At 56.4% G+C, this 57,671-nt stretch carries 54 protein-coding genes and 1 pseudogene (1 of these 55 running past the window's edge); 34 read left to right on the forward strand and 21 right to left on the reverse strand.

The genetic code is table 11. From position 1 onward, the window contains the following. Positions 1-414: 414 nt before the first annotated feature. The gene (locus tag M8370_RS11390; RefSeq protein ID WP_020688235.1) at positions 415-870 is read right to left on the reverse strand and encodes a hypothetical protein; all 456 of its coding nucleotides are present in this window, start codon (positions 868-870) and stop codon (positions 415-417) included. A 431-nt stretch (positions 871-1,301) separates the two neighbouring features. Here M8370_RS11390 and M8370_RS11395 point away from each other — a divergent pair, with 431 nt between their 5' ends. The 7 genes from M8370_RS11395 to clcB all read left to right on the forward strand — a co-directional run bounded on the left by M8370_RS11395 (position 1,302) and on the right by clcB (position 7,940). After that, positions 1,302-1,925 (forward strand): glutathione S-transferase family protein, encoded by a 624-nt coding sequence (locus M8370_RS11395; RefSeq protein ID WP_250021067.1) that lies wholly within the window; start codon positions 1,302-1,304, stop codon positions 1,923-1,925. A 155-nt stretch (positions 1,926-2,080) separates the two neighbouring features. Then, positions 2,081-2,824, forward strand: coding sequence for a YoaK family protein (locus tag M8370_RS11400; RefSeq protein ID WP_014831711.1), 744 nt, complete (start codon positions 2,081-2,083; stop codon positions 2,822-2,824). 269 nt (positions 2,825-3,093) lie between these two features. Then, complete coding sequence (gene osmY / locus M8370_RS11405) at positions 3,094-3,804, forward strand: osmoprotectant ABC transporter permease OsmY (protein WP_250021069.1); 711 nt, start codon at positions 3,094-3,096, stop codon at positions 3,802-3,804. An 18-nt stretch (positions 3,805-3,822) separates the two neighbouring features. Next, on the forward strand, positions 3,823-4,722 hold the full coding sequence (gene osmX, locus M8370_RS11410) for an osmoprotectant ABC transporter substrate-binding protein OsmX (RefSeq protein WP_250021071.1): 900 nt from the start codon (positions 3,823-3,825) through the stop codon (positions 4,720-4,722). Between the two features lie 8 nt (positions 4,723-4,730). After that, positions 4,731-5,378, forward strand: a complete 648-nt coding sequence (gene osmW / locus M8370_RS11415) for an osmoprotectant ABC transporter permease OsmW (RefSeq protein ID WP_006808875.1) — start codon at positions 4,731-4,733, stop codon at positions 5,376-5,378. Then, entirely contained in the window at positions 5,378-6,526 is a 1,149-nt protein-coding gene (gene osmV / locus M8370_RS11420) for an osmoprotectant ABC transporter ATP-binding protein OsmV (RefSeq protein WP_029882806.1), read from the forward strand. The genes osmW and osmV overlap by 1 nt, the downstream gene beginning before the upstream one ends. A 103-nt stretch (positions 6,527-6,629) precedes the next feature. Further along, the gene (gene clcB, locus M8370_RS11425; RefSeq protein WP_250021073.1) at positions 6,630-7,940 is read left to right on the forward strand and encodes a voltage-gated ClC-type chloride channel ClcB; all 1,311 of its coding nucleotides are present in this window, start codon (positions 6,630-6,632) and stop codon (positions 7,938-7,940) included. Here clcB and bioD read toward each other — a convergent pair. The 3 genes from bioD to ynfL form a co-directional block, all read right to left on the reverse strand. After that, positions 7,875-8,570, reverse strand: a complete 696-nt coding sequence (bioD, locus tag M8370_RS11430) for a dethiobiotin synthase (RefSeq protein WP_013096826.1) — start codon at positions 8,568-8,570, stop codon at positions 7,875-7,877. The two genes, clcB and bioD, sit on opposite strands and share 66 nt — an antisense overlap. Positions 8,571-8,700: 130 nt before the next feature. Continuing rightward, complete coding sequence (gene mlc / locus M8370_RS11435; protein WP_013096827.1) at positions 8,701-9,921, reverse strand: sugar metabolism global transcriptional regulator Mlc; 1,221 nt, start codon at positions 9,919-9,921, stop codon at positions 8,701-8,703. A 121-nt stretch (positions 9,922-10,042) separates the two neighbouring features. After that, positions 10,043-10,948 carry a multidrug efflux transcriptional activator YnfL/SxtR(Kp) gene (ynfL, locus tag M8370_RS11440; protein ID WP_250021074.1) on the reverse strand — a complete coding sequence of 302 codons (906 nt, stop codon included), beginning with the start codon at positions 10,946-10,948 and terminating at the stop codon, positions 10,043-10,045. A gap of 121 nt (positions 10,949-11,069) precedes the next feature. Between ynfL and ynfM the strand changes: the two genes are divergently transcribed. Beyond that, complete coding sequence (ynfM, locus tag M8370_RS11445; protein WP_013096829.1) at positions 11,070-12,323, forward strand: multidrug efflux MFS transporter YnfM/SxtP(Kp); 1,254 nt, start codon at positions 11,070-11,072, stop codon at positions 12,321-12,323. Positions 12,324-12,399: 76 nt separating this feature from the next. On the opposite strand, the gene M8370_RS11450 is transcribed toward ynfM, so the two are convergent. The 3 genes from M8370_RS11450 to M8370_RS11455 all read right to left on the reverse strand — a co-directional run bounded on the left by M8370_RS11450 (position 12,400) and on the right by M8370_RS11455 (position 15,566). Then, complete coding sequence (locus tag M8370_RS11450) at positions 12,400-13,791, reverse strand: APC family permease (protein ID WP_250021075.1); 1,392 nt, start codon at positions 13,789-13,791, stop codon at positions 12,400-12,402. After that, entirely contained in the window at positions 13,781-13,975 is a 195-nt protein-coding gene (locus M8370_RS23605; protein ID WP_032618525.1) for a YmjE family protein, read from the reverse strand. The genes M8370_RS11450 and M8370_RS23605 overlap by 11 nt, the downstream gene beginning before the upstream one ends. Before the next feature lie 172 nt (positions 13,976-14,147). Continuing rightward, the gene (locus tag M8370_RS11455) at positions 14,148-15,566 is read right to left on the reverse strand and encodes a glutamine synthetase family protein (RefSeq protein ID WP_045295903.1); all 1,419 of its coding nucleotides are present in this window, start codon (positions 15,564-15,566) and stop codon (positions 14,148-14,150) included. Positions 15,567-15,780: 214 nt separating this feature from the next. Between M8370_RS11455 and puuD the strand changes: the two genes are divergently transcribed. The 9 genes from puuD (at position 15,781) to M8370_RS11495 (ending at position 24,616) form a co-directional block, all read left to right on the forward strand. Continuing rightward, entirely contained in the window at positions 15,781-16,545 is a 765-nt protein-coding gene (gene puuD / locus M8370_RS11460) for a gamma-glutamyl-gamma-aminobutyrate hydrolase (RefSeq protein WP_014831700.1), read from the forward strand. Positions 16,546-16,570: 25 nt separating this feature from the next. After that, positions 16,571-17,128, forward strand: coding sequence for an HTH-type transcriptional regulator PuuR (gene puuR, locus M8370_RS11465; protein ID WP_013096835.1), 558 nt, complete (start codon positions 16,571-16,573; stop codon positions 17,126-17,128). A 157-nt stretch (positions 17,129-17,285) separates the two neighbouring features. After that, on the forward strand, positions 17,286-18,779 hold the full coding sequence (gene puuC, locus M8370_RS11470) for an aldehyde dehydrogenase PuuC (protein ID WP_250021077.1): 1,494 nt from the start codon (positions 17,286-17,288) through the stop codon (positions 18,777-18,779). Further along, on the forward strand, positions 18,776-20,056 hold the full coding sequence (locus tag M8370_RS11475) for an NAD(P)/FAD-dependent oxidoreductase (RefSeq protein ID WP_114518728.1): 1,281 nt from the start codon (positions 18,776-18,778) through the stop codon (positions 20,054-20,056). The genes puuC and M8370_RS11475 overlap by 4 nt, the downstream gene beginning before the upstream one ends. A gap of 25 nt (positions 20,057-20,081) precedes the next feature. Continuing rightward, entirely contained in the window at positions 20,082-21,353 is a 1,272-nt protein-coding gene (gene puuE / locus M8370_RS11480) for a 4-aminobutyrate transaminase (RefSeq protein ID WP_114518727.1), read from the forward strand. Positions 21,354-21,503: 150 nt separating this feature from the next. After that, positions 21,504-22,991, forward strand: a complete 1,488-nt coding sequence (locus tag M8370_RS11485; protein WP_038419273.1) for a carboxypeptidase M32 — start codon at positions 21,504-21,506, stop codon at positions 22,989-22,991. 149 nt (positions 22,992-23,140) lie between these two features. Further along, a complete protein-coding gene (asr, locus tag M8370_RS11490; protein ID WP_150057180.1) occupies positions 23,141-23,518 on the forward strand; it encodes an acid resistance repetitive basic protein Asr in 378 nt (125 codons plus the stop codon). Between the two features lie 90 nt (positions 23,519-23,608). Further along, the gene (gene ydgU / locus M8370_RS23610; RefSeq protein WP_020688251.1) at positions 23,609-23,692 is read left to right on the forward strand and encodes a small membrane protein YdgU; all 84 of its coding nucleotides are present in this window, start codon (positions 23,609-23,611) and stop codon (positions 23,690-23,692) included. 102 nt (positions 23,693-23,794) lie between these two features. Beyond that, entirely contained in the window at positions 23,795-24,616 is an 822-nt protein-coding gene (locus M8370_RS11495; protein ID WP_230135279.1) for a trypsin-like serine peptidase, read from the forward strand. A gap of 1 nt (position 24,617) precedes the next feature. Here the strand turns inward: M8370_RS11495 and M8370_RS11500 are convergent, their stop codons facing one another. From M8370_RS11500 to M8370_RS23615, 4 genes and pseudogenes are all read right to left on the reverse strand, one after another. Then, positions 24,618-26,780: a bifunctional diguanylate cyclase/phosphodiesterase gene (locus tag M8370_RS11500; protein ID WP_048971274.1), complete on the reverse strand. Its 2,163-nt coding sequence runs from the start codon at positions 26,778-26,780 to the stop codon at positions 24,618-24,620. Positions 26,781-26,862: 82 nt separating this feature from the next. Next, a complete protein-coding gene (mdtI, locus tag M8370_RS11505; protein ID WP_013096842.1) occupies positions 26,863-27,192 on the reverse strand; it encodes a multidrug/spermidine efflux SMR transporter subunit MdtI in 330 nt (109 codons plus the stop codon). Next, complete coding sequence (mdtJ, locus tag M8370_RS11510; protein WP_029882799.1) at positions 27,179-27,541, reverse strand: multidrug/spermidine efflux SMR transporter subunit MdtJ; 363 nt, start codon at positions 27,539-27,541, stop codon at positions 27,179-27,181. Before mdtJ ends, mdtI begins: the two co-directional genes overlap by 14 nt. A 116-nt stretch (positions 27,542-27,657) precedes the next feature. Beyond that, positions 27,658-27,828 (reverse strand): annotated as a pseudogene (locus M8370_RS23615) (protein YdgV). A gap of 131 nt (positions 27,829-27,959) precedes the next feature. Between M8370_RS23615 and M8370_RS11515 the strand changes: the two are divergent. Then, positions 27,960-28,997, forward strand: a complete 1,038-nt coding sequence (locus M8370_RS11515; protein WP_020688252.1) for an AI-2E family transporter — start codon at positions 27,960-27,962, stop codon at positions 28,995-28,997. Between the two features lie 17 nt (positions 28,998-29,014). Here the strand turns inward: M8370_RS11515 and M8370_RS11520 are convergent, their stop codons facing one another. Further along, positions 29,015-30,040 carry an LLM class flavin-dependent oxidoreductase gene (locus M8370_RS11520; protein WP_038419270.1) on the reverse strand — a complete coding sequence of 342 codons (1,026 nt, stop codon included), beginning with the start codon at positions 30,038-30,040 and terminating at the stop codon, positions 29,015-29,017. 178 nt (positions 30,041-30,218) lie between these two features. Between M8370_RS11520 and yajD the strand changes: the two genes are divergently transcribed. Beyond that, complete coding sequence (gene yajD / locus M8370_RS11525; protein ID WP_250021079.1) at positions 30,219-30,566, forward strand: HNH nuclease YajD; 348 nt, start codon at positions 30,219-30,221, stop codon at positions 30,564-30,566. Between the two features lie 129 nt (positions 30,567-30,695). On the opposite strand, the gene M8370_RS11530 is transcribed toward yajD, so the two are convergent. Then, positions 30,696-31,484 (reverse strand): MipA/OmpV family protein, encoded by a 789-nt coding sequence (locus M8370_RS11530; protein WP_047352542.1) that lies wholly within the window; start codon positions 31,482-31,484, stop codon positions 30,696-30,698. Positions 31,485-31,574: 90 nt separating this feature from the next. On the opposite strand from M8370_RS11530, the gene M8370_RS11535 reads away from it, so the two are divergent. The 4 genes from M8370_RS11535 (at position 31,575) to M8370_RS11550 (ending at position 37,761) form a co-directional block, all read left to right on the forward strand. Next, positions 31,575-32,270: a response regulator gene (locus tag M8370_RS11535; protein WP_013096847.1), complete on the forward strand. Its 696-nt coding sequence runs from the start codon at positions 31,575-31,577 to the stop codon at positions 32,268-32,270. Beyond that, complete coding sequence (locus tag M8370_RS11540; RefSeq protein WP_029882796.1) at positions 32,267-33,463, forward strand: sensor histidine kinase; 1,197 nt, start codon at positions 32,267-32,269, stop codon at positions 33,461-33,463. Before M8370_RS11535 ends, M8370_RS11540 begins: the two co-directional genes overlap by 4 nt. 78 nt (positions 33,464-33,541) lie before the next feature. Next, entirely contained in the window at positions 33,542-34,690 is a 1,149-nt protein-coding gene (locus tag M8370_RS11545) for an efflux RND transporter periplasmic adaptor subunit (protein ID WP_250021080.1), read from the forward strand. Further along, entirely contained in the window at positions 34,687-37,761 is a 3,075-nt protein-coding gene (locus tag M8370_RS11550; protein ID WP_250021081.1) for an efflux RND transporter permease subunit, read from the forward strand. The genes M8370_RS11545 and M8370_RS11550 overlap by 4 nt, the downstream gene beginning before the upstream one ends. Before the next feature lie 317 nt (positions 37,762-38,078). On the opposite strand, the gene M8370_RS11560 is transcribed toward M8370_RS11550, so the two are convergent. Beyond that, a complete protein-coding gene (locus tag M8370_RS11560; RefSeq protein WP_040023081.1) occupies positions 38,079-38,525 on the reverse strand; it encodes a hypothetical protein in 447 nt (148 codons plus the stop codon). A 72-nt stretch (positions 38,526-38,597) separates the two neighbouring features. Next, positions 38,598-39,656: an SDR family oxidoreductase gene (locus M8370_RS11565; protein ID WP_058661255.1), complete on the reverse strand. Its 1,059-nt coding sequence runs from the start codon at positions 39,654-39,656 to the stop codon at positions 38,598-38,600. A gap of 97 nt (positions 39,657-39,753) precedes the next feature. On the opposite strand from M8370_RS11565, the gene M8370_RS11570 reads away from it, so the two are divergent. From M8370_RS11570 to umuC, 3 genes are all read left to right on the forward strand, one after another. Then, complete coding sequence (locus tag M8370_RS11570) at positions 39,754-40,641, forward strand: LysR family transcriptional regulator (RefSeq protein ID WP_058661253.1); 888 nt, start codon at positions 39,754-39,756, stop codon at positions 40,639-40,641. A gap of 149 nt (positions 40,642-40,790) precedes the next feature. Next, on the forward strand, positions 40,791-41,225 hold the full coding sequence (umuD, locus tag M8370_RS11575) for a translesion error-prone DNA polymerase V autoproteolytic subunit (protein WP_029882790.1): 435 nt from the start codon (positions 40,791-40,793) through the stop codon (positions 41,223-41,225). Continuing rightward, the gene (gene umuC / locus M8370_RS11580; RefSeq protein WP_023620348.1) at positions 41,209-42,471 is read left to right on the forward strand and encodes a translesion error-prone DNA polymerase V subunit UmuC; all 1,263 of its coding nucleotides are present in this window, start codon (positions 41,209-41,211) and stop codon (positions 42,469-42,471) included. The genes umuD and umuC overlap by 17 nt, the downstream gene beginning before the upstream one ends. A gap of 37 nt (positions 42,472-42,508) precedes the next feature. Here the strand turns inward: umuC and M8370_RS11585 are convergent, their stop codons facing one another. Beyond that, positions 42,509-43,372 carry an aldo/keto reductase family oxidoreductase gene (locus M8370_RS11585; protein ID WP_250021083.1) on the reverse strand — a complete coding sequence of 288 codons (864 nt, stop codon included), beginning with the start codon at positions 43,370-43,372 and terminating at the stop codon, positions 42,509-42,511. 142 nt (positions 43,373-43,514) lie between these two features. Here M8370_RS11585 and tcp point away from each other — a divergent pair, with 142 nt between their 5' ends. Beyond that, positions 43,515-45,176 (forward strand): methyl-accepting chemotaxis citrate transducer, encoded by a 1,662-nt coding sequence (tcp, locus tag M8370_RS11590; RefSeq protein WP_013096858.1) that lies wholly within the window; start codon positions 43,515-43,517, stop codon positions 45,174-45,176. Positions 45,177-45,214: 38 nt separating this feature from the next. On the opposite strand, the gene smrA is transcribed toward tcp, so the two are convergent. Next, positions 45,215-45,778, reverse strand: a complete 564-nt coding sequence (gene smrA, locus M8370_RS11595; protein WP_013096859.1) for a DNA endonuclease SmrA — start codon at positions 45,776-45,778, stop codon at positions 45,215-45,217. 353 nt (positions 45,779-46,131) lie between these two features. Continuing rightward, complete coding sequence (locus M8370_RS11600; RefSeq protein WP_250021084.1) at positions 46,132-47,043, reverse strand: LysR family transcriptional regulator; 912 nt, start codon at positions 47,041-47,043, stop codon at positions 46,132-46,134. A 175-nt stretch (positions 47,044-47,218) separates the two neighbouring features. On the opposite strand from M8370_RS11600, the gene M8370_RS11605 reads away from it, so the two are divergent. The 7 genes from M8370_RS11605 to uspE all read left to right on the forward strand — a co-directional run bounded on the left by M8370_RS11605 (position 47,219) and on the right by uspE (position 54,382). Further along, positions 47,219-48,529 (forward strand): M20 family metallo-hydrolase, encoded by a 1,311-nt coding sequence (locus M8370_RS11605; protein ID WP_013096861.1) that lies wholly within the window; start codon positions 47,219-47,221, stop codon positions 48,527-48,529. Continuing rightward, positions 48,529-49,974 carry a M20 family metallopeptidase gene (locus M8370_RS11610; protein ID WP_058679536.1) on the forward strand — a complete coding sequence of 482 codons (1,446 nt, stop codon included), beginning with the start codon at positions 48,529-48,531 and terminating at the stop codon, positions 49,972-49,974. Before M8370_RS11605 ends, M8370_RS11610 begins: the two co-directional genes overlap by 1 nt. 38 nt (positions 49,975-50,012) lie before the next feature. Further along, positions 50,013-51,539, forward strand: a complete 1,527-nt coding sequence (abgT, locus tag M8370_RS11615) for a p-aminobenzoyl-glutamate transporter (protein ID WP_250021085.1) — start codon at positions 50,013-50,015, stop codon at positions 51,537-51,539. A 10-nt stretch (positions 51,540-51,549) separates the two neighbouring features. Beyond that, the gene (ogt, locus tag M8370_RS11620; RefSeq protein ID WP_250021086.1) at positions 51,550-52,065 is read left to right on the forward strand and encodes a methylated-DNA--[protein]-cysteine S-methyltransferase; all 516 of its coding nucleotides are present in this window, start codon (positions 51,550-51,552) and stop codon (positions 52,063-52,065) included. Between the two features lie 183 nt (positions 52,066-52,248). Beyond that, positions 52,249-53,001, forward strand: coding sequence for a fumarate/nitrate reduction transcriptional regulator Fnr (gene fnr / locus M8370_RS11625; protein ID WP_006174991.1), 753 nt, complete (start codon positions 52,249-52,251; stop codon positions 52,999-53,001). A 168-nt stretch (positions 53,002-53,169) separates the two neighbouring features. Further along, positions 53,170-53,322, forward strand: coding sequence for a hypothetical protein (locus tag M8370_RS11630; RefSeq protein ID WP_023620353.1), 153 nt, complete (start codon positions 53,170-53,172; stop codon positions 53,320-53,322). Between the two features lie 109 nt (positions 53,323-53,431). Then, positions 53,432-54,382 carry a universal stress protein UspE gene (gene uspE / locus M8370_RS11635; RefSeq protein WP_013096866.1) on the forward strand — a complete coding sequence of 317 codons (951 nt, stop codon included), beginning with the start codon at positions 53,432-53,434 and terminating at the stop codon, positions 54,380-54,382. A gap of 40 nt (positions 54,383-54,422) precedes the next feature. Here the strand turns inward: uspE and M8370_RS11640 are convergent, their stop codons facing one another. The 3 genes from M8370_RS11640 to pntA form a co-directional block, all read right to left on the reverse strand. Further along, positions 54,423-55,532, reverse strand: coding sequence for a mechanosensitive ion channel family protein (locus M8370_RS11640; protein WP_013096867.1), 1,110 nt, complete (start codon positions 55,530-55,532; stop codon positions 54,423-54,425). Positions 55,533-55,638: 106 nt separating this feature from the next. Then, positions 55,639-57,027, reverse strand: a complete 1,389-nt coding sequence (gene pntB, locus M8370_RS11645; RefSeq protein ID WP_013096868.1) for a Re/Si-specific NAD(P)(+) transhydrogenase subunit beta — start codon at positions 57,025-57,027, stop codon at positions 55,639-55,641. A gap of 10 nt (positions 57,028-57,037) precedes the next feature. Further along, positions 57,038-57,671, reverse strand: partial view of a Re/Si-specific NAD(P)(+) transhydrogenase subunit alpha gene (gene pntA, locus M8370_RS11650; RefSeq protein WP_020688274.1) — the 3' portion only. The gene runs 896 nt beyond the window's last position; only the last 634 of its 1,530 coding nucleotides appear in the window; the start codon falls outside the window, past its right edge — the gene reads right to left on this strand; its stop codon occupies positions 57,038-57,040.

Genomic DNA, 57,671 nt, shown 5'->3' on the forward strand with positions numbered 1-57,671 from the left:
CAATGTCCCAAAATTTTTCAGAATTACTCATATCGACCTCATGATTAACTTCACCTAATATTCAAAAAAGTAAATCAACTTAAATTCACATGACTTAATAGTAATAGTATCCATGTGATTTAGCCTTTATATAACCTCTCACCAGATAATATTTATGTCAATAAATATTTATATTTGATTTCAGTGTCCACTATACCAAAAACCCACCCTGGGATTTGTAGATATTGATTGAAATACATACAAAAGAAGTGCTTTTTCTGAGTGTCTTCTTTAGTCCTCTTCTCGCTCATAGCGGCCATTTCCCCACCAAATCGCAAAAAATCATAACAACACACCTCTCAAAAAACCTCAAAGGGGCCCACCCAGCCCCTTTCACACACCACCCTCTAAGCAGCTAACAAAGCCTGCCCGCACTTAGTGCGCCACAATTCGCGGCTCCTTCACAAACTCCGCCAGAAGCCAGATCATATCGTGCAGCAGCCCAGTAAGCTCTTTCGCAACGTTCGCGGGCAATGTCCCCCCTTTAACGGCCTGGGTAAGTGCCAGCGCATAGTCTATCTGGGTAGCGGTGTCGTGCCAGCAGTCCGGCACGCAGGAGGTCATTTTCTCTCCCACAATCAACTGTTCAATAAGGTTCGGCGGGAGATCGGCATCGCAGAGTTCACGCAGTCGATGAAGCGCTTGCAGCAGGCGCTCGCAGAGTGCAGAGCTAATGACGCTATCATCGCTTTCGACCAGCACGGTCACCAGCGCGGCGCAGTTGTCCGCCACGTCAAAGAGGTCGGCGTCAACCGGAAGGGGTCGGGTAATAAGTTGCTGAATAATGTTTTCGTCAGATTGCAGGTAAGACAGGGTTGGGATAGTAGCCATAAGGCATCCTCAGTGTATGAAATTGAATTAACCACCCGATGAGTTCCTACGCTCGAGGGGGCAGCGCTGACGGAGGTAGGAATACCGCCCACAGAGAAAACGGCCAGTCTTAACGACTGCTCCGCCAGCGCCACCGTGATTTTAACGGCATATGCACTGTTGCGACAAAATAAAGTCGCACTGTGAGATCCGGGTTCCTACACCCGATTGCGGATGTGCCGCAACGCCGTCACTTTACGGCCCAGGTAACCGGAATAAAAGCATTAACCCTCATTTTCACCGGGTTACTTTTAGGTTTGCGAGGCTCCTTCCAGAAAGACGGTATCACTCCCCCAATCCAGCGCACTCACCACCCAATTTTGCCCCGACCTCTTTCACAAAACTGATGTATTGTTTTTAAACCATTCATTCCAGTGCAGGACACCTGACCTATGATCACCATCCTTGGCAAAACCACCTCCATCAACGTGCGTAAAGTCCTCTGGACCTGCGAAGAGGCCGGAATTGCATACCAGCAGGAAGATTACGGCAGCGGATTTGCCTCGACGGAAACGGACGCCTTCCGCGCCCTGAACCCCAACGCCATGGTGCCGGTGTTGATCGACGGCGATTTTGTGCTGTGGGAATCGAATTCAATCTGCCGCTACCTGGTGCGCAAAGCCGGACGCGATGACCTGCTGCCATCGCAGCCGCAGGCCTGCGCTAACGTCGAGCGCTGGATGGACTGGCAGGCAACCGAATTCAACAACGCGTGGCGCTATGTCTTTCCGGCGCTGGGCCGCAAAAACCCGGACTATAACGATCCCGCGCGGATTGTCGCCGGGATAAAAGAGTGGAACCACTGCATCGGCATTCTGGAGCAGCAGTTGCAGCGCACCGGCGCCTTTACTGCGGGCGAAACGTTTACGCTTGCAGATGTAGTGTTGGGGCTGTCGGTGAACCGCTGGAAGATGACGCCTTTTGACAAACCCGCAGTGCCTGCCATTGATGCCTGGTTTGAACGTCTTAATCAGCGCCCGGCATTTTTGCGACACGGAAATAACGGCATGGTCTGAATTCCCCACGGCCCTATATTCAGCAAGGATATTTTATTTAATTACAAAACCCTGCATGTCGTCAGAGGGAATAATAATTAAGCCATATCCTGGACTGTCCGTTGTACCGCTTTGCTAGCCTGACGTTTCAGGCAAAGCTCACCCCGGAGGTATTCTTGCTGATTAAACTCAAAAAAGAACGAACGCATCAGGAGGATCGCCGGTTAGCCCTCTGGCTGGCGACATCCGCCGGCTTGCTCAACGCCATCGCCCTTGGGGCATTTGGCTTTTTCCCCTCTCACATGACCGGCAATACCTCACAATTATCCAGCGAAGTCTCTTCCACCGATCTGAACGATATTATTTTCTTTGGCTCCATTATTCTGGCGTTTGTCACGGGTGCCATTCTTGCGCGCATTATTGTTATCTGGGGCATTATCCATAATATCCGCCTGGTTTTTTGCCAGATCCTGTTTGTCGAAGGGTTATTACTGACCGGTATTTCGGTTTACGAGATGTATTTCCATGCCCTCACCAGCAACCGCACAATTATTATCTTTCTCTGTGGTCTGATGGGGATCCACAATTCCACATCCACCCAGCTCTCCAGCGGCCGGGTGAGATCAACGCACATCACCGGCACGCTGACGGACGCGGGAATATCGCTGGCCTCGGTAGTCGTGGCGATGCTGCGCCGGGACTACTCCAAAGACACGGCGGCGCAGAAAAGCCAGCTTAAAACCCACTTAACCACCCTGTTCTCGTTTATTACGGGCGGTATCGCGGGATTACTCCTGTTCCGGTGGATTGGCTTTAATGCAATGCTGGCGCTGGGTGTAATACTGGCGCTGGTATCCGTTTGTTCCATGATTACCATCGCGGTACGCGTGCGCAAAGTTCGCGCAGCCCTCGGCCGATAGTCAAAACGCAGAGGGCAGAATGTCGCGACAGTTGTGACACCGTCACTTTCATGAAGTCGCTTTAGGACTATTCTGCCCTCTCACAGCCAGCCCTTACCTCATAAGGCTTAATCAAGGTTGTCACTAGTTTCATAGGGTTACTGATTTTCCCCCTTCGCTGGAACCCTTCCCAAACGCTTGCTATAGGTCAACTACCCCTGCCGAAACATGGCATAACAACAGGCAACCGCTGGTTGCGATAACGCATGCGCACAGGGAGACACACCGCAATGCATCCATTACTCAAACGCTCGCTGCTGTTTGTCGGCGCCATAATCGTGGTTCTGGCCCTCCTCACCTGGGGCATTGGGCTGGAGACGATCAAGGCGCGCCAGGTCGACCTGATCTACCTCGGGCAACAGCATTTAATCCTCGTATTTTCCTCGATGTTCTTCGCACTGCTGGTTGGCATTCCGGCGGGTATCCTGCTCAGCCGCCCGGCGGCGCGGTGGGTAGCCGAATACGTGATGCAAATCTTCAACGTCGGCAACACCCTGCCGCCGCTGGCCGTTCTGGCGCTGGCGATGGTGGTGATTGGCATTGGCGATACGCCAGCCATCATTGCCCTGTTTCTTGCCTCGCTGCTGCCGATTGTGCGCAATACCTACGCCGGGCTGTGCTCGGTGCCGTCGTCGTTACTGGAAGCGGCCAACGGGATTGGGATGACCAAATGGCAGCGTCTGCGCCAGGTGGAGTTACCAAACGCCTGGCCGGTGATGCTCTCGGGCATCCGCATCGCCACCGCCATTAATGTGGGTACAGCTCCGCTGGCCTTCCTGATTGGCGCCAGCAGTTACGGCGAGCTGATTTTCCCCGGCATCTACCTGAACGACTTCCCGACGCTGATCCTGGGCGCGGCGGCCACCGCGCTGTTTGCCCTGATCCTCGACACCCTGCTGGCTGCGCTGGGTCGCGTGATGAGTCCCCATCTCGCTCGATAACAATAACAAGGAGCTTTCATGAGACTGATATCCGGCCTGACGGCGCTGTGTGCCGCGGCGCTCTTCACCAGCCAGGCGATAGCCGCCCCGCTGATTCTGGCGACCAAGAGCTTTACCGAGCAGCATATTCTCTCGGCCATGACCGTGCAGTACCTGCAAAAGAAAGGGTTCCAGGTGCAGCCGCAAACCAATATTGCGACCGTTATCTCCCGTAACGCGATGATCAACAAACAGATTGATATGACCTGGGAGTACACCGGTACGTCGTTGATCATCTTTAACCACATCAACAATCGCATGTCGCCGCAGGAATCTTACGAGACGGTTAAGCGTCTGGACGCGAAGCACGGTCTGGTCTGGCTCAAACCCGCCGATATGAACAACACCTATGCCTTCGCCATGCAGCGTAAACGCGCCGAAGCGGAACATATCAACACCATGTCTGAGATGGTGGCGAAGATTGAGCAGGTCCGTAAAACCAACCCGGACAAAAACTGGCTGCTGGGACTGGATCTTGAGTTTGCCGGGCGCAGCGATGGGATGAAGCCGCTGCAGAAGGCCTACAACATGGAGCTGGACCGTCCGCAGATCCGCCAGATGGATCCCGGCCTGGTGTATAACGCGGTGCGCGACGGTTTTGTTGATGCCGGGCTGATCTACACCACCGACGGCCGCGTGAAAGGTTTCGACCTCAAAGTACTGGAAGATGATAAAGGCTTCTTCCCGAGCTATGCCGTCACCCCGGTGGTGCGTAAAGACACGCTGGAGGCGAACCCGGGGCTGGAAGAGGCGCTAAACACCCTCTCCGCCCAGCTCAACAACGACGTTATCACCGAGCTGAACAAGAAGGTGGATATCGATCATCAGTCACCGCAGCAGGTCGCCCGTGATTTCCTGCGTAGCAAAAAGCTGTTGTAGGAGGCGCTATGGAGACGATTCACTACATTCTGGATAACTGGGATTACCTGTTAACCCTGACGCTGCAGCATCTGTGGCTGGTGGCGCTGGCGGTTGGCCTGGCCATTATTATCGGCGTTCCGCTCGGCATTCTAATTGTCCGTCACAAATGGCTGGCGACACCGGTGCTGGGCATCGCGACCATCGTGCTGACCATTCCGTCCATCGCCCTGTTTGGCCTGATGATCCCGCTGTTTTCGCTGATCGGTCAGGGCATTGGCGCCCTGCCCGCCATTACCGCGGTGTTTCTCTACTCGCTGCTGCCGATTGTACGCAACACCCATACCGCGCTGGACAGCCTGCCGCCGGGTCTGCGTGAGGCCGGACGCGGCATCGGCATGACCTTCTGGCAGCGGCTGCGCTGGGTTGAAATTCCCATGGCGCTACCGGTGATTTTCGGCGGCATCCGCACCGCCGTGGTGATGAACATCGGCGTAATGGCGATTGCCGCCGTGATTGGCGCGGGCGGCCTGGGTCTGCTGCTGCTTAACGGCATCGGCGGGAGCGATATCCGCATGTTGATTGCGGGGGCGTTGATGATTTGTCTTTTAGCGATTGTGCTCGACTGGCTGCTGCACCGTCTGCAGGTGGTACTGACTCCGAAGGGGATTCGATAATGATAAAACTGGAAAACCTCACCAAACATTTTTCACAGAAGCATGGCCAGACCTTTAAGGCCGTGGACAACGTCAACCTGAACGTGCCCGAAGGGGAAATGTGCGTCCTGCTCGGCCCGTCCGGCTGCGGGAAAACCACCACCCTTAAGATGATCAACCGCCTGATTACGCCAAGCAGCGGCACGATCCTGATTAACGGTGAAGACACCAGCGGGATGGATACGGTGACGCTGCGCCGCAACATCGGCTACGTGATTCAGCAAATTGGCCTGTTCCCGAACATGACCATCGAAGAGAACATTACCGTGGTGCCGCGCATGCTGGGCTGGGATAAAGCCCGGTGTAAAACCCGTGCCGAAGAGCTGATGGATATGGTGGCGCTGGATCCGCGTAAGTTTCTTCACCGCTATCCGCGCGAGATGTCCGGCGGCCAGCAGCAGCGTATCGGCGTGATCCGCGCGCTGGCGGCCGATCCGCCGGTACTGCTGATGGATGAGCCCTTCGGCGCGGTGGACCCCATCAACCGTGAAGTGATCCAGAACCAGTTTCTGGAGATGCAGCGCAAGCTGAAGAAAACGGTGATGCTGGTCAGCCACGATATCGATGAAGCCCTGAAGCTGGGCGATCGTATCGCCGTTTTCCGTCAGGGGAAGATTGTCCAGTGCGCCAGCCCGGACGAGCTGCTGGCGAAGCCGGCGAACGAGTTTGTCGGCTCGTTTGTGGGTCAGGACCGCACCCTGAAGCGCCTGCTGCTGGTGTCGGCGGGCGACGTCACCGACCAGCAGCCTACTATCACGGTACGCGGCTCTACCCCGCTTCCTGAGGCCTTCGCCACCATGGATGATAACGATATCCGCGCCATCACCGTGGTGGACGAGCACGGTAAACCGCTGGGGTTTGTGAAACGCCGGGAAGCGCGCAACGCCAGCGGCACCTGTGCCGATATCCTGCATCCGTTCCGCATGACCGGCAAAGCGGAAGATAACCTGCGCGTGGTGCTCTCCCGCCTGTATGAAAGCAACACAAGCTGGATGCCGATTGTGGATGAAGAGGGTCGCTATAACGGCGAGATTTCGCAGGACTATATCGCGGAGTACCTCAGCTCAGGGCGTACGCGCCGGGCGCTGAATATTCACAGTGAGAGTTAATTCTTCCGGCCGGGCTTGCCCGGCTTTTTTTCGCACGCAGACCTTTTGCTAACCCCGTCATTTCCCGCCACAATATTGCATCGACCCCGTTTACTCGCGACCCATGCAACGTCTTCATACTTACCCCGATATCCGCGCGATGTTTCGCCGGCTTCTGATTGCCACCGTCACGGGCGTACTGGCCGCGCTGGCCGTTGCCGTGTTTCGCCACAGCATGTATCTGCTGGAGTGGCTGTTTCTCAGTAACGACAGCGGCAGCCTGGTGAATGCCGCGGCGGCGTTGTCCCCCTGGCGTCGCATGCTCACGCCTGCTCTTGGCGGCCTGGCAGCCGGATTGTTGCTGTGGGGATGGCAGCGGCTGACGGCGCAACGCCCGCATGCGCCAACGGATTATATGGAAGCGCTGGAAACGGGTGACGGGCAGTTCGATTACGGTGCCAGCCTGGTCAAATCCCTGGCGTCACTGCTGGTGGTTTCCAGCGGAAGCGCCATCGGGCGTGAAGGGGCGATGATCCTGCTCGCTGCCCTCGCCGCCTCCTTGTTTGCGCAGCGCTTTACGCCGAAGTCCGAATGGAAATTATGGATAGCCTGCGGGGCGGCGGCGGGAATGGCCAGCGCCTACCACGCGCCGCTAGCCGGAAGCCTGTTTATTGCGGAAATCCTGTTCGGCACGCTGATGCTCGCCTCGCTCGGCCCGGTAGTCATTGCGGCCGTCGTAGCGCTGCTGACGACGCGTCTGTTAAGCCCTGGCGCTACTACGCTGTATGAGGTGCATCTCAGCGAAACGCTCACTGCGGGCGATTACGGATTGATCGTTATCATCGGTCTGCTGGCGGGCGTCTGCGGCCCGCTGCTGATGTGGCTGATGACGGTTAGCCACACCCTGTTTCTGCGTCTCAAACTCTCACCACCCTGGCAGCTGGCGCTCGGGGGGCTGATCGTCGGGATATTGTCGCTTCTTACGCCCAAAGTGTGGGGTAACGGCTATAGCGTGGTGCAGGCCTTTCTGCTCTCACCGCCGCTGCTGTCCGTTATTGCGGGCGTGTTTATCTGTAAGCTGCTGGCGGTCCTGGCAAGCAGCGGTTCGGGCGCACCGGGCGGGGTCTTCACGCCGACGCTGTTTGTCGGGCTGGCGACAGGAATGCTCTTTGCGCAGCTTTTTGCGCTGTGGCTACCGGGTTCTGAAACGGCGATTTTGCTGGGACTGGCGGGGATGGCGACGTTGCTCGCTGCCACGACGCATGCGCCTATTATGTCGGCGCTGATGGTGTGTGAAATGACCGGGCAGTATTTTCTGCTACCCGGCCTGCTGATTGCCTGCGTTGTTGCGTCCGTACTCTCGCGAACGTTACGCCACGACTCGATCTACGGCCAGCACACTGCCGAGAGCAGAGAGATCGATGTACTGCGCTAGTTCGCGCTGCTCGGCGCGCGGCAAATAAGGCAGTTCACCCACCAGAGGGCCGGGCAGTTTTTTGCTCAGCACGTCGATGATTTCTGCATAGTGCGCAAGGCCTGGGTTGATGCGGTTTGCCACCCAGCCCACTAACGGCAGGCCGTCATTGGCGATCGCCTGCGCCGTGAGCAGCGCATGGTTGATACACCCTTCCTGGATGCCCACCACCATCACCACCGGCAGTTGCTCCTGCACCACCCACTCGGAAAGTGGACGCAAATCGTTCATCAGGCTGCGCCAGCCGCCCGTGCCTTCAACCACAACGTGATCAACCTTCTCGCTCAGGTTTGCCAGCCCATCCGACAGCAGGGTGTAATTGATCAGCCCGCTGTGCGCCACGCTGCTCTCCTCTTCGCTCAGGGCAATAGGATTGACCGCATCATAAGGCAGCTCCAGGGATGAGACGCTTTGTAAAACCAGGGCATCTTTATTACGCAGCCCCTCTGGCGTCTCTTTACTGCCTTTTGCGACCGGTTTGTACCCTGCAACACGTTTACCGCTTGCTGCCAGCGCCTGTAGCAACGCGCGCGATACAACAGTCTTGCCGACAGAGGTATCTGTACCAGTAACAAAGAAACGCTTAAGCATGACTCATTCCACCTCTTGGGTATGCTTCGAAAATATAAACCAGGTAAATAATTCAGTGGGGGAAGTCTACGGGAAGCGTGCGCTATCCGGCTTGAGATAGCGCAATTTTTAGTAAGTCTGTGGAAAAGAGTTAGCCCTGCAGCAGGCGGATCAGTAAGGAGCCGTTATACATTGCATCTTTTACCAGCGCGGCGCCGGCCATGGTGCCCTGGTTCGAAAACTGCGTGCTTTCGACCACAATGTTTTTGCTGTAAGCGGGCAGCGCCTGCTGATTAATGCAGGCCGAGATCGCCGGGAAGAGGATATCCGCCGCCTGGCTGAGCGGGGAGCCGATCAGGATTTTTTGCGGGTTAAACAGATTCACCATAATGGCGAGAATGCGCCCGACGTTATTCCCTACGCCAGTAATGATGTCCTTAGCCAGCAGATCGCCCTGCCGCGCCGCTGTGCACAAGGAATCTACCGTCAGGGGTTGCCCGTGCAACGAGGAGCTCATGGACTGGCTGAGCCTCACCTGCGCCAGCTCAAGCACGCTTTCCACGCTGGCAATGGTCTCCAGGCAGCCGTGGTTGCCGCAGTAGCAGCGTTTCCCGTAGGGATCGACCTGCGTGTGGCCGATCTCCACCAGGCTACTGCTGCCCGCATGCAACAGGCGTCCGTCGGTGATGACGCCCGCCCCGACGTTATGGTCGATCACCACCTGAATGACATCCCGCGCCCCGCGTGACGCGCCAAACAGCGCCTCCGCCATGGTCCAGGCGCTGATGTCATGCTGAATGTAGACCGGTACGCCGGTATGGTTTTTCAGGACCTCACCCAGCGGCATCTCTTTGACGTCTTCATAAAACGGCATGCGGTGCACGATGCCGTTCTCGGTATCAATAATGCCCGGCATGGTGATGGCAATCGCCGTTAAGCGTTCAAGCTTCTGCTGGTGACGAATAAAGAAATGATCGATATGCGTGACAATCGCCTCAAGAAGCGGTTGATCAGCGTTAAGCGGCAGCTCCAGCCGGTCTTCCACCACCAGCTTGCTGCTGAGATCGCGCAGCGCAAGAAAGATCTCGCCCCGGCTGATGCGCAGCGACAGGTAATGCCACGCTTCCGTCTCCACCACCAGCCCGACCGCCGGACGACCCCGGCTCCCCGGCTCCTGAATCTCCGTCTCCTGAACCAGGTGGGCTTCCAGCATTTCGCGAACAATCTTGGTAATACTGGCGGGAGCCAGTTGGGCCAGGCGCGACAAATCGATACGCGAAACCGGACCAAGCTGATCAATCAGGCGATATACCGCGCCAGCGTTGGTCTGCTTAATCTGATCAATATGCCCTGGCTGACTATCAGCAACCACCTCGTACTCCCTTATTTTCGAGCTTCGAAATAAACTTTGGGCTATGGTGAAGCACTTGCATGGCCGTCGTCAAATATTTACTTAGCCATGTGATTTACTGCACATTTTTGCCCATTTTTCCCTATAAATATCGCCCGGCAGAGGCGGTGATAAGCTGCTTTTTAAAACGCTGTGCCGCATTGCTCTGTTCATGATGTCTGGACCACACCAGCCACATCTCCGATACCGCATCGTCTTCGGCAAGCGGAACCCAGCACATTTCACGCAATTGTACCCGTTTAAAGGAGGCCGGGAGAATAGAAACCCCCAGCCCGGCGGCGACCAGGCCTATTATTGTCATCGCCTCTCCTACCTCCTGGGTAATGACCGGGGCGAGATCGTAGCGGCGCATCAGGCCCAGAATATCGTCATACAGACCGGTTCCCACCTGCGGGTCGAAAAAGACAAACGGCTCTTTCGCCAGCTCCGCCAGCGTGACGGCAGATTTCGACGCCAGGGGGTGATCGCGCGGGATCATCGCCATCAGCGGCTCGCGCAGGATCACCTGCCACGCCAGCGAATCCGGCAGTTGAGTGTTGCGCATCAGCCCTAAATCCAGCGCCCCTTCGTTCAGCGGAGCAATTTGTTCCCGGGTATTAATTTCGCGCGTCTGAATATGCACGTCCGGGAAGTCACGGCGAAACGACGACAGGGTTTGCGAGACGGCGCTGATAAACGGGGCTGACGAGGTAAACCCGATGCGCAATTCACCGGCTTCCCCCAGGTAGAGCCGCTCTGCGCGGGCGGCGGCGTCGTCAACCATGCTCAGAATTTGTCGGCTGTCGGCCAGAAACTGCCTGCCTGCCGCCGTCAGGCTCACGCTACGGTTGGTGCGGGCGAGAAGACGGGCGCCAATCTGCTGCTCCAGGATCTGAATTTGCTGGCTGAGCGGCGGCTGCGAAATGTTCAGGCGCGCGGCGGCGCGGCCAAAATGGAGTTCTTCTGCCACCGCGACAAAGTAGCGTAAATGACGCAGTTCTATATTCATATTTTATATGTATCATTTGAGATTATTAATATATTAGACAGAATATTTACATTTTCCTACCCTGAAGAGGTGGTCATACCCGTCACCAGAAACCACGGGGATGTTTAAGCAAGGAACATGTGTGAGTCGTACATCTACCGTTGATATCGAACCGGCACGCGATATCGATGATTTACCCGCAGCTTCTCAGCCGGCGCAGTTTATTAAACGTGGTACCTCCCAATTTATGCGCGTCACGCTGGCGCTGTTCTCAGCCGGTCTGGCAACCTTTGCCCTGCTCTACTGCGTTCAGCCTATCCTTCCCGTGCTGTCACATGAGTTTGGCGTCTCACCGGCCAGCAGCAGTATTTCTCTCTCTATTTCAACCGGGATGCTGGCTGTTGGCCTGCTTTTTACCGGCCCTCTCTCTGATGCCATTGGGCGTAAACAGGTGATGGTGACCGCGCTGATGCTGGCGTCGGTTTGTACGTTGCTCTCCACCATGATGACCAGCTGGCACGGGATCCTGATGATGCGCGCGCTCATCGGGTTATCCCTGAGCGGCGTGGCAGCGGTCGGGATGACTTATCTCAGCGAAGAGATCCACCCGAGCTTTGTCGCGTTCTCCATGGGGCTGTACATCAGCGGGAACTCCATTGGCGGTATGAGCGGACGCCTGCTGAGCGGCGTGTTTACAGACTTCTTTAACTGGCGCATTGCGCTGGCGGTGATTGGCTGCTTTGCACTGGCCTCTGCGCTGATGTTCTGGAAAATTCTGCCGGAATCACGCCACTTCCGCCCCACCTCCCTGCGTCCGAAAACGCTGTTTATCAACTTCCGCCTGCACTGGCGGGATAAAGGACTGCCGCGGCTGTTCCTGACCGGCTTCCTGCTGATGGGATCGTTCGTCACGCTGTTTAACTATATTGGCTATCGTCTGATGCTTTCGCCGTGGCATCTGAGCCAGGCGGTAGTCGGCCTGCTCTCCGTGGCGTATCTGACAGGGACCTGGAGCTCGCCAAAAGCCGGAGCGATGACCGCCCGCTATGGCCGTGGGCCGGTGATGCTGGTCTCAACCGCCGTGATGTTGCTGGGCCTGTTGCTGACGCTCTTCTCGTCCCTGTGGCTGATTTTCACCGGCATGCTGCTCTTCTCTGCCGGTTTCTTCGCCGCGCATTCCGTTGCCAGCAGCTGGATTGGCCCGCGCGCCCGTCGTGCCAAAGGCCAGGCATCCTCTTTGTATCTGTTTAGCTATTATCTTGGCTCCAGCTTCGCCGGGACGCTGGGCGGTGTGTTCTGGCACAACTACGGCTGGAACGGCGTGGGCGGGTTTATCGCGCTGATGCTCTGCGGGGCACTGCTGGTGGGCGCCAGTCTTCATAAACGTCTGAGATAATCCGCCTGCGGGCTGATATCCGGTAAGACGAGCGATCCAGATAAACGGCACCAGCGTATTGGTGCCGTTTTTACATTCAGGAATCCCAGGCCTGCTCTATCTTAGCGGCTTCAAACTGCGGAGGCGGTTTTCGGAAACGGCGCGTCAGCCATGTCAGATAAAGGACCCCCAGTGCCGCCCAGATGAGGCCAAGCGTCAGGGACGTCGCTTCGAGGTTTATCCACAGCACGCCGACCGTTACGGCACCAATGAGTGGTAGCAGGAGATAGTGGAACCGATCTTTCCACGTTTTGTTCAGCCCCTTACGCCGCCAGAAATGGTTGTACACCGAGAGATTAACAAACGTAAACGCCACCAGCGCGCCAAAGTTGATCAGCGCCGTCGCGGTCACGAGGTCAAAGTACAGGGCCGACAGCGCCACTATCCCTACCATAATGACGTTCAGAGCCGGAGTACGCCATTTCGGATGCACGTAGCCAAACACCCGCTCCGGAAAGACGTTGTCACGCCCCATCACATACAATAAGCGTGAGACGCTGGCGTGTGAGGCCAGGCCTGAAGCGAGCGTATTCACAAACGTGGTACACAGAAACACCGACTGGAAGAGCTTGCCACCCACGTACAGCGCAATTTCCGGCAGCGCGGCGTCCGGGTTCTTGAAGCGCGCAATCGTCGGGAAGAAGAGTTGCATGAAAAACGAGGCAACAATGAATATCAGCCCGCCATACAGTGCGGTCAGGAAAATGGCTTTGGGAATAACCCGCGCCGCGTTTGGCGTCTCTTCCGACAGCGTGGTGACCGCGTCAAACCCGAGGAAAGAGAAGCAGACGATAGTCGCGCCGGTAATAATCGGGATCAGATGTGCGTTCTCGCTGATAAACGGCTGCAACGACCAGACGGTGCCCACGCCCTCCCCCTTGTGCAGGCCATGCACCACGAGTATGACTAACACCACCATGATGGCGATCTGCACCAGCACAAACAGGGTGTTAAAGTTGGCGACCAAATTAACACTCTTCAGGTTCGCCAGCGTCAGGATGGTCACAAACCCCACCACCCAGACCCACGGCGGGACTTCCGGGAACAATGCGGAAAGGTAGATCTTCGCCAGCAGCACGTTGATCATCGGCAGGAAGAGATAGTCCAGCAGCGAGGACCAGCCGACCATAAACCCCAGATGGGGTCCGATCGATTTCTGCGTGTAGGTGTACGCAGAGCCCGCTTCCGGGAACTGTCGTACCAGTTTGCCGTAGCTGATGGCGGTAAACATAACGCCCGCCAGCGCCAGGAGATACGAGGCGGGCACGTGCCCATTGCTGATACCGGACACAATGCCGAAGGTATCAAACACGGTCATGGGGGTGAGGTAAGCCAGCCCCATCATCACCACCTGCCAGAGCTTGAGGGAACTGCGCAGCCGGGTTCTTCCGGCCATGCCCGGCGAATCAAGAGATGTGTTAGTCGCCATAGACCATCCCCCCCATGCTTACCGTGGTTTGCAATCGCGTTGACCTTAACGCAAACCTGCTTAGCAAAGGGGGAAGTTGTAAAGAACATACGCGATCGTACCAGCGCAGCGTCTCTCGCTCGCACTCACAGCAGGCGCCTGACTGGCCCCCTTCGCCCTGCGGATAGTTGAACATCTGCATCATTTCCTACCTCGTCACACAGTGTCGTTAAGAAAGTCCCTGTGCCGCCTGCGCTCCATAACGCGACTCCCGGGAGATAGCTGGCGTGCCAGCGAACAGTTCGGCCAGGCTCCGCGCAGGCCGTTTGGTGATACGTATGCGATGAAACAAAGCGGCCCCTGACCGGGGCGCGTCATCAGGCGTTTTTCAGCATCCACTCGATTTCAGTTTCGGTAATCAGGCGTTCGAACTGCAGTAATTCATCATTTTTGCAGGCGTGATAGACGTGGCAGAAACGTTCGCCCAGCCGCTCGCGAAGGTGATCGTTTTGCATAAATTCCCACAGCGCATCGCTCTGACGAATCGGGAACGGCAATCCGTCCTGCTCCAGACCATTGCCTTCAACTTCTTCCTGCAGGGGTAAATCGTTATCCAGCCCGTGTAAAATGCCGGCAAAAATCGCCGCCATCACCAGATACGGATTCGCGTCTGCTCCCGCCACCCGGTATTCGACCCGATGGTTATGGCGATCGCCGCAGGGGATACGCAGGGCAACCGTGCGATTATTGTGTCCCCATGACGCCTGCGTCGGCACGTACATTCCCGGCTGGAAACGGCGGTAGGAGTTGACGTTCGGCGCCAGCAGTGCCATGGACGCTGGCATCAGATCGATCATCCCGGCCAGCGCGCGTTTCAGCAGCGTGGAATCCTCACCGCTGGCGTCTGCGAACACGTTTTCGCCTCTGTTGTTTTGCATGCTGATGTGGATATGCATCCCGCTGCCCGCATGTTCTTCATACGGCTTTGCCATAAACGTGGCGTGCATCTTGTGTTTTTCCGCCATCTGCCTGACGAGACGTTTTAGCGCCAGCGCATCATCGCAGGCATCCAGCACGTTTTCCGTATGGTGCAGGTTAATCTCAAACTGTCCCGGGGAGGCTTCAGCCACTGCCCCGTCGGCGGGGATCAGCTGCAGCTGCGCCAGTTCGTCAATGTCATTCAGCACGTCAGCAAAGTGGTTGAGATTATCAACCGAGTAGACCTGACTCTGCGTGTTACGCACGTCGGTGCCCGGCGCGCAGGGTGGCTGCAGATAGCCGTCGGCATCGCGTTTACGGTCAAGTAAATAGAACTCCAGCTCTACCGCTACCACGGGGAACAGACCGCGCTGGCGCAGCTGCTGCCAGAGTCGGTTGAGTACGTTCCGCGGCTCAACGTCAAAGGGAGCGCCATCTTCATCGACCATGGTGAGCTGCACCTGACCAATGTACTCCGGGTCGGCGGCGGAGGGTGTCAGGGTGCCCGGCACCGGCACACAGATACAGTCCGGCTCGCCCAACTCCTGCCCCAGCCCTGCCTCTTCCACAACGTTACCCAGAATGTCCATGGCGAAAACCGATGCCGGGAAATAGCAGCCTTTTTCAAGTTTGCTCAGTCCGGCAACCGGGATGCGTTTGCCGCGAAAACAGCCGTTCAGGTCGGTCAGGAGGACATCAATAAACTGGGTGTCAGGATACTTTTCTAAATAGCGCTTCACTTCCTGCGTAAAGGCGCTGCCCCGCCTCTCATCCGTGTGCTGCACAAAGTTCTCAACTTCTACGATATTGGTTTCCATGATTTACCACCGTTTTTGGGATTTGCGTTCGCTGCTCTGGACTGTCAAATATAATGTCCACACTATCGAATCTGTATGCAAACAAATTGTTTGTCAAATGTTAAATTAAGTTTGCAAAAGGCAGATCCCGTTGCTAGATTGAGAAAATATTGAACGAAAAGGCCGTTTCACAGGCGAGAATGGCCTAAATTTAGTCCACTTTGTGAGGGCGATCATGGAAAATATAATGAACAAGCCAGTTATTGGCGTGGTGATGTGCAGAAACAGGCTTAAGGGTCATGAGACCCAGACCCTGCAAGAAAAGTACCTGAATGCCATTATTAACGCGGGGGGCTTACCTGTTGCCTTACCGCATGCGCTGGCAGAGCCAGAGCTTATTACCGCTCTGCTGCCAACCCTGGACGGAATTTACCTGCCGGGCAGCCCAAGTAACGTGCAGCCGCACCTTTATGGTGAAAACGGCGATGAGCCTGACGCCGATCCCGGGCGAGATCTTCTGAGTATGGCGCTGATTGCTGCCGCGCTCGAAAGGCGCATCCCCATTTTCGCCATCTGCCGGGGGCTGCAGGAAATGGTTGTTGCCACGGGAGGGACGCTGTATCGCCGCCTGTTCGAGCAGAACGACCTGCTTGAGCACCGGGAAGATCCTGAACTGCCGGTTGAGCTACAATACGCCCCTTCTCATGAAGTTCAGGTTCAGGAGGGAGGACTGCTGTCTCAATTAATACCAGGCTGTAACACATTTTGGGTAAACTCGTTACACGGGCAAGGTGCACGAACGTTAGGACCACGGCTCCGCGTGGAGGCCCGCTCGACGGACGGGCTCGTCGAAGCGGTCAGCGTTCATGACCACCCTTTTGCCCTCGGTGTGCAATGGCACCCCGAATGGAACAGCAGCGAGTACGCCCTGTCACGCATGTTGTTTGAAGGTTTTATCACCGCCTGTCAAAGCCACATTGCCGAGAAGCAACGGCTTTGACCACTACCGTAAAGGAAATGCAACTATGAGCGATGACGGACTGGCGCCAGGGAAACGTCTGTCTGAGATCCGTCAGCAATTGGGTCTCTCGCAGCGGCGTGCCGCCGAACTGTCTGGGTTAACACACAGTGCCATCAGCACCATTGAGCAGGACAAAGTCAGTCCTGCCATCAGTACGCTGCAAAAGCTGCTGAAAGTTTATGGGCTGTCGCTCTCGGAATTCTTTTCGGAACCGGAAAAACCTGATGAACCGCAGGTGGTTATTAATCAGGAAGACCTTATCGAAATAGGCAGTCAGGGGGTTTCGATGAAGCTGGTTCATAACGGAAATCCGAACCGTACGCTGGCGATGATTTTTGAAACTTACCAGCCAGGAACCACGACCGGAGAGAGGATCAAACACCAGGGTGAGGAGATCGGTACGATACTGGAAGGTGAAATAGTGCTGACCATTAATGGCCAGCCTTATCACCTGGTTGCGGGGCAAAGCTATGCCATTAATACCGGCATACCGCACAGCTTCAGCAACACCTCGGCAGGCATCTGCCGCATTATCAGTGCCCACACCCCCACCACGTTCTAATTACCACTCAGTCCCGACGTAAGTGCGCTTACGCCGGGACAAATAAAAACGATCAATGTCGGCATTCAACGGGTTAATTCCCGGGATGCCTCACGGCTTCGTATTGCCTGAAACGGCCATGACCTTATTTATCTGATTGCGAAAGAAAGGAGTGAATATGCATTTTCAGCACCTGACTTACTGGCAGGATAAAGCAAAAAACAGCGCCATTGAGACCCGGTTATTTATTAACGGTGCCTATTGTGACGCCGCCGATAATGCCACGTTTGAAACCGTCAATCCCGCTACCCAACAGACGCTGGCGAACGTGGCCCGGGGCAAGCAGGCGGACGTGGACCGTGCAGTTCAGGCGGCGCGTGAGGTATTTGAGCGCGGTGACTGGTCGCAGGCGTCTCCGGCGCAGCGCAAGACCGTGCTCAATAAGCTCGCCGATTTAATGGAACGCCACGGCGAAGAGCTGGCCTTACTGGAAACACTGGACACCGGTAAACCCATCCGCCACAGCCTGCGCGACGATATTCCCGGCGCGGCGCGCGCCATTCGCTGGTACGCCGAAGCGGCGGATAAAGTCTACGGCGAAGTGGCGCCTACGGGGCCGGGCGAACTGGCGATGATCGTGCGCGAGCCGATCGGGGTGGTTGCGGCCATCGTTCCCTGGAACTTCCCGCTGCTGCTGGCCTGCTGGAAGCTGGGTCCGGCACTGATTGCGGGCAATAGCGTGGTATTGAAACCCTCGGAGAAATCGCCACTCACCGCCCTGCGGCTGGCCGGGCTGGCGAAAGAGGCGGGCCTGCCGGACGGCGTGCTGAATGTGATAAGCGGTTACGGCCACGAAGCGGGCCAGGCACTGGCACTGCATCCAGAGGTCGAGGTGCTGACCTTTACCGGCTCTACCCGTACCGGCAAGCAGCTGTTGAAGGACGCGGGAGAAAGCAACATGAAGCGCGTCTGGCTGGAGGCAGGTGGCAAGAGCGCCAACATTATCTTTGCCGACTGTCCGGACCTGGACAAAGCCGTGAGCGCGACCGCCGCCGGGATTTTTTATAACCAAGGGCAAGTCTGTATCGCCGGTACCCGCCTGCTGCTCGAAGACAGCATCGCCGATGATGTCCTGGCAAAGCTGAAAGCGCAGGCCCGTCACTGGCAGCCGGGCGATCCGCTCGACCCTGACAGCACGATGGGCATGCTCATCGACGCTGCACATGCCGATACCGTCCACACGTTTATTCGCGAGGGAACCCGAAAAGGTACGCTGCTGCTGGACGGGCGGGTACAAGCATGGCCTTGTGCAGTCGGTCCCACCATTTTTGTCGACATCGACCCTGCCTCCCCGCTGTGTCGGGAAGAGATTTTCGGGCCGGTGCTGGTCGTCACCCGTTTTAAAACCGAAGAGGAAGCCTTAACGCTGGCCAACGACAGTGAATATGGGCTTGGCGCGGCGGTATGGACCCGCGATCTTTCCCGCGCGCACCGCATGAGCCGCCGTCTGAAAGCAGGCTCGGTCTTCGTCAATAACTATAACGACGGCGATATGACCGTACCCTTTGGCGGCTATAAGCAGAGCGGCAACGGTCGCGATAAGTCCCTGCACGCGCTGGAAAAATTTACCGAACTGAAAACCATCTGGATTGCCCTGGAGTCTCAATCATGACCGAACATACCACCAGCTACTACGCGGCCAGCGCGAACGCTTACGAACCTTTCCCGACGCTTAACGAGTCGATCAGCTGTGACGTGTGCGTGGTGGGCGGCGGCTATACCGGCCTCTCCTCCGCGCTGCATCTCGCCGAAATGGGCTACGACGTGGTGCTCCTTGAAGGGGCGCGCATCGGCTTTGGCGCCAGCGGACGCAACGGCGGCCAGCTGGTTAACTCTTACAGCCGCGATATCGACGTGATTGAGAAAAACTATGGACCCGATGCCGCCAGAGTCCTTGGGAGCATGATGTTTGAAGGCGGGGAGATCATCCGGGAGCGTATCCAGCGCTATCAGATCCAGTGCGACTATCGTCCGGGCGGGCTGTTTGTGGCGCTAAACCATAAGCAGCTCGAGACGCTGGAGGAGCAAAAAGCCAACTGGGAACGCTACGGCAATACGCAGCTGAAGTTGCTGGACGCCAGTGCCATCCGCCGGGAAGTCGACAGCGAACGCTATACCGGCGCGCTGCTGGACCGCAGCGGGGGGCATATTCACCCACTGAACCTGGCGATCGGCGAAGCGGACGCGATTCGCCTGAACGGCGGGCGGGTGTATGAACAGTCCCCGGTGACCGCCATTCAGCACACCAGCCCGGCTGTGGTAAGCACACAGCATGGCCAGGTGACGGCCCGCTACGTGATCGTCGCCGGGAATGCCTACCTGGGCGACAAGATAGAACCGGAACTGGCAAAACGCAGCATGCCCTGCGGCACTCAGGTTGTGACCACCGCCCCGCTGCCGGAAGCGGTCGTCCGCACGCTGATCCCCAATAACTACTGCGTGGAAGATTGTAACTACCTGCTGGATTACTACCGTCTTACCGCCGACAACCGCCTGCTGTACGGCGGTGGCGTCGTCTATGGCGCGCGCGATCCGGACGATGTCGAGCGCCTGGTGATGCCAAAGCTACTGAAAACCTTCCCACAGCTGGCCGGTGTCAAAATCGACTACCGCTGGACGGGCAACTTCCTGCTGACCCTGTCGCGCATGCCGCAGTTTGGTCGTCTGGATAAAAACATCTATTACATGCAGGGCTACAGCGGCCACGGCGTCACCTGCACCCACCTGGCCGGACGGCTGATCTCGGAACTGTTGCGCGGTGACGCTGAGCGCTTTGATGCGTTTGCCAACCTTCCGCACTACCCCTTCCCGGGCGGTCGCAGCCTGCGGATTCCATTCACGGCGATGGGCGCGGCGTATTACAGCCTGCGCGATCGTCTTGGCGTATGAGCGTTTCGACAAAAGGGTATCTGACATGAGTAACCAGGAATTTCATCAGCGTAGACTTTCTGCCACCCCGCGCGGCGTAGGCGTAATGTGTGATTTCTTTGCCCGCACGGCGGAGAATGCCACGCTTACCGACGTGGAAGGCAACGACTATATTGATTTCGCCGCCGGGATCGCGGTACTGAATACCGGCCATCGTCATCCTGAACTGGTGGCCGCAGTGGAAAAACAGCTTCACCAGTTCACCCACACGGCCTACCAGATTGTGCCGTATGAAAGCTACGTTTCATTAGCCGAAAAACTTAACGAGCTGGCTCCGGTGCAGAGCCCGGCCAAAACGGCATTCTTCACAACGGGCGCAGAAGCGGTGGAAAATGCCATTAAAATCGCCCGGGCCCACACCGGCAGACCGGGCGTGATTGCCTTCGGAGGAGGCTTTCACGGTCGAACCTATATGACCATGGCATTAACCGGCAAGGTCGCGCCTTATAAGCTGGGATTTGGCCCCTTCCCGGGGTCGGTTTATCACGTGCCCTATCCCTCGGAGCTGCACGGCATCACGACGCAGGATGCCATCACGGCGATAGAACGTCTGTTCAAAGCAGACATTGAGGCGAAACAGGTAGCAGCGATTATTTTTGAACCCATTCAGGGTGAAGGCGGCTTCAACGTCGCCCCGCCAGAGCTGGTGGCCGCCATCCGCCGTATCTGTGATGAACACGGGATCGTGATGATTGCCGACGAAGTACAGAGCGGTTTCGCCCGTACGGGGAAACTGTTTGCCATGGAACACTACGCCGACAAGCCCGACCTGATGACGATGGCGAAAAGCCTGGCAGGCGGAATGCCGCTGTCCGGCGTGGTGGGCCGCGCCGAAATCATGGACGCGCCGGCGCCTGGCGGTCTGGGGGGGACCTATGCAGGCAACCCGCTGGCGGTGGCCGCCGCGCACGCGGTGCTGAATATTATCGACAACGAGTCACTGTGCGCCCGCGCCCGACATCTGGGCGATCGACTGAAAGCCACCCTGGAAGAGATTCAGGGCACCTTCCCTGCGCTCGTGGCGATAAGGGGAAGAGGATCGATGATTGCGGCGGAGTTTTTTGATCCCGAGAGCCGTGCACCTTCGGCCGCCATCGCACAGGCGATCCAGCAAAAAGCACTCGCCCAGGGCCTGCTGTTATTGATCTGCGGCCAGTACGGCAACGTGATCCGCTTCCTTTATCCGCTGACCATTCCGGATGCCCAGTTCACCCAGGCGCTGGCGATCTTGCAACAGGTTATGCGTGATAAGGCCTAATTACCTACCGAAAACCGTCTCCCGGCATTCCGGAGACGGTTTCAACGGAGGAGATCGGCTTAGATTTCCTCCGTGTGGGAAATGCTGGGGAATTTGGTCTGTTTCATTGTATGCTCCCTGAAACACATCCCTGGCAAGAGGAAATAAGAATTGCAAAAAACATCCGCCTATCAGTCACTTGTGAAAACCTTCCAGCGTCTCTCCCGCTTCTCGCACCTCTCCTCCATCGCCAGCTGGGACATGTTCACCATGATGCCGCCCGGCGGCAGCGCCGCGCGCGGTGAAGCGCTGGCGGAGATGAGCGTCCTGCAACATCAGATCCTGACCGACAAAAAAGTGGGTGAATGGCTGGCTGCAGCGGCAGGTGAAGATTTGAATGACGTCGAACAGGCCAACCTGCGTGAAATGACGCGTCAATATCAGCAGGCCTCGCTGCTGCCGGAATCGCTGGTGGAAGCCAAATCGCTGGCGGGCAGCAAATGTGAGCACGCCTGGCGTACCCAGCGTCCGGCCAATGACTGGCAAGGCTTTTCCGCCAATCTGAAAGAGGTGGTAAAACTCAGCCGTGAAGAGGCGCGTCTGCGCGCGGAGGCAAAAGGTTGCTCACCTTACGATGCGCTGCTGGATATTTTTGAGCCAGACATGACCAGCGCCCGTCTGGACGTGCTCTTTGCCGACATGAAGTCGTGGCTGCCGGATCTGCTGGCAAACGTGGTCGACAAGCAGGCCAGGCAGACCTTCGTTCCGCCTCAGGGCCCCTTCCCGACGGCAACGCAGCGTGAGCTGGGGCTGGAAGCCATGAAGATGCTCGGCTTCGATTTCAACGGCGGTCGTCTGGACGTGAGCGCGCACCCGTTCTGCGGCGGCGTGCCGGAAGATGTGCGCATTACCACGCGGTATGACGAAGATGAACTCCTCAGCGCCCTGTTTGGCGTGATCCACGAAACCGGACACGCGCGCTACGAACAGAACCTGCCGCGCGCGTGGGCCGGTCAGCCCGTTGCCCTGGCGCGTTCAACGGCAATCCACGAATCCCAGAGTCTGTTCTTTGAGATGCAGCTTGGCCGCAGCGAGGCGTTCCTGAAACATCTCCTCCCTGCCGTTCATGCCCGTTTTGGCAGCCAGGCGGCGTTTAGCGAAGAGAACTTTATCGCCTGGAACCAGCGCGTGAAGCCGGGCTATATCCGCGTCGATGCCGACGAAGTGAGCTACCCGGCACACGTGGTGCTGCGCTATGAGATTGAGCGGGCGCTGATCAATGGCGATATCGAGGTGGAGGACATCCCGGCCCTGTGGGATGAGAAAATGCAGGCGTGGCTCGGGTTATCCACCAAAGACAACTACCGCAACGGCTGTATGCAGGATATCCACTGGACCGACGGCGGATTCGGTTACTTCCCGTCTTATACGCTGGGGGCGATGTACGCCGCGCAGCTGTTCCATGCCGCGAAAACGGCGCTGCCAGGTCTGCAGGCCTCTATCGCTGACGGGGATCTGTCGGCCCTGTTTGACTGGCTGCGCCAGAACGTCTGGCAACACGGCAGCCGGTTTACCACATCACAGCTGATCACCCAGGCGACGGGAGAAGATCTGAATATCCGCTACTTCCGTGAACACCTGACCTCGCGTTACCTGTAATGACCCACGCCGGGGAAAGCCCCCGGCGTTGTACAAACGGTTACACGCCGATACCAATCACTCACGGAAACCCCGAATTTACAGGGATATAGTTATTTCAACGGCCCCGCAGTGGGGTTAAATGAAAAACCAAATTCGAGGGTATGAACATGAATAAAGTATTAGCTCTGGTTGTTGCCGCTGCTATGGGTCTGTCTTCTGCTGCGTTCGCTGCTGAGACTACTGCAACTGCTCCAGCTGCCGCTGCACCTGCTGCAACCACCGCTGCACCGGCAAAAACGGTACACCACAAGAAACATCACAAAGCCGCTAAACCTGCTGCTGAGCAAAAAGCGCAGGCGGCTAAAAAGCACCACAAAAAAGCCGTAAAACAAGACGCCGCTAAACCTGCTGTTGAGCAGAAAGCACAGGCCGCCAAAAAGCACCACAAAAAAGCGACTAAACCCGCTGTAGAGCAGAAAGCTCAGGCCGCTAAAAAGCATCACAAAAAAGCAGTAAAACACGAAGCTGCTAAACCAGCTGCGTAAGAGTACAAGCTAAACCGTGCCCTTCGGGGCACGTTGGTAAACCGGCGCTGAACCTTTCAATACAGCGCCGTTTTTTTATCCGGAGGGCGTATGCTGCGACGCTATCGGTTTGAGTTGATCCTTATCCTGCTTATTTTATGCGCGCTCATCGCAAGCCAGTTTTATCTTTCCTGATCGTAGCACGCTGATTTTACTCCCACTTTAGCGCTGTCCCGTCTATAGTATTTTCATAGGGTTCACTTTTAATAATCATAATTACCCCCACCAGAGTGTGATATGCGTAAATCTGTTGTGTTATTACTGGGAACGTTTGCTCTTTTTTCTGGATTCGCGCATGCGGATGATGGCGATGATGACACCATTAGCGCCAAAGAGCTTAAAACGCTGTTTTTCGGTCATGATGATCGTACGCGTGTCGCCGATCCTACCCAGGCCCCGTGGGATGCCATCGGGCAACTGGAAACCGCCAGCGGTAACTTATGCACCGCCACGCTGATTACCCCTCAGCTTGCCCTGACCGCAGGCCATTGCCTGTTGACGCCGCCGGACGGCAAACCCGACAAAGCCGTGGTACTGCGATTTGTGTCTCAGAAAGGGATGTGGCGCTATGAAATTCACGGGATTGAAGGCCGGGTTGACCCTTCGCTGGGTAAGCGCCTGAAACCGGACGGCGACGGCTGGATAGTCCCGCCCGCTGCGGCCTCCTGGGATTTCGGTCTCATCATTTTGCGCTACCCGCCTTCTGGAATCACTCCTCTGCCCCTGTTTGATGGCGATAAAGCCGCGCTGACCGCCGCGCTGAAAGCCGTCGATCGCAAGGTGACGCAATCCGGTTATCCGGTCGATCATCTGGATACGCTGTACACCCACACCGACTGCATTGTGACCGGCTGGGCGCAAAACAGCGTACTCTCTCACCAGTGCGATACGTTACCGGGCGACAGTGGCTCACCGCTGATGCTGAAAACGGATAACGGCTGGCAGTTGATTGGTGTGCAGAGTTCAGCTCCGGCGGCCAAAGACCGATGGCGCGCGGATAACCGTGCTCTCTCGGTGACCGGTTTTCGCGACAAGCTGGATGCGCTGGCACAACAGTAAATCAGCACTGTTTGACCTGACGTAGCGCCACGATTGACTCAATCGGCATTGGCTGGCTGAACCAGAAACCCTGCAGTTGATCGCAGCCAGCCAGCCGCAGCAGTTTCATCTGTTTTTCGTTTTCCACGCCTTCCGCGACCACCGCCATGCCCAGAGCATTGGCGATACGCACCGTTCCACTCACCAGCGCGGCAGCCTGTTCGTCGTTATCTACCAGCCCGGCGAGAGATTTATCGATCTTAATGGTGTCGAAATTAAAGCGCCGCAGATAGCCAATGCTCGAATAGCCCGTGCCAAAGTCATCCAGCGCTACCGCAGTGCCCAGCGCTTTAAGGTTAGCAATGGCCATACGGGCGCGCTCCGGGTTTTCCAGCACATAGGTTTCCGTGACCTCCAGCTGCAGCCGGTTGGCCGGGAATGAAGTGGTATCAAGCACCTGGGCGACTTTGTTTTCGAATTCAGGATCGCGAAACTGTGCGGGCGAGATGTTAACGGAGAGTTTTAGCTCGCTGAACGGTACCATGTCCCGGCACGCTCGTTGCAGTACAAACTGGCCCAGTTTGTAAATCAGGCCGCTGGTCTCGGCAATGGTAATAAAGGTGTCCGGGCCAATCTCGCCGCCCGGACGGCGCGGCCAGCGCACCAGCGCTTCAACGCCGCTCATTTTCTGACTCCGTGCGTCAATGATTGGCTGGTACCAGACCTCAAATTCCTCCCGCTCCAGCCCGTTACGGATCTGATTCTCAATCGCCAGCTGGCGTTCACGGGCGCTGTTCAGCTCCGCGTCGTAGTGAGTGATCCGCCCTTTGCCAGTGATTTTGGCGTGATACATGGCAATATCGGCACGGCGAAACAGTTCGGAGCTGCTGCACTCAATCAGGGTGCCGCTGGCAATACCAATACTCGCGCCAATATGAATGGTGCGACCGCCCAGCCGTATGGGGGTACTAAGGAAGTCCAGCACAGCGTTGGCAAACGCGGTGGCGAGCGTTTGCGCATGGTCGCCACCGACGGTCATAGCAAATTCATCGCCGCCCAGGCGCGCCAGCATTCCCCCCGGAGGAACACGCTCACGCAACGCCTTCGCTATCGCCACGATCAAATCGTCCCCCACGCTATGACCGTAGATATCGTTCACATCCTTAAATCCATCAAGATCGATAAACACCACGCTTTTTACATCAATATCGCCGCGTAAACTTACCTGTTCCAGCGCCTCGATTAACGCGCGTCGGTTCGGCAAATGGCTTAACCAGTCCGTTCTCGCCACCAGCCGCGCCTGGCTCTCACCCCGGGCCAGTTTGTAGAGGCCCACGCTGCTCACCAGAATAAACAGCAGGATCAACGCCGATGCCAGCACCACAATCTGCGTGATATCGGATGAGGCCGCGCGGGCGGCTTCAGCGCCAGGAAGGCGTGCCTGCCAGTTGATATACCCCAGCAGCTCTCCTGCCGAACTGCGCAGCGGCAAGCTCAGATCGCTTATTTTGTCAGGGCTATAGTTGAGGTTATCAATCTGAAATGTCGTTCCCAGATCGGATAATATTTTGCCGTTAAGGTGGCGGGTAATGACCAGATAGCGGCGCGTGCCGTCGTTAACCTGTAATCGTCCGACCATCGGGCGAATCAGGCCAATCCCGATAAACGCCACACCGTTGCGCGTGCGGGTGATCCCCGCATAGATATTTTTATCGCGGGATAATGCACGCCGGTGTTGGTCAATCAGCGCTTTCAGACCATTGCCAAAAAAGTCGAGCGTCGTCTCGGTGAAGGGCTGGCTCTGAAACGAGCCCCAGATAACGTTGAAGTGTTCATCCAGCACGAAAGTGCCATCATAGAGGTTGTCGATCTTAAAGCCGGCGCCCCAGGTGTTATACAGCCATTGGGTATCGAGCTTTGGGCTGTAGGTCTCGCGAACCGCGTCGTCCCAGACTGCGTTATCTATGACCAGAGAAGAGATCCGGTTGACCGAGGTCTGAATCGCCCCTTTTACGGATAGCGCCGAGCGGTGTTCATCAATCTCGTTGGTTTTGGTGCTGATAAGATGTAGGGAGAGATAAAGCAGCGCGACGATGGAGATGATTAAGCCGATCCCCGCCATGAAGATCATGGCAAACAACGTTCTCGCGGTGGGAATATTGCGCCAGCTTAATGTGCGATACATCAGCCATCCTCATCATGTTTTGCTTTTCTAAGCGTAATACAGGCGGCGAATTTCGCCGCCTGTAGATGATGGCTGTCTTTTATCAGGCGAGTTTTATCATAATCATACCGGCCAGCAGCAATACCAGGCCGATCCAGCCTTTATTATTTAACCGTTGGCCGAAGAGCACCCACCCTGCTGCCAGGGTCGCGGCAATACCAAACCCGCCCCACAGGGCATAGGCCACAGACAGATCGATACCTTTGACCGCCTGAGACAGGGCGCTAAATGCCCCCAGCACAGCGGCAATCGACATCAGACCGTAAACTTTACGGCGAAAACCATCAGAGAATTTCAGAAACACGTTCGCCAGAATTTCCAGAACAATGGCGAACCCCAGCCAGGCCGCGTGGATCCATTCAAACTGCTGCATGGGTCTGCTCCTTCTGCGGTTTTGTCGGTTTACGTGTACCCGATTTAATCAGCACAATCCCGACTACCAGCGTCGTCAATCCGGCGATCTTCATTGTTGATAAGGTTTCGTCAAATAACAAAACGCTGAACAGCGTAATCAACAAAATACCGATACCTTCCCAGAGGGCATAAGCCACCCCCAGCGCGATTTTCTTCACCGCAAACGAGAGGAAAATATAGGAAAGCGAAATCATCACCAGCATTAAAATAAAACCGGTGTTGCCATCGCTGACGCTTGCCCATTTCATAGACAGCGTGCCGGTAATTTCAGCGAGAATAGCCAGGGCTAATAAAATCCAGTAAAACATGTTTTTCTCCTGCTTGAGAATATAATCCATCGCGGCTCGCTGCGAACAGCAAACCCAAAAAAGGAAATTAAATCAGATAGCTAAGCGCATGGCGCCAGCTCAGGCAGAAGACGTGACTATAGCGCGTTGCGCCAGTGTTGCTCACCGGACAGAAGGAAGAAAGAGGTGGAGAATACAGCAGTATGGTTTGAAGAATACGTCCTGAACAAATTGTCCATAAAATTACAATTATCCGCGGTGTTGCTTCTCGTCTTTGCGGATCAAAATTGTCCTCGGTAGTTAAACACGCTAAATTTGTACCATAAGCCAGGATTTTACTCAAAGTCTTTTCAATTCTTTACCGAGGCCGTTTGATTTTGGTTAGTTTATTAAACGCCTTTCGCCTTTATTATAAATAAAAAAATATGCAGGAATTGCCATGGCTAAACCCATCATTACCCTGAACGGCCTCAAGATTGTCATCATGCTCGGTATGCTGGTGATCATCCTGACGGGCGTTCGTTTTGCCGCCGATATTATCGTGCCTTTTATTCTGGCGCTGTTTATTGCAGTGATCCTTAACCCGCTGGTTCAGCGCATGGTGCGGATACGCATACCGCGCGTGCTGGCGATCACCCTGCTCATCAGCATCATTATTATCGCGATGGTGCTGCTGGTCGCTTATCTGGGCACGTCGCTGAATGAACTGGCGCGCACGCTGCCGAAATACCGCTCGTCGCTGGTGATACCCCTGTTGCAGATTGAACCCTGGCTGCAGCGCGCGGGCATTGAGGTCTCCGTTGAGGAACTGCTGAAGTATATCGACCCCAACGCAGCCATGACCCTCGTCACCAGCCTGCTGGCGCAGCTCTCCAACGCCATGACCTCTATTTTCCTGCTGTTTTTAACCGTGGTATTTATGCTGCTGGAAGTGCCGCAACTGCCTGCCAAACTACAGCATATAATGGTTCGGCCGGTGGAAGGCATGGGCGCGATTCAGCGTGCACTGGACAGTGTTTCCCGCTATCTGGTGCTGAAAACGGCGATCAGTCTCGTCACCGGGTGTGTTGTCTGGGGCATGCTGGTTGCGCTGGATGTGCGGTTTGCGTTCGTCTGGGGACTGCTCGCCTTTGCGCTTAATTATATTCCCAACATCGGTTCCGTGCTGGCGGCCATCCCGCCTATTCTGCAGGTGCTGGTTTTCAGTGGTTTGTATGATGCCCTGATTCTGCTGGCCGGTTATCTGGTAATTAACCTGGTCTTCGGAAACATTCTTGAACCGCGCATGATGGGACGCGGGCTCGGGCTTTCGACCCTGGTGGTGTTTTTGTCCCTGATATTCTGGGGTTGGCTGCTCGGCCCCGTTGGCATGCTGCTCTCCGTTCCGCTGACCATCATCGTCAAGATTGCGCTTGAGCAGACGGCGGGTGGGCAAAGTATCGCCGTACTGCTGAGCGATATGAGTCACAGAGGCTGAGCAACCCGTCAGTTAACCTACTCGCGCCAGCCCATTGCTGGCGCCACATGTTTGAGGATCGACTCAATCACATGCGCGTTGTAGTCCACGCCAAGCTGATTCGGTACGGTCAGTAACAGGGTATCCGCTTCGGCTATCGCGTCGTCCTGCTTCAATTGTTCAACCAGCTTGTCGGGCTCTGCCGCATAGCTGCGCCCGAAAATCGCCCGCGTTTTTTCATCCAGATAGCCCACGCTATCGCTGTCGTTGCGGCTGGCCCCGAAATACATCCGGTCACGATCGTCCATCAGGGCAAAGATACTGCGGCTCACCGACACGCGCGGCTGACGGGTATGGCCCGCCTCAGCCCAGGCCTGACGATACGCGCGGATCTGTTTTGCCTGCTGAATATGGAACGGCTCGCCGGTTTCATCGTCTTTCAGCGTTGAGCTTTGCAGGTTCATGCCCAGTTTTGCGGCCCAGACCGCCGTTGCATTTGAACCGGCGCCCCACCAGATGCGGTCGCGTAAACCTTCGGAATGAGGCTCCAGGCGCAGCAGGCCCGGCGGGTTCGGGAACATCGGTTGCGGGTTTGGTTTCGCAAACCCTTCTCCGCGCAGCACCTCAAGCAGCACCTCGGTATGACGACGCGCCATATCCGATTCGTTTTCCCCTTCCTGCGGGACATAGCCAAAGTGACGCCAGCCATCAATCACCTGCTCCGGCGAGCCGCGGCTAATTCCCAGCTGCAAACGCCCGCCAGAGATCAGATCCGCCGCCCCGGCATCCTCCGCCATGTACATTGGGTTTTCATACCGCATGTCGATCACGCCGGTACCGATTTCGATGGTTTTGGTTTTTGCGCCTATCGCCGCCAGCAAGGGGAACGGCGAGCTGAGCTGCCGGGCAAAGTGGTGCACACGGAAATAAGCGCCATCGGCACCCAGCTCTTCAGCGGCCACGGCCAGGTCGATGGACTGGAGCAGCGTGTCCGCTGCGGTTCGGGTACCGGACTGTGGCGACGGCGTCCAGTGACCAAATGATAAAAATCCGATCTTTTTCATAAGGGGTAATCCTGAGAATGTGTTGCGTTTCTTCTACTCTACGCATTACCGGGCAACAATAAATGCCGTTTATTTAACGGAAAGCGTCAAATAAATTGACTGACCTGAGCAGATCGCTAATGCGTTCCATAATGGGATATAATTTCGCTCACTCTTTTCCTGGCAGGTAATATCGGCAATGGCTCTGATCCCTAAAAACTACGCGCGGCTGGAAAGCGGCTACCGTGAAAAAGCATTAAAAATTTATCCATGGGTCTGTGGGCGCTGCTCACGGGAATTTGTCTATTCCAACCTTCGGGAACTGACGGTTCACCATATCGATCACGACCATACCAATAACCCGAAAGATGGCAGTAACTGGGAGCTGTTGTGCCTGTTTTGCCACGATCATGAACACTCGAAGTACACCGAAGCGGATCAGTACGGCACCACCGTTGTCGCGGGAGAAGACGCGCAAAAAGATGTGGGTGTGGCCACTTTTAATCCGTTTGCTGATTTGAAAGCGATGATGAACAAGAAGAAATAATCTTCCAGGAATTTTCTCGCTCCGGCCAGCTCTGTTCACCCGTATACATAGACGTACCAGGTAATGACATAGATGGCCGTAATGATTACCCCGGCTACGCCGAGGAAGATCGCGTCTCTCACCACCACACTAGAATGTCCAGGTGATGGCGGCGGTGACAGCGCCTTCGTTACGTCGCGATACGATCGGGCTGTTTTTTGCATGCTCCCCAAGCCAGGTGTAGTTGGCACTCAGTACCGTGCCCCAATGGGTATCGAACTGATGACTCCATGTCAGGCTGCTGTCTATACCGTAGAATCCACCGGGCGCTGAATAACGGCTATAACCGGAGCGCTGACTCTGCTGCTGACTGACGCCATACCAGGTATTCATGTAACGGCTGTCGCCAAACAGGGATGCAGACTGAAAAGCAATCGTGTCCTGACTGGTTTGTAGAGGAAGCAGCGTGACAGAGGCCTGGTAGTTTACCCCCTGACTGTCCGTTACAGGCAGGGTCGCTTTGCCTTCCACACTCAGCCAGGAAGTGATTTGCCAGCCGACCGCCAGCCCGGTATTCAGGCTGGTATCGATCTCTCCCATCCCTTTCAGATTATTCGCTCCCTCGCGCCAGCTGGCGTTTTCGTCCGCCCTCCCCAGGTCGTAACCCAGCGTATGTTCAAGGTACACGCCGCTGTCATTTTGCAGGTCATATCCAATGCCTTTCTGCGCATCAATAAAGAATGCACCTTTGCGCCCCTGTAAAACCGGCACCCCTTGCCATACCTGCTTGTCAGAGCCTGAATAACGAGGTGCATAGCGTCCTCCTGCCCCAATGGTCAAATAGTCGGAAGACGTTTGTGCCTCATCGGCGTGTACGCCGGATGCTGCCGTCATCAGAAACGGAACGGTCATATACAGGGCTTTTTTTCTCGCTATCATACTGGTCTCCACTTCTACGTTGTGCGCAGTATGATTTGGCTAAATCAATGAATAGTCGGGATAGTGTTAAGAAACGGTCAAGGTGAACAGATGTTGTCCAGAAGAGTGCTGATTATTGAAGATGATGCCGATGCGGCTGGCGTACTTGAAGCCTATTTACGCCGTGAAAATTACGATGTGAACGTCACGGGGGACGGGCTGGCCGGGCTGGAGATGGCGCAACGCTGGAAACCCGATCTTGTCTTGCTGGATGTCATGCTTCCCGGACTCAACGGAACTGAGGTGCTGGCCAGCCTGCGTCGCAAAAGCGATGTGCCCGTTATCATGGTGACGGCTATGGGCGATACGCCCGATCGCATCGGCGCGTTGAGATACGGGGCTGATGACTATGTCGTTAAACCCTATCATCCAGGTGAAGTCGTGGCACGGGTGCAGGCGGTGCTGCGCCGGAGCAATAAAAACACGCGCGAAGAAGAGATCCTTCGCTGGCAGACGCTGGAGGTGGATGTCACAGCCATTGTGGCGAGCATCATCAATGATGACAACACGCCGCGGGTTCTGGATCTGACCCCAACGGAATTTTCGCTACTGACCACGCTGATGCGTTCACCTTCGCGTCCTTTTTCCCGTCAATATTTACTGGAGCACTGTTTGCCGGAAAGCGAGGCCCTGGAGCGGGTGGTGGATACCCATATTTATAACCTGCGTAAAAAACTCGAAGCCGCGGGTCTTTCCGGCGTGCTGGTTAACGTTCGCGGCGTGGGTTACAGGTTCAGACAGCCATGATAAAGACCCGTCATTCCTCCCTCTGGCGCTGGATTTGCGCGCGCATCCTGGCGCTGGCGATTGGCAGCGTGATTGTTATAGCAGCCTGTATGTGGCTGCGTTACGCCGTGCAGAACTACTGGATAATGGGCAAAATGCCCGCAGCGGTCCGGCAGGAGTTTCTCACGCTCAGCCAGAATCCGCAGTCAAACCCGGCCCGCTTTCACGATATTGTAGACAGCTGGTGGGGGCTCAGTTATTCCACCCCATCTATCGCCTCGGCTGACTGGGTCACCGTGGCTCTGCTGGTGCTGGTGATGATCCCCTTCATTGTGGTGATGGGACTTAAGCACGCTCGTCCTCTGGCGCTGCAGTTCAGCTGTCTTCGTGATGCGGCCAAAGATGTGGCCGATGGACAGTTTGGCCGACAGGCAGAGCTGGTGAGAGATGCGCCCGCAGAAATGATCAGTTTTGCGGCTGACTTTAATACCATGACCGGACAACTGGCTCGCTATGAAAAGGAGCTTCGCGCCTCGCACGTTGCCATGGCACATGAGCTGCGCTCTCCCCTGACGGCAGCCATTGGACGTCTGCAGGGTATGATGGACGGCGTGTTTGACGCCACCCCGGAGCAGTTGGGGATGGTGATGAAACAGCTCCAGCACCTCAACCGGCTGACCGATGAATTGCACCTTCTCTCTTTGGCTGATGCGGGAAATCTTGTGCTTGAAGACAGGCCATTCCGTCTGGATGAGCTGATTCAGGAGCGGGCAGACTGGATAACCCCGCAGGCCGATGCGCAAAATTTTACGATAACGTTGCGTAACCCGCGCGCATGCCCCTTCAGAGGCGATGCGTTCCGTATGGGACAGGTATTTACGATCCTCATGGAGAATTCACTCCGCTACGGACGCGAGGGAGGCCATCTGGAGGTGACCCTGCATTATGCCCAGGGGCAGTACACCCTCGAATTCGCCGATGACGGTCCGGGTGTATCAAAGCACTTTTTACCGGACATGTTTAAGCGATTTAGCCGCGAGGAACAATCACGCGCCCGGCACTCCGGTGGCAGCGGCCTCGGTTTATCAATTGCGCAGGCGATTTGTCAGGCGCATGGGGGAAGTATTAGCGCGTCATTACCAGAAACCGGAGGGCTTCTGGTGTGCATCCAGCTGCCCTGGCGCGCTTGTGACGAGGAAAATTCCCGCTCTTGATAAACCCTTGACACAACATCGAATCTTTCTCGATGAACAGCCGATTAAATAACGCCATCCCTTTTCTGGAGCGGCGTTATGTCAGACGAATTCATTCTCTCCCTCCGCCACAGCCTGCATCATGTATACAGCGTGGCGCGCACCCTTTCCTGGCTACACTTTATTCCCCTGGTGATACTTGCCCGGGCTATCTTCCCGCTAACCGGTTGCGGCGATAAACACGAAAACACGCCGCCCCCCGTGCGGGCGGTACGCTACAGTGTGGTGGGTTCAGCGAAAACGCTGCCAGCACTGGAAAGAACCGGTGAGATCCATGCCCATGATGAGACGACGCTGAGTTTCCGTACCGGGGGCAGGATCCTCACGCGCGTCGTCGATATTGGCGACCGGGTTACCGCCGGGCAACTGCTGGCGACCCTCGACAATACCACCGGACAAAATCAGCTCGACGCGGCCACCGCTGACTATGAGGGTGCCAAAGCCTCAGCGCAGATTGCCGCGCTCAACGTCAACAGAATGCAAACGCTGATGCCCACCGGCGCTATAGCCCGCACACAACTCGACACAGCCCGTGCAGACTGGCTTGTCGCCAGCGCGCGTCTGAAAAGTAGCGAGGCGGCACTGCGCAACGCCCGGGAAAGTCTGGGCTGGACCCGCCTTCTCTCGCCGAAGGAAGGCATCATTACCGCGGTTAGCGCCTCTGCGGGCCAGATTGTCAGCGCAGGCCAGTCGGTGCTGACGCTGGCGACCGGTGAAGCCCGCGATGTGGTGTTCGATATTGCCGCGCCTGATGAGATCCCCTCACCGGATAAGGCTGAATTCCGCGTCGCCTTGCTCAGCGACCCGACGGTCTATGCTTCAGCGGTGTTACGCGATATCACACCTCAGGCCGATCCCCTGACCCGTACCTGGCGGGTCAGAGCCACCCTGAACAACCCACCCGCCGCCATGGCACTGGGTGCCAGCGTCACCGTAACCCTGCCCTCCAGTGCCGCGTGCGGTTACGTCCTTCCGGCGTCGGCACTGAGTCGTTACGCAGACAAGCCCGCTGTGTTTGTAATCAACCGGCAATCTCAGGCGCAACTGCGCGTGGTTGTGCCTGCACGTTATACGGCCTCCTCCGTCATCATCGCCTCCGGTCTTGCGCCCGGTGACAGAGTGATTACGGCTGGCGTGAGCAAATTACGCTCAGGAGAACAGGTGATTGCTGGGGAGGAGCAGCCATGAACATGAGAAGCACAAAAGAGACATTTAACCTCTCCGCCTGGGCGCTTAAAAATCAGCAGATGGTCAGTTTCTTTATGCTGCTGGTGATGGCGATGGGCGTGTTCTGTTACGAGCGCCTGCCGCGCAACGAAGATCCGGCGTTTACCATCAAAACGGCCGTGGTCTCCGCGCAGTGGCCGGGGGCATCGGTAGCGGACACGACTCGTCTGCTGACGGATACGCTTGAGAAAAAGTTACAGGAGATCCCCTGGCTTGATTATATCGAAAGCGAAACCCGGGCAGGACGCTCCGTTATTCATGTCAACCTGCGCGATGATACGCCGCCGCAAACGGTGCCGGATATCTGGTACCAGGTGCGGAAGAAAATGCAGGATATCGCCCCGTCCCTGCCAGAAGGCGTTCAGGGCCCTGACGTCAACGACGAATTTGACGACACGTTCGGCACAATTTATGGCTTTATCCCCGAAGGCTATACCCTGCGGGAGGTTCGGGATCGGGTGGAGACACTGCGTCGGGAGCTGATGTCCCTGCCGGATATCGGCAAAACCACCCTGCTGGGTGAACAGCAGGAACAGATGGTTCTGGCCTTTTCCCCGGCCCGTCTGGCGGGGATGGGTCTGGATATTCAGCAGGTTGCGGAGGCGCTCAGGGCGCAGAATGCAGTCGTCCCGGCGGGCATCATGCGCACGGGGCAGGAGAACATCGCACTCCACGTCAGCGGTGCGCTCACCTCAGAGGAGAGTTTACGCGCGGTCACGCTGCATATTAACAATCGTTATATCCCCCTGAGTGACATTGCCACCCTCACCCGGGAAAGCGCCGAGCCGCCCTCACCGGCGTTTCGGGTTAACGGAAAACCGGCCATCGGACTGGCGATTTCAATGGCGCCGACAGGCAATATGCTGCGCTTTGGCGCCGCGTTGAATCAAAGAGTGGCCGCCCTCAGCGCCGGGCTGCCGCACGGTATCGAGATGGTGAAGGTCGCCGATCAATCCGCGGTAGTCAGCGACGCGGTGAGTGGTTTTATCAGGGTCCTTATTGAAGCGGTGGTTATCGTCCTGGCCGTTTCATTTGTCTCTCTGGGGCTACGGGCGGGGCTGGTTGTGGCTGCGGCAATCCCGCTGGTTCTGGCCATGACCTTCGCCGGAATGATGCTGGCCGGGATTGGCCTGCAGCGCATCTCGCTCGGGGCACTGATTATTGCGCTGGGTCTGCTGGTGGATGACGCCATGATCACCGTGGAAACCATGGTTTCTCGTCTGGAGGCTGGCGATTCCCGTCGGCAAGCGGCAACCCGGGCGTTCACCACGACGGCATTCCCGATGCTCACCGGCACACTGGTGATGATCGCCGGATTTATTCCGGTCGGCTTTGCGGCATCCAGCGCGGGTGAATACTGCTTTTCTCTGTTTGCGGTAGTGCTGACTGCCCTGCTGTGTTCATGGGTGGTCGCGATCCTGTTTTCACCGCTGACCGGAACATGGCTGCTGCCCGAGAACGTCAGGCATCATACCTCCGGCCCGGGGCGGCTTGCTCGCGGGTATCACTGGCTGCTGCGTAAGGTATTGCGCCACCGACTCACCACCGTGCTTTGCGCCCTTGCCGCACTGGTTTTGTCCATATACGGGACGACATTTATGCAGGGTGAGTTTTTTCCCGCTTCCGACAGACCAGAGCTGCTGGTGAGCCTGACACTTCCGGCCAACGCCTCACAGCCGGAAACGCAAAGAGAGGCCGAAAAGCTGGAGAAGGCGCTGGCAGACAATAGCAATATCGATCATTACTCAACATACGTAGGATCGGGCGCTATCCGTTTTTATCTGCCAATGGATGTGCTGCTGGAGAATGAAAACAGTGCCCAGTTGGTGGTGGTCGCGAAAAACCTCGCCGCCCGCGACCGTCTGCACGCACAGCTGAACAAGATACTGGCGACGCAATTTAGCGACATCATCACACGCGTATCGCCCCTGGAGCTCGGCCCCCCGGTCGGCTGGCCAATCAAATACCGGGTTAGCGGGCCGGACTATGTGAAGGTTCGGGCGCTGGCGAATCACCTGACGGAAGTGATTGGCCAGTCACCGCTCTCACGTGAAGTCAACCAGACCGCCGGTGAACCGGAGAGAGTGATTACCCTTGAGGTGAATCAGACGGCAGCCCGGGCTGCGGGCGTGTCGTCAGAAAGTCTGGCCCGGACGCTGAATACGGTCTGGTCCGGCAGCGTCGTGACCTCAATACGGGATAATGACCGGCTGGTGGATGTGGTGCTCCGCGCCAGAGACAGTGAACGTCTTAATCTGGCCACACTGTCGTCACTGACCGTGGAGGGGAACGATGGCAAAAAAATTCCGCTCAGTGCTGTCGCAACGCCGGTCTGGGGTGTGGACGATCCGGTTGTCTGGCGTCGTCAGCGCCTGCCGTTTATCACCGTGCAAACTGACCTTGCGCCGGGACTCAGAGCCGAGGTCGTCTCCGCCGCGCTGCGCCCGGCAGTGGATAAACTGCGTGCCCGTTTGCCTGCGGGCTACAGTATTGAGGAAGGCGGCGCGGTTGCGGAATCCGATAAAGGAAACCGCTCTGTCTTTACCGTTCTTCCGGTGACGCTGGTCATTATGTTGTTATTGCTGATGCTTCAGCTACGACGCTATTCCCGGATGTTTCTGGCCCTGTTCATAGCCCCGTTTGGCTTACCGGGCATCGTTCTAGCGATGCTGCCGGGTGGAACACCGATGGGGTTCGTCGCCCTGCTGGGCGTGATCGCGCTGGCGGGCATGATCATTCGTAACGCGGTGATCCTGATCGGCGAAGCTGACAGCAATCTGGCTCAGGGGATGACGAACGATGCCGCCATTATCGCAGCCGCAGAGCACCGGGCCAGACCTATCTGTCTGACCGCCTGTGCCGCCATTCTGGGCATGATCCCCATCTCGCACCAGGTATTCTGGGGACCTATGGCGTATGCCATTATCGGGGGGTTGCTGGTCGCGACGCTGGTCACACTCACGGTACTGCCCGCGTCGTTCAGTCTGTTATTACAGTGGGGGGACGGTTTACGCAACCGGCACAGCGTATAAAACCCGGTCTGTGCTGAAAGCGAAATTGTCCCCCGATCCGTTACGCGGCCGTCAGCGCAAAACGGGTTCTCAGGACCTCAGCAATATCCTCTTCCGCCAGTTGCTGTGTCTTTGTGCCATTTGCGGTGATGGTCTTCAGCATATTGCCCAGCAGGATCTGGCGTCCTCCTTCGTTGCCAGGAGGCCGAAGGTCTGATCAATGCGCTGGAGGTGCATCGTCGCGATTTGTGACGGGCTGGCGGGTACCGCGTTCAGAGCGTCGATGCGTTAATGGTTAGTGACTGGCTGGATCGTCTCTGAATGCCGCATGGTGGCATTCAGAAATTGAAAATGGAAAGATCTTTAATATCGGCGTGTGGATTGGCGTTTTTTACCGCTATCAAAAAAGCAGAGAAATTATGATTAAACATCGTTACGTTCGGGTAAAACTGCACCTGTTTTTCCCTTCCGTTTTCAACATAGCTTACTGACCAGATCCGACGATTATTGACCATCGTCGATCCCGGCTTAATGTTTACTATCCTGGCCAGTTCAACCTGAGTGGTTCTATCCTTCTGAATTTCATAAAAATATCGCTCATCATAAAAATAAACCTTGCGGGAAAAACAATCAAAAAACCACGGGTTAGTGGATATTTTCTTCTTGCCCTGGGCATCTGAAACGATGCGTTTTGGCTGGCGAAATGACCTCACTCCATTCCTTATCACCAGATATAACCCAATAACCGGCAGAGCCATTAATAAAACGCTGATTGCTTCCCGCATATTCACCAATCCCGTTGATCACAGTCATGAGCGAGTATAACGGGTTCGTTCCTGAGAACAACATCCCCCCTGTCAGGGAATAATGCGTGCCGCCCTGAGCTGTGCGAACAGGCTGAAAAACATCTCGTCGGTGGCCCGCATGGCGGTGAATCCGGCCCGACGCAGCTTGCTGCCATCGCCAAACATATCGTAATCCCAGCCAAACACGAAGTCGGCAAACTGTCCGTCATTCAGCTGCAAAATATCGCTTTCCACCAGCCCGCGAGCTGCGGCGAGTTCGCGCCATACCGCGCGGTAGTCCGTAAACAGCTGCTGAAATGAGAGCCGGACCGGGGGGGCAGACTCCAGTTCAAACCAGTGTGCAATGCGTGGCCACAGCTCGCTCCAGCGCCAGATGTCACCGTTATTCACATTGAATGCCTGGTTCTCTGCTACCGGCGACGTGGCGGCCCACACGGTCGCCTCTGCCAGCAATTCACCGTCTGTATGATCAACAATGCTGTGCCAGGTCTGTTCGGCGCCGGGAAAACGCAGCGGTAAATTCAGCGCCTTACACAGCGATGCGTACAGCGCGATGCTCAGGGCAAGATTCATGGCGTTACCCGGCACCGTGCTGCCCACCACGCCCGGCCGGATGGCGCTCCAGTGCCACGCTTTTCCCCGTTGAAAATCGCTAAGCCACCTGAGCTGGGCCGCGTTAAACTCCGCGCCCGGTACGCCGGGATCGCTTTCACGTGCCGGGGTTTTGAACGGGCCAAGATGCGCGCCGTAGACTTTGTAGCCCTGCATCAGGCTGACCGTCTCAAGGGGCGCCGTGTTTTCGAGGTTACTGACCAGATGGCGCAGCATGGTGACGTTCGGTTCAACCATCTCTGTCCAGTTCGCGGCATTGGCCCAGGCGCTGTAAAACACATGAGTGATCCCGCTGAGCGATGACAGTGTCCGCGCGCTGTCCTGCGCATCCAGTAAATCAACATTAACCATCGCAATGCCTTCAGGGTGAGATACCGCCTGGCGGCTCAGGCCAATGACCTCCCACTGATGGCGCAAAAGCGTTTTGACCAGCTGGTTGCCAACAATCCCGCTGGCGCCAGCGACCAGCGCGACCCTGTGTTGCTGCGTCTTATTCATGGTGTTTCTCCGAAAGGGGTGACAGACACAGTGTGATCTATTATTTTTTTCTGATATATCCCCCAAATCCGATGGCATTTATAAGCAGAATCACGAAATGAATAACAAGCTCAACGCCATTTCCACCTTTCTGCGCGTCGCCGAAGCGGGCTCCTTTTCCGCTGCCGCCCGCCTGGCCGGGATCAAGCAGTCCGCCGTCAGCCAGCAGATCGCCGCCCTTGAGGAAGAGCTCGGTGTGGTATTGCTGCATCGTACAACGCGCAGGATGAAGCTCACCGCGCAGGGTGAGCGTTACCGGCGGGATATGCAGCTTGTGCTGGAGGCCATGCAGGAAGCAGAGCGACGCCTGAACCCGGTTGAGCATCAATATCAGGGAGCCGTACATGTGCAGTTGCCGAGCGGCCTGGGCCAGCTCGTGTTGCCGCGCCTGCTGACGCTACAGCGCATGAATCCTGAATTACATCTGCAGGTTTCGCTTGATGACCGCATCGCCGATCTGGTCACCGAAGGGGTGGATGTGGCGCTTCGGCTGAGCGCGGAGCCTCCGCAAACCCATGCCGCACGCGTACTGGCACGCATTGAAACGCCGCTCTTTGCCGCTCCGTCATTCCCGCCGGTAGAGTCCGTATACACGCTGGCGGCGCTTCCCCACGTGCGATTCAGCGGCATCCCGCCGGACGCCCCTTTGCGCCTGGTTTCTGATGACGAAACGATTGATATTGCAGTGAATACCGTTTTCCGCGCCAATACCAGCGACGCCCTGTTACAGGCGCTGGAGGCAGGCATGGGTATTGGCGGTATGCAACTACCGCTCGCGGCACGGGCGTTGCAAACCGGCACGCTGGTGCAGGTACTCCCCGCGTGGCGGTTACCCGACCGCTTTCTCTATGCGGTTTATCCGGACGCTCGCTTTATTCCACACAGGGTCAGAAGCGTTGTGGGGGTTATAGAACAGCTACTGCCTGAAATAATTAAGAAAAATTAAACATTCCAGAATGCATACTCGCCAGCGCGCCTTGTTGAACTAAAAATTTTCGACTTTCAACGAGTTCCGGAAAATTCCCCTCCCGTCTCTTGATCGTTCTGGTTAATCATGAATACTGTATATAAACACAGTAATATGAGTTAACCATTATGCAGTTGATCTCTCCTTTGGGGCCTGATGCCACGTTATTGCTTCCGTTGTTTATGGAGCGGGTGCCCTGTGGCTTCCCCAGCCCTGCTCAGGATTATGTCGAGGATAGCCTTGATCTGAACAAGCTGGTGATCAAACACCCCAGCGCGACCTATTTTGTCAGGGTGAGCGGTGATTCGATGATCGGCGCAGGCATCAGCCATGGTGACCTGCTGGTGGTTGACCGTTCGTTAAACGCCGTTCATGGCGATATTGTGATTGCGGCGGTTGCGGGCGAATTTACCGTGAAGGAGCTGCAAACGCATCCGCGTCTTCAGCTCATCCCCCATAATCCTGACTACGCACCGGTCGTTTTTGCCGCAGAAGACGAGCTGGAGATCTTCGGCGTTGTGACGTTTACCCTGAAAGCTAACCGCCATGTTCGCGCTCGTTGACGTAAACAGTTTTTACACCTCCTGCGAGACGGCGTTTCGGCCCGACCTTAAGGGGAAACCCGTGGTGGTCGTTTCAAACAACGACGGCTGTATCATTTCACGTTCAGCAGAAGCAAAAGCATTGGGGATCGGCATGGCCGGTCCCTACTTCAAGCTGAAGGATGAGCTGAGACGCCAGAAGGTACACGTCTTTAGCTCCAATTATGCGCTGTATGCGGATATGAGCCGCCGGGTGATGACCATTCTCGAAGAGATGGCCCCGAGAGTGGAGATCTACTCGATTGATGAAGCCTTTCTGGATCTGACGGGCGTCAGCCAGTGTATGTCTCTGGAGGCGTTCGGTCAGGCTATCCGCCAGCGCCTGTACAAAGAGACCGGCCTGCTGGTCGGGGTCGGTATCGCGCCCACCAAAACCTTAGCCAAGCTGGCTAACCATGCCGCCAAAACCTGGAAGAAAACCAACGGTGTGGTGGATTTATCGAATATCGATCGTCAGCGTAAACTGCTGTCACTGGTACCGGTCAGCGAAGTGTGGGGCGTCGGGCGCAGGATCAGCAAAAAACTGAATCTGATGGGGATTGAGACTGCCCTGCATCTGGCGGAATGTTCAAGCTGGGTGATCCGTAAACACTTTAATGTCGTGCTGGAAAGAACCGCCCGCGAGTTACGCGGTGAACCGTGTCTGGCGCTGGAAGAGTTTTCGCCAACAAAGCAACAAATCATCTGCAGCCGCTCCTTCGGCAGCCGTATCACCCGGTATGACGATATGCACCAGGCGATCTGCGCCTATGCCGAACGCGCCGCCGAGAAGCTGCGCGAAGAGAAACAGTTTTGCTGCTATATCAGCGTCTTTATTCGCACCAGCCCGCATGCAGAGGACGAGGTTTTTTATGGTAACCAGGCCTCCGGCAAGCTGACGATCCCCACCAACGATACGCGGGATATTATCAGGGTAGCTATCGAGTCATTAAACCGAATCTGGAAAGAGGGACATCGCTATATGAAAGCGGGCGTCATGCTCAGTGACTTTTTTAGTCAGGGCGTGGCGCAACTTAGCCTGTTCGATGAACACCCACCGCGGCCAGACAGTACAGCCCTGATGCAGGTTATCGACCGCCTTAACCGTTCAGGCCGGGGGTCTGTGTGGTTTGCGGGCCAGGGGGCGGTGAAATCCTGGGCGATGAAGCGGGATATGCTGTCGCCCTGCTACACCACGCGCTATTCCGATCTGCCGATCGTTAAATAACAAAGCCTGGATCCCTCCGGGCTCTGTTTATACGTGGTTACACCAGCGCATTTAGCGTAGCCAGCGCGTCGGGCGGTAACACCAGCTCCCCTGCCGCGAGGTTTTGCCGCAGATGCGCCACGGAAGAGGTTCCCGGGATCAGCAGAATGTTCGGAGAACGTTGCAGCAGCCAGGCCAGCGCAACCTGCATCGGTGTCGCCCCCAGGTCGTCCGCCACCGCCTGCAGCCCGGAAGATTGCAGCGGCGTAAAACCGCCCAGCGGGAAGAACGGCACATAAGCAATCCCCTGCTGCGCAAGCGAATCCACCAGCGCATCGTCACTACGGTTCACGATGTTGTACATGTTTTGCACACACACCACGGGCACCATCTTCTGCGCCTCGGCAACCTGCGTGGCGGTGACATTGCTCAGACCAATATGTCGCACCAGCCCTTGCTGCTGTAGCTCTGCCAGGGTGGACAGCGGTTCAGCGATCGAGCCTTCCGCCGGTCCGTGTGCGCTAAACATACTCCGCAGGTTCACCACGTCCAGCACATCCAGCTGCAGATTGCGCAGGTTGTCGTGTACCGCCTGGGTCAGCTCCTGGGCGGAAAAGGCCGGCAGCCAGGCGCCTTTATCATCGCGTCGCGCACCGATTTTGGTGACGAGGGTAAGATCGTCCCGGTACGGATGCAGCGCCTCGCGGATCAGCTGGTTAGTCACATGCGGACCATAAAAATCGCTGGTATCGATATGATTCACGCCCGCCGCCACGGCTTCCCGGAGCACCTCCAGCGCGGCATTTTTGTCCTTCGGTGGCCCAAAAACGCCCGGCCCGGCCAGCTGCATTGCGCCGTAACCCAGCCGTTTAACCGTGCGTGTGCCCAGCGCGTATGTCCCGCTTTTATCGATGCTGCTCATGTTCACCTTCCTCATAAAAAAGATCCGGATTTACAACAGGTTCCCGACCAGAACCCATAGTTAAGCGTGAGTTAAATTAAAGTTTAAATTTTAGACGACGATAGTATTTGTGTACCCCTGCACTTTCTTACGGACGACCGCTATGCTGAAAAATCTGCACGTGATTACCGGTATTATCTTTGCTCTCACCATATTCTGCCTGCTACAAGTTGTCACGGGAGGGTTGTTCTACTCTGCCGTCAGCAACGATCGCCATAACTTCCAGAACTCCGGGGTGCTTAATGCCCAGCAGGAGAGCCTGAGCGACAGCGTTAACACCCTCATCAAAACGCGCGTTACCGTGACGCGCGTGGCCATCCGCTATCTGAAAAATCAGCGCGATCCGGCGTCCCTTGAGGCGATCAACAAACTGCTTGGCACCGCGGGTAACTCTCTGGCTAAAGCAGAAGCCTATAACAAACAGTGGCAGGCCCTGCCGCAGGTTAACGGCCAGAGTGCGGCGCTAACCGATGAGATGCTGAAATCCTGGAACCAGATGCACGAAGTGATGCGTCTGTCGATTGAGTATCTGCGTGCCGACAACTATCAGGCCTATGGCGATCTGGATGCGCAGCAGGCACAGGACGATATGGAAGCGGTCTATAACCGCTGGCGCGCCGAAAACAACACGCTGCTGAAAGCCGCGGCCGAAGAGAACCAGAGCAGCTTTACCCAGATGCAATGGACGCTGGCGGCTATATTCCTGGCCGTTATCGCCGTGCTGGTGGTGATCTGGCAGGGATTACAGCACCTGCTGTTAAAACCGCTGCAAACCATTATGAACCATATTCGCACCATTGCGGCGGGCGACCTGACGCAGGATATTACCCTCTCTGGCCGCAATGAGATGGGCCAGCTGGCGGCCGGTCTGCATGAGATGCAGCAATCTCTGGTCACCACGGTCAGCGCCGTACGCGGCAGTACCGACTCCATCTACACCGGCGCAGGCGAAATTGCCGCCGGGAGCAACGATCTTTCCGCCCGTACGGAAGAACAGGCCGCCTCGCTGGAAGAGACCGCGGCCAGCATGGAAGAGCTGACCGCCACGGTGAAACAGAACTCCGACAACGCCCGTCAGGCGACCCTGCTGGCGAAGAACGCGTCTGAGACCGCGGCGCGCGGCGGTCATGTGGTGGATAACGTTGTCCGCACGATGACGGAAATTGCCGACAGTTCGCAGCAAATTGCCCACATCACCGGCGTGATTGACAGCATTGCCTTCCAGACCAACATTCTGGCGCTGAATGCCGCGGTAGAAGCCGCACGCGCCGGGGAACAGGGCCGTGGCTTTGCGGTGGTCGCCGGGGAAGTACGTACCCTGGCGAGCCGCAGCGCGCAGGCGGCAAAAGAGATCAAGGGCCTTATCGAGAACTCTGTCAGCCGCGTGAATACCGGCTCTGAACAGGTCAGCGAAGCCGGTGCAACGATGAAGGAAATTGTGGCGGCGGTCACCCGCGTGACCGATATCATGGGCGAGATTTCATCTGCGTCCGATGAGCAGAGTCGCGGTATTGAACAGGTGAGCCTGGCCGTTTCGCAGATGGACAGCGTCACCCAGCAAAACGCCGCGCTGGTGCAGCAGTCCGCCACGGCGGCAGCGGCGCTGGAAGATCAGTCCGAACAGCTGCGCCAGGCGGTAGCGGCATTTCGTCTGAACGGTAAACAACAGGCCACCGCGCCCCGTACAACGCATGTGAAAACACCACAGCTGTTGCGCCCGGCCACGGCAGGCACCGCCACCGACAGCAACTGGGAAACCTTCTGAGTTCAGCGCGGGCGAGCACCTCGCCCGCGCTAATCCCGTTAACGGCTGCGCTTGGCGTGCCGTTCCCAGTTCTCCTGTTTCGCGTCGTTGGATTTTCGGAGTGAAACATAACAGGCCCCGCTGCCGCCGTGATGCGGCAGCGCCACGCAGAAGGCCTGCACTTCCTCAAACTCTGTTAACCAGCGCGCCAGATAGCTACGTATCACGTTGGGATGAGCATTCTGTTCGCGCCCTTTTCCATGAATGATAATCAGATTGCGTAATCCGTCGCGTCCGGCCTGGCGAATAAAGGCGTACAGCATCTGGCGGCAACGCTCGGCGGGCTGACGTAACAGGTTCAGGCTGGCCTCGCGGGAGTATTTCCCCGAGCGCAGCTTATCCATTACGCCCTGTTGTATCCCTTCACGCTGAAATGCCAGCGGCTCATCCAGGGGCAGAAGTTCCAGAAAGCCCAGGGTGAGGAAGTTATCCAGCTGCTCGGTATCAATCTCCTGGCGCGCCCGCGTGTTGCGGCTCGGCTGCCAGTGAATATCTGCGCAGCGCTTCAGGGGCTGGACATCCTCCATGGCGTCAAGAAACAGTGATTTGTCGTCAGGGTTCATGGAAATCCTCCGGCTACATCTGAGCCTGTACTATACCTTCGCGGGGGGTGTGCCTCAACAGCCGTTCCCCCGGGCAGGGTGGCGCTGAAAGCAAGCTGATGAATATCAATCGACAGCCGGGGAAAAATTAAACATCACTTAACTCAAACTTCAGCGTAAATAAAACACGCAATTTGGCTTAAACATCCATAAAATCAAACACTCAACCGCCTTTCATTTTGAGAGAAAGCTGTTATAACTTAATTAACCTGCCTCATGGATATAACATCCAGGATATGCGAAGGGATGCACTGCTGTGTGTACTGAAGGGTCTGTCTGATGTCGGACAGGCCCTGTTTTTTATGGATGATGTTTCACGCAGAGACGATTGCCCGCGCCTCTCGTCTGAACTGCGTAATTAACGACTCCGTAAGCGGGGTCTGGCGTGAATCCCGACGCTGAATTAAATAATACGTCGCTTCTGGAAGTGATTCGACAACCGGCAGCATAACCAGACGCCCCGCCAACAGGGGGTCACAACCCAGCTCCTGCGGCAATATGCTTAAAAAATCGCTTTGTGCGACAAGGCTGATACACGACGAAAATGTTTCGCAGACCACGCCAATGCGGGGTATTTGCGAGCGATGGCTAAATACATCCTCTAACTGCTTATAATAACTTCCCCGGGGCGTTGGCATGGTCCAGTTATAATGCAGCAGATCGTTAATGGAGGTTGCTCCCGTCGCCGGATGTCCCTCCCGGCAAAATACGGCAAACGGTTTTTCTAATAGCTTTTCAAACGTAAATTCATGATCGTAAGGCCCCTGATAATAGGTATTGATGGTGAAGTCCAGTTCGCCCTGGCGTAATTCATTGATCATCGATACCAGCTGCCCTTCCATAATTCGCACCTTAACCTGCGGATGCTGCGCATGAAAGCGGGTGATAACCGCAGGCATAAGGCTTCGCGAAATACTCGCCCCCATCCCGATATTGATCTGCCCGGCCAGCTCGCCCTGCCGCTGGCGAATGTCATCCTGCGCCGCGCGCAGCTCTTCCAGAATCAGCCTGGCGCGCTGATAGAAGCCTTCGCCACACTCGGTTAACGCCACGCCTTTGCTTCGGCGCACAAAGAGCTGCGCCGCCATGCCCTCTTCCAGCTCTTTGATCGATTTGGTCAACGCCGGTTGCGAAAGATTCAGCGTCCTGCTGGCGCCGCGAATGCTGCCCTGACGCGCCACTTCAACGAACGCCCGAATTTGATGAAATTTAATCTGAAATGACATAGCCCGACCGATAACCGTTGTTTATCAGAGTAAAGAAACTGTCATCTACTTTAATGGAAAGGGATGTGCGAGGGTAATTCCTGAACGGTTAAAACTGTGAAAAATCGGTTAGTGATAAGTAAAAACTATCACAGCGTGAAGCAGTTCACATATTTTAATGATGACAGGAACAGATATGGACTCACTGGCACAGTACATCCAAACCTTAGCCCCGCAACTAAGCGCATGGCGTCGCGATTTTCACCATTTTGCCGAATCCGGCTGGGTGGAATTTCGGACTGCCGCGAAGGTCGCGGAGATCCTGGATAGCCTGGGTTATGACCTGGCAATGGGCCGCGACGTGGTGGATGCCGAAAGCCGTATGGGGTTGCCGGATAACGCTACCCTGACGCGAGAATTTGCCCGCGCCCGTGCGCAGGGCGCGCCCGAAAAATGGCTCGCGCCGTTTGAAGGCGGCTTCACCGGCCTGGTTGCCACGCTTAACACCGGCCGTCCCGGCCCGACGCTGGCGTTTCGCGTGGACATGGACGCTCTCGACCTGAGCGAAGCGCTCGACGACAGCCACCGCCCGTTCCGCGACGGCTTTGCCTCCTGCAATCCGGGCATGATGCACGCCTGCGCGCACGACGGCCACACCACGATTGGCCTTGGGCTGGCGCACGTGCTCATGCACAACAAAGCGCAGCTGAACGGCACCATCAGGCTGATCTTCCAGCCTGCCGAAGAAGGCACTCGCGGCGCACGCGCCATGGTGGCCGCCGGGGCACTGGACGGGGTGGACTATTTCACCGCCATTCACATTGGTACCGGGGTGCCTGCCGGGACGGTGATCTGCGGCAGCGATAACTTTATGGCGACAACCAAGTTTGACGCGACGTTTACCGGCGTTGCCGCACACGCAGGCGGTAAACCGGAAGAAGGCCGTAACGCCCTGCTCGCCGCCGCCCAGGCCGCGCTCGCGCTGCACAGCATTGCGCCACACAGCGAAGGGGCTTCCCGGGTGAATGTGGGAGTGATGCAGGCCGGCAGCGGACGCAACGTGGTACCCGCCCATGCCCTGCTTAAGGTCGAAACCCGCGGCGAGAGCGAGGCGATCAATCAGTATGTGTTCGAACGCGCGCAATCCGTCATTACCGGTGCCGCCGCGCTGTACGGCGTGACGGCTGAGATGCGCCTGATGGGGGCTGCCACCGCCAGCGCTCCGACACCTGCCTGGGTGGATTATCTGCGCCAGCAGGCAAGCCAGGTGCCCGGTGTGGAACAGGCCATTGATAAGGTTAAAGCCCCGGCCGGTTCCGAAGACGCCACGCTGATGATGGCCCGGGTGCAAGAAAACGGCGGCATGGCCTCCTACATGGTGTTTGGCACCGATTTGAGCGCCGGACATCACAATGAAAAATTCGACTTTGATGAGCGCGTCATGACCGTCGCTATCGAAACGCTGGCGCGCACTGCGCTGAATTTCCCCTGGACGCGAGGTGTGTAATGCAGGAGAACTACGCTTTTATTGCCGATGCAATCGACACGCGATGTCAGACGTTCACCGACATTGCCGACGAAATCTGGGATCACCCGGAAACCCGCTTTGAAGAGTTCTGGTCCGCAGAGCGGCTGGCCAGCGCACTGGAAGCGGAAGGCTTCACCCTGACCCGTGAGGCTGGCGGCATTCCGAATGCCTTTATCGCCAGCTTCGGTAGCGGTAAACCGGTGATTGCCCTGCTCGGCGAATATGACGCGCTGGCCGGATTAAGCCAGCAGGCACACTGCGCGACGGCACACGCCACCACGCCCGGTGCTAACGGCCACGGCTGCGGGCATAACCTGCTCGGCACCGCGGCGTTTGCAGGTGCCGTTGCGGTGAAAAGCTGGCTGGAGCAGCACGGCGGGAGTGGAACCGTGCGTTTTTACGGTTGTCCCGGCGAAGAAGGCGGTTCCGGTAAAACGTTTATGGTCCGTGAGGGCTTGTTTGACGACGTTGACGCCGCGGTCACCTGGCACCCGGAAGCGTTTGCCGGCATGTTTAACGTCAGTACGCTGGCCAATATCCAGGCCGCCTGGCGCTTTAAGGGCGTGGCGGCGCATGCGGCAAACTCGCCGCATCTGGGGCGCAGCGCGCTGGATGCGGTGACGCTGATGACCACCGGCACCAACTTCCTCAACGAACATATCATCGAGAAAGCACGCGTCCATTACGCCATAACCGATACCGGCGGCATCTCCCCCAACGTGGTGCAGGCGCAGGCCGAAGTGCTGTACCTGATCCGCGCCCCGGAGATGGCCGACGCGCAGCAAATCTACGCGCGCATTGAGAAGATCGCGCAGGGTGCGGCGTTGATGACCGAAACCACCGTCGAGTGTCGCTTTGATAAAGCCTGCTCCAGCTACCTGCCAAACCGCACGCTCGAAGCGGCGATGTATCGCGCCCTGCAACATTACGGCACGCCAGCCTGGACGGAGGAAGAACGCGCTTTTGCCCGGGAGATCCGCGCCACCCTGACGGCAAACGATCTGCAAAACAGCCTCAGAAACATTGCTGCAACCGGGGGGAACGAAGGTAAAGCCTTTGCCCGCCGCCACCAGGAGACCCTGCTGGTGGACGAGGTCGCGCCTTACGCCATCACCGATAACGTGCTGGCAGGCTCCACGGACGTGGGTGACGTTAGCTGGAAAATGCCCGTCGCCCAGTGTTTCAGCCCCTGCTTTACCGTCGGCACGCCGCTGCACACCTGGCAACTGGTGGCTCAGGGGCGAACGTCCATTGCCCATAAAGGCATGCTGCTGGCCGGGAAAGTGATGGGCGCCACCGCGCTACATCTGCTGCAGGACGCAGACCTGCTGAAAAAATGTCGTGAAGAGTTCGAACAACAAACACAAGAAAAACCGTACGTGTGTCCGATCCCTGCGGGCGTGACACCGTCACCTTTAAAATAAAAAAACACAACACAACACAACAGTCCCGAGGAACGCCCATGAGTATGTCATCCATACCTTCGCATTCCCCATCCGGTAAGCTCTATGGCTGGGTTGAAAGGATCGGCAATAAAGTGCCACACCCTTTCCTGCTTTTTATCTGGTTAATCGTGGTTTTGATGGTGGCGACAGCCGTGCTGTCCGCCTTAGGGGTGAGCGTGCGCAGCCCGGCCGATGGCAGCATGGTAAGCGTAAAGAACCTGCTGAGCATTGAAGGGTTGCACTGGTTTTTACCGAATGTGATTAAAAACTTCAGCGGTTTTGCGCCGCTGGGCGCCATTCTGGCACTGGTGCTGGGGGCCGGACTGGCTGAGCGCGTTGGCCTGCTCCCCGCGCTGATGGTGAAAATGGCTTCTCACGTCAGCGCACGCTACGCCAGCTATATGGTGCTGTTTATCGCGTTTTTCAGCCACATCTCTTCCGATGCCGCGCTGGTAATCATGCCGCCGATGGGGGCGCTGATCTTCCTTGCCGTCGGGCGTCACCCCGTGGCGGGTCTGTTGTCGGCAATTGCCGGTGTGGGATGCGGTTTCACTGCCAATCTGCTGATCGTCACCACCGATGTCCTGCTTTCGGGGATTAGCACCGAGGCGGCGAAAACAATCGATGCGGCCATGCACGTCAGCGTGATCGACAACTGGTACTTTATGGCCAGTTCGGTCATCATCCTGACGCTTGTTGGCGGGCTGATTACCGATAAGATCATCGAGCCGCGGTTAGGGAAATGGGAAGGCCGTAGTGACGAAAAGCTGGAAACGCTGAGCAAAGAGCAACGCTTTGGCCTGCGCGTCGCCGGGATAGTCTCGCTGGTATTTATCGCGATGGTGGCGCTGATGGTAGTGCCGGAGAACGGTATTCTGCGCGACCCGGTGAAACATACCGTCCTGCCCTCGCCGTTTATACAGGGCATTGTGCCGCTGATCATTCTGTTTTTCTTTGTCGTGTCGCTCGCGTATGGCATCGCCACTGGCAAAATCCGCCGCCAGGCCGATCTGCCGCAGCTGATGATTGAGCCGATGAAGGAGATGGCGGGCTTTATCGTGATGGTCTTCCCGCTGGCCCAGTTCGTCGCCATGTTTAACTGGAGCAACATGGGCAAATTTATGGCCGTTGGCCTGACCGATGCGCTGGAAGCCGCCGGGTTAAGCGGCGTCCCGGCGTTTGTGGGTCTGGCGCTGTTGTCGTCACTGCTGTGCATGTTTATCGCCAGCGGATCCGCCATCTGGTCGATTCTGGCCCCCATTTTCGTGCCGATGTTTATGATGCTGGGCTTCCATCCGGCCTTTGCGCAGATCCTGTTCCGTATCGCCGACTCCTCGGTGATCCCGCTGGCGCCGGTTTCGCCATTCGTACCGCTGTTTTTGGGCTTCCTGCAGCGCTATAAACCGGAGGCGAAGCTGGGTACCTACTATTCGCTGGTTTTGCCCTATCCGCTTATCTTTTTAGGGGTATGGCTGGTGATGCTGGTGGCATGGTATCTTGTCGGCCTGCCGATAGGACCGGGTATCTACCCGAGGCTGAATTAAAGGAAAGAGGATGCTGAGATTACTCGAAGATAAAATTGCAACGCCGCTTGGGCCGCTGTGGGTTATCGCCGACGAGCAGTTCCATCTGCGTGCCGTGGAATGGGAAGAGCACAGCGATCGCATGGAAGAGCTGCTCAACATCCATTACCGCGCCCAGGGTTTTGAGCGTATCAGTGCCACCAATCCAGGTGGGCTGAGCGACAAGCTGGCGGCGTACTTCGAGGGCGATCTCAGCATCATCAATGACCTGCCAACCGCCACGGCCGGTACGTCATTCCAGCGTGAAGTCTGGCAGGCGCTACGCGATATTCCGTGTGGTCAGGTTATGCACTACGGCCAGCTCGCAGAACAGTTAGGCCGCGCGGGCGCGGCGCGGGCGGTGGGTGCCGCGAACGGTTCTAACCCCGTCAGTATCGTGGTGCCCTGCCATCGTGTGATCGGCCGCAACGGCACCATGACCGGCTATGCCGGCGGTGTGCAGCGCAAGGAGTGGTTACTGCGTCACGAAGGGTATCTTTTGCTGTAGTTCCCAGGCTTTTTGTGCTTAATTTTCTACCGGTTAGGCTAAAAATCCATAATCAAGCTGTGGAATTTCAAGAAGATGGCAACACGTTGCCGTCTCTTGTCCTTATTGATGGTTTGCCAGGCTTACGTACTTACCAAAAAGATGTTAAAATTGACCAATATCAATTAAGGCTTGAGCAAACCTATGATCCCAGAAAAGCGAATTATACGACGCATTCAGTCTGGCGGTTGTGCTATCCATTGCCAGGATTGCAGCATCAGCCAGCTCTGTATCCCGTTTACCCTGAATGAGCATGAGCTTGACCAGCTTGATAACATCATCGAGCGCAAAAAGCCTATTCAGAAAGGGCAGACGCTGTTTAAAGCGGGAGACGAACTGAAATCGCTCTATGCTATCCGTTCTGGCACCATCAAAAGCTATACCATCACCGAACAGGGTGATGAGCAGATCACCGGCTTCCATCTGGCAGGCGATCTGGTCGGCTTTGACGCCATCGGTACTGGCCATCACCCGAGCTTTGCGCAGGCGCTGGAAACCTCAATGGTCTGCGAAATCCCGTTTGAAACGCTGGACGATCTGTCAGGTAAAATGCCAAACCTGCGTCAGCAGATGATGCGTCTGATGAGCGGTGAGATCAAAGGCGATCAGGACATGATCCTGCTGCTGTCCAAAAAGAATGCGGAAGAGCGCCTGGCTGCATTTATCTATAACCTCTCCCGCCGTTTCGCCGAACGTGGTTTCTCTCCACGTGAGTTCCGTCTCACCATGACCCGTGGCGATATTGGTAACTACCTGGGCCTGACCGTGGAAACCATCAGCCGTCTGCTGGGCCGTTTCCAGAAAAGCGGCATGCTGGCCGTTAAAGGTAAATACATCACCATCGAAAACGGTGAAGCGCTGGCTGTTCTTGCCGGCCACGCCCGCAACGTGGCATAAACCCCACGAATGATTGATGCCAGGCCGATAAATTTTTATGATTTATTGGTCTGGCAGGTAAGCACACCACTTCCCGCCCCTGCGACAGACATCCCCCGCTCCTGAAAGGTTCTCGTTGAGGTTAAATTGAGAGAAAGTTTATTTTTCGTTTCAGTTGTTATTGCCTCCGTGACCTTCCTTTTCATCTGGATCATGCTTGTCGGCCCAATGAAGGGAGAGGAAAAAACCTACGTTCAGGACTCCACCACGTTTGCCATCGTGGTGATGGTGCTGCTGTTGATCGCGTTTATCGCGGTGACAACGACGGTGCTATTCTTCTGAGATATTTTCATGAATTATTGATCTGGCAAAACCTTACCTCTGTTTCATTCAGGATATATAGGTTACTCTTTTAATTACAGACTGTGGTGACAGTAGTAAGGAGACCTGTATGGCAAAGTATCAAAATATGCTGGTAGCTATCGATCCTAATCAGGACGATCAGCCGGCATTACGACGTGCTGTGTATTTACATCAACGGATTGGTGGCAAAATCAAAGCGTTTTTGCCGATCTATGACTTCTCGTATGAGATGACCACCCTTCTGTCGCCTGACGAGCGTACCGCTATGCGTCAGGGAGTGATCAGCCAACGTACCGCGTGGATCCGCGAACAGGCGAAATACTACCTGGAAGCGGGTGTGCCTATCGATATTAAAGTGGTCTGGCATAACCGCCCCTTTGAAGCGATTATCCAGGAAGTCGTCGCCGGTGGGCACGATCTGCTGCTGAAAATGGCGCACCAGCACGACAAGCTGGAATCCGTGATCTTCACGCCGACAGACTGGCACTTACTGCGTAAATGCCCGTGCCCGGTCTGGATGGTGAAAGATCAGCCGTGGCCTGAAGGCGGCAAAGCCGTCGTGGCAGTAAACCTGGCAAGCGAAGAGGATTATCACAATTCGCTGAATGAAAAGCTGGTCAAAGAGACGCTGCTGCTTGCCGAGCAGGTTAACCACACCGAAGTGCATCTGGTCGGCGCTTACCCGGTTACCCCTATCAATATTGCCATCGAACTGCCTGAATTTGACCCGAGCGTATATAACGACGCGATCCGCGGACAGCACCTGCTGGCCATGAAAGCGTTGCGCCAGAAGTTCAGCATTGATGAGAACATGACGCATGTCGAGAAAGGGTTGCCTGAAGAGGTGATCCCCGATTTAGCCGAACATCTGCAGGCAGGGATTGTGGTGCTGGGCACCATCGGACGGACCGGTATTTCTGCCGCGTTCCTGGGCAATACCGCGGAACAGGTGATTGACCATCTGCGCTGCGACCTGCTGGTCATTAAGCCGGATGAGTACCAGACACCGGTTGAACTGGATGACCCGGAAGACGATTAACGTCAGTCTATTCGCCCGCCTCCCCGGCGGGCTTTTCTTATCAGCTCTCGATCGCTGTCTGTGTCTCTTCAGTTGATCGATCCTGCATCCACGGTGCGTGCAACACCATGCTGGGCAGCGCCAGCTTAATCTCCTGGGCGTTCAGCCCTTCGAGAATACGGATATTGATCTCCTGCTGGATATCCATGTATTTGTTGTAATCCGCCGTATTGACAATATGAACCACTTCAAACGTCAGGCGGTCACGGTCAAACCCGAGGAAATGGGCGCGATCGAACTTTGTCTCACCCACATCGGTGATGATCTGCCTGACCATATCCCCCACATAGCGCAGCTTTTCAGGCGGCGTGTCGCTGGCGACGCCAAACGTGAAGACGATGCGACGGGTCTGCATACGTTTATAGTTGTGGAGCGTCTGCTGAAGCAAAATGGCGTTACCGCAAACGATCTGCTCCCCGCTCAGGCTACGAATACGGGTCGTTTTTAAGCCTATGTGCTCCACCGTTCCTGCCACGTCGTTGAACACCACGAAATCACCAATTTCAAACGGTTTATCAAAGCCGATAGAAAGCGAAGCGAAGACGTCGCTCAGAATGGTTTGTACGGCGAGGGCGATAGCAATACCCCCTACCCCCAGGCTTGCCACCAGCGCGGTGATGTTGACGCCCGCGTTAGCGAGAATCGACAGCAGCATCACAGACCAGACGATAGCGCGAAGGATAAGACCGGTGATCACCAGGGTAACCGGATTTTTATGACTGCCGGGGGCAAGCATAACGTGTCGCAGCCACGACACCACGCCCTGATCCAGCCAGAGCGCCACCTGTATCGCGAAGACAAGGAACCAGGCGTGGCTTACGGTGCTAAAGAGTCGGTCGGGTAAATCAACAAAACGCAGGCTGATGAGCAGCGCCACGACAAAAAGCAGGAAGCGACTGGTGCGGTTAAGCATATCGGTCAGGATAAAACGCATCCTGTTTGTGGTTGGGTGCTTATCTCCCCAGGTTGTGATCCCTCTCTTAACGAATGCGATCAGGCGCGTCAGAAGCCAGTAGACCAGCAGCGTCACGACGATAACCGTGGCGACGCTTACCCAGAATGTCGGCGTCATCATCAGCTCCAGGATGTCGAAGCGGGACAAAAATTGCATTTCACCTCCTCGTAGTACACAAAGGGTAAAGTATAGACAGAGGAGAAACGCTGACCGCAGAAATAAGAAAACCGCCCCGAAGAGCGGTTTTTGAGGAGAACGCGAATTACAGTGCTTTCAGGATTGCATCCACGCTGGCTTTGGCATCGCCAAACAGCATGTGGGTGTTCTCTTTGAAGAACAGCGGGTTCTGAACGCCAGCGTAGCCGGTGTTCATGGAACGTTTGAAGACAATCACGTTCTGCGCCTTCCACACTTCCAGAACCGGCATCCCGGCGATTGGGCTGCGTGGATCGTCCTGCGCCGCCGGGTTAACGGTGTCGTTGGCGCCAATGACCAGCACGGTGTCGGTGTCGGCGAAATCATCGTTGATCTCGTCCATCTCCAGCACGATGTCGTAAGGCACTTTCGCTTCTGCCAGCAGCACGTTCATGTGGCCTGGCAGACGCCCCGCTACCGGGTGGATGCCAAAGCGCACCTTGATGCCGCGCGCGCGCAGCTTCTCGGTGATTTCAGCAACCGGATACTGCGCCTGCGCCACCGCCATGCCATAGCCTGGGGTGATAATGACCGAGTGCGAGTTTTTCAGCATCTCTGCCGTATCTTCCGCGCTGATCTCACGGTGCTCGCCCACTTCTTCGTCAGAACCGGTCGAGGAGCCGTCAGAGCCAAAACCACCGGCGATAACGCTGATGAATGAGCGGTTCATCGCCTTACACATGATGTAGGACAGAATCGCACCGGAAGAGCCCACCAGCGCACCGGTGACAATCAACAGGTCGTTGCTCAGCATAAAGCCAGCCGCTGCCGCCGCCCACCCGGAGTAGGAGTTCAGCATCGACACCACAACCGGCATATCTGCCCCACCGATGGAGGCCACCAGGTGCCAGCCGAACGCCAGGGCAATGATGGTCATCACCAGTAACGCCAGCACCTGCAGACCTACGCTTTCGGTACGCACAAAGACCACCAGCAGCACAAAGGAGACCACCAGCGCCGCCAGATTCAGCTTATGACGGTTTGGCAGCATCAGCGGTTTGGAGGAGATCTTACCGCGCAGCTTACCGAACGCCACAATCGAGCCGGTGAAGGTTACTGCACCGATGAAGATGCCCAGGAACACTTCGGTCAAATGAATGTTGACCAGAATCGGCTCCATGCCCGGTTCGTGGTACAGATAGCTGTTGAAGCCCACCAGCACCGCCGCCAGACCGACGAAGCTGTGCAGGATCGCCACCAACTCCGGCATTTCGGTCATTTCAACGCGTTTTGCCAGACGAATACCGATCGCCCCGCCGATGATCATCGCCACCAGGATCCAGGCAACGTTGCCGGTATCGGGTCCGAAAATAGTGGCAATCAGCGCAATCGCCATCCCGGCGATACCAAAGTTATTACCCTGCTGAGACGTTTCGTGTTTGGAAAGTCCCGCCAGACTGAAAATAAACAGGATTGCAGCAACAATGTATGCGGCTGTCACTAATCCTCCAGACATATGCTACCCCTTAGCCTTTACGAAACATTTTCAGCATGCGCTGAGTCACGGTGAAACCACCGAAAATATTGATACTGGCGATCAGCACCGCAATAAAGCTCAGGAAGCTAATCCAGCCGCCGTGACCAATCTGCAGTAACGCCCCGACCACGATGATCCCGGAGATGGCGTTAGTGACCGACATCAATGGCGTGTGTAGTGCATGGGAGACATTCCAGACCACGTAGTAACCCACCACGCAGGAGAGCGCGAAGACGGTAAAGTGGCCGAGGAACTCTTTTGGCGCGACATCGGCCAGCCAGCCAAACAGAATAATCGCCAGCGCCATGAGCGCATATTTACGCCACGGAGACGCCGGTTTAGCAGGCTCTGTGGGTTCTGGCGCCGCTTTCGGTGCAGCCTGAGGCTGGGCGGAAACCTGAATCGGTGGCGCAGGCCAGGTGATTTCGCCTTCACGCACCACGGTCACGCCGCGCACAACCACATCGTCAAAATCAACGGTGATGTTGCCATCTTTCTCTTTGCAGAGCAGTTTCAGCAGGTTAACGAGGTTAGTACCGTACAGCTGGGACGACTGCGTGGGCAGACGGCCCGGCAGATCCGTATAACCAATCACCTTCACCCCGTTGGCGGTCGTGGATACC

The organism is Enterobacter cloacae complex sp. OE43NF (genome assembly GCF_023544405.1).
GTDB lineage: Bacteria > Pseudomonadota > Gammaproteobacteria > Enterobacterales > Enterobacteriaceae > Enterobacter > Enterobacter cloacae.

Excerpts from the sequence above, each read along its gene's own strand:
- M8370_RS11390 (WP_020688235.1), bottom strand. The coding sequence starts at position 870 with ATGGCTACTATCCCAACCCTGTCTTACCTGCAATCTGACGAAAACATT.
- M8370_RS11395 (WP_250021067.1), top strand. The coding sequence starts at position 1,302 with ATGATCACCATCCTTGGCAAAACCACCTCCATCAACGTGCGTAAAGTC.
- osmY (WP_250021069.1), top strand. The coding sequence starts at position 3,094 with ATGCATCCATTACTCAAACGCTCGCTGCTGTTTGTCGGCGCCATAATC.
- osmX (WP_250021071.1), top strand. The coding sequence starts at position 3,823 with ATGAGACTGATATCCGGCCTGACGGCGCTGTGTGCCGCGGCGCTCTTC.
- osmW (WP_006808875.1), top strand. The coding sequence starts at position 4,731 with ATGGAGACGATTCACTACATTCTGGATAACTGGGATTACCTGTTAACC.
- osmV (WP_029882806.1), top strand. The coding sequence starts at position 5,378 with ATGATAAAACTGGAAAACCTCACCAAACATTTTTCACAGAAGCATGGC.
- clcB (WP_250021073.1), top strand. The coding sequence starts at position 6,630 with ATGCAACGTCTTCATACTTACCCCGATATCCGCGCGATGTTTCGCCGG.
- bioD (WP_013096826.1), bottom strand. The coding sequence starts at position 8,570 with ATGCTTAAGCGTTTCTTTGTTACTGGTACAGATACCTCTGTCGGCAAG.
- ynfL (WP_250021074.1), bottom strand. The coding sequence starts at position 10,948 with ATGAATATAGAACTGCGTCATTTACGCTACTTTGTCGCGGTGGCAGAA.
- M8370_RS11450 (WP_250021075.1), bottom strand. The coding sequence starts at position 13,791 with ATGGCGACTAACACATCTCTTGATTCGCCGGGCATGGCCGGAAGAACC.
- M8370_RS23605 (WP_032618525.1), bottom strand. The coding sequence starts at position 13,975 with ATGATGCAGATGTTCAACTATCCGCAGGGCGAAGGGGGCCAGTCAGGC.
- M8370_RS11455 (WP_045295903.1), bottom strand. The coding sequence starts at position 15,566 with ATGGAAACCAATATCGTAGAAGTTGAGAACTTTGTGCAGCACACGGAT.
- puuD (WP_014831700.1), top strand. The coding sequence starts at position 15,781 with ATGGAAAATATAATGAACAAGCCAGTTATTGGCGTGGTGATGTGCAGA.
- puuR (WP_013096835.1), top strand. The coding sequence starts at position 16,571 with ATGAGCGATGACGGACTGGCGCCAGGGAAACGTCTGTCTGAGATCCGT.
- puuC (WP_250021077.1), top strand. The coding sequence starts at position 17,286 with ATGCATTTTCAGCACCTGACTTACTGGCAGGATAAAGCAAAAAACAGC.
- M8370_RS11475 (WP_114518728.1), top strand. The coding sequence starts at position 18,776 with ATGACCGAACATACCACCAGCTACTACGCGGCCAGCGCGAACGCTTAC.
- puuE (WP_114518727.1), top strand. The coding sequence starts at position 20,082 with ATGAGTAACCAGGAATTTCATCAGCGTAGACTTTCTGCCACCCCGCGC.
- asr (WP_150057180.1), top strand. The coding sequence starts at position 23,141 with ATGAATAAAGTATTAGCTCTGGTTGTTGCCGCTGCTATGGGTCTGTCT.
- ydgU (WP_020688251.1), top strand. The coding sequence starts at position 23,609 with ATGCTGCGACGCTATCGGTTTGAGTTGATCCTTATCCTGCTTATTTTA.
- M8370_RS11495 (WP_230135279.1), top strand. The coding sequence starts at position 23,795 with ATGCGTAAATCTGTTGTGTTATTACTGGGAACGTTTGCTCTTTTTTCT.
- M8370_RS11500 (WP_048971274.1), bottom strand. The coding sequence starts at position 26,780 with ATGTATCGCACATTAAGCTGGCGCAATATTCCCACCGCGAGAACGTTG.
- mdtI (WP_013096842.1), bottom strand. The coding sequence starts at position 27,192 with ATGCAGCAGTTTGAATGGATCCACGCGGCCTGGCTGGGGTTCGCCATT.
- mdtJ (WP_029882799.1), bottom strand. The coding sequence starts at position 27,541 with ATGTTTTACTGGATTTTATTAGCCCTGGCTATTCTCGCTGAAATTACC.
- M8370_RS11515 (WP_020688252.1), top strand. The coding sequence starts at position 27,960 with ATGGCTAAACCCATCATTACCCTGAACGGCCTCAAGATTGTCATCATG.
- M8370_RS11520 (WP_038419270.1), bottom strand. The coding sequence starts at position 30,040 with ATGAAAAAGATCGGATTTTTATCATTTGGTCACTGGACGCCGTCGCCA.
- yajD (WP_250021079.1), top strand. The coding sequence starts at position 30,219 with ATGGCTCTGATCCCTAAAAACTACGCGCGGCTGGAAAGCGGCTACCGT.
- M8370_RS11530 (WP_047352542.1), bottom strand. The coding sequence starts at position 31,484 with ATGATAGCGAGAAAAAAAGCCCTGTATATGACCGTTCCGTTTCTGATG.
- M8370_RS11535 (WP_013096847.1), top strand. The coding sequence starts at position 31,575 with ATGTTGTCCAGAAGAGTGCTGATTATTGAAGATGATGCCGATGCGGCT.
- M8370_RS11540 (WP_029882796.1), top strand. The coding sequence starts at position 32,267 with ATGATAAAGACCCGTCATTCCTCCCTCTGGCGCTGGATTTGCGCGCGC.
- M8370_RS11545 (WP_250021080.1), top strand. The coding sequence starts at position 33,542 with ATGTCAGACGAATTCATTCTCTCCCTCCGCCACAGCCTGCATCATGTA.
- M8370_RS11550 (WP_250021081.1), top strand. The coding sequence starts at position 34,687 with ATGAACATGAGAAGCACAAAAGAGACATTTAACCTCTCCGCCTGGGCG.
- M8370_RS11560 (WP_040023081.1), bottom strand. The coding sequence starts at position 38,525 with ATGCGGGAAGCAATCAGCGTTTTATTAATGGCTCTGCCGGTTATTGGG.
- M8370_RS11565 (WP_058661255.1), bottom strand. The coding sequence starts at position 39,656 with ATGAATAAGACGCAGCAACACAGGGTCGCGCTGGTCGCTGGCGCCAGC.
- M8370_RS11570 (WP_058661253.1), top strand. The coding sequence starts at position 39,754 with ATGAATAACAAGCTCAACGCCATTTCCACCTTTCTGCGCGTCGCCGAA.
- umuD (WP_029882790.1), top strand. The coding sequence starts at position 40,791 with ATGCAGTTGATCTCTCCTTTGGGGCCTGATGCCACGTTATTGCTTCCG.
- umuC (WP_023620348.1), top strand. The coding sequence starts at position 41,209 with ATGTTCGCGCTCGTTGACGTAAACAGTTTTTACACCTCCTGCGAGACG.
- M8370_RS11585 (WP_250021083.1), bottom strand. The coding sequence starts at position 43,372 with ATGAGCAGCATCGATAAAAGCGGGACATACGCGCTGGGCACACGCACG.
- tcp (WP_013096858.1), top strand. The coding sequence starts at position 43,515 with ATGCTGAAAAATCTGCACGTGATTACCGGTATTATCTTTGCTCTCACC.
- smrA (WP_013096859.1), bottom strand. The coding sequence starts at position 45,778 with ATGAACCCTGACGACAAATCACTGTTTCTTGACGCCATGGAGGATGTC.
- M8370_RS11600 (WP_250021084.1), bottom strand. The coding sequence starts at position 47,043 with ATGTCATTTCAGATTAAATTTCATCAAATTCGGGCGTTCGTTGAAGTG.
- M8370_RS11605 (WP_013096861.1), top strand. The coding sequence starts at position 47,219 with ATGGACTCACTGGCACAGTACATCCAAACCTTAGCCCCGCAACTAAGC.
- M8370_RS11610 (WP_058679536.1), top strand. The coding sequence starts at position 48,529 with ATGCAGGAGAACTACGCTTTTATTGCCGATGCAATCGACACGCGATGT.
- abgT (WP_250021085.1), top strand. The coding sequence starts at position 50,013 with ATGAGTATGTCATCCATACCTTCGCATTCCCCATCCGGTAAGCTCTAT.
- ogt (WP_250021086.1), top strand. The coding sequence starts at position 51,550 with ATGCTGAGATTACTCGAAGATAAAATTGCAACGCCGCTTGGGCCGCTG.
- fnr (WP_006174991.1), top strand. The coding sequence starts at position 52,249 with ATGATCCCAGAAAAGCGAATTATACGACGCATTCAGTCTGGCGGTTGT.
- uspE (WP_013096866.1), top strand. The coding sequence starts at position 53,432 with ATGGCAAAGTATCAAAATATGCTGGTAGCTATCGATCCTAATCAGGAC.
- M8370_RS11640 (WP_013096867.1), bottom strand. The coding sequence starts at position 55,532 with ATGCAATTTTTGTCCCGCTTCGACATCCTGGAGCTGATGATGACGCCG.
- pntB (WP_013096868.1), bottom strand. The coding sequence starts at position 57,027 with ATGTCTGGAGGATTAGTGACAGCCGCATACATTGTTGCTGCAATCCTG.